45 protein-coding genes and 9 pseudogenes (1 of these 54 running past the window's edge) are annotated in these 57,671 nt (G+C 61.8%); 13 read left to right on the top strand and 41 right to left on the bottom strand.

From position 1 onward, the window contains the following. Positions 1–6 precede the first annotated feature (6 nt). The 5 genes from P0D84_RS08795 to ctaD all read right to left on the bottom strand — a co-directional run bounded on the left by P0D84_RS08795 (position 7) and on the right by ctaD (position 7,606). Complete coding sequence (locus P0D84_RS08795; RefSeq protein WP_408334940.1) at positions 7–1,191, bottom strand: acyl-CoA dehydrogenase family protein; 1,185 nt, start codon at positions 1,189–1,191, stop codon at positions 7–9. 184 nt (positions 1,192–1,375) lie between these two features. Then, positions 1,376–3,349, bottom strand: a complete 1,974-nt coding sequence (locus tag P0D84_RS08790) for a PAS domain-containing hybrid sensor histidine kinase/response regulator (protein WP_408334937.1) — start codon at positions 3,347–3,349, stop codon at positions 1,376–1,378. Positions 3,350–3,466: 117 nt separating this feature from the next. Then, complete coding sequence (locus tag P0D84_RS08785) at positions 3,467–5,032, bottom strand: cytochrome c (protein WP_408334934.1); 1,566 nt, start codon at positions 5,030–5,032, stop codon at positions 3,467–3,469. Next, positions 5,032–5,670: a cytochrome c oxidase subunit 3 gene (locus P0D84_RS08780; RefSeq protein ID WP_408334931.1), complete on the bottom strand. Its 639-nt coding sequence runs from the start codon at positions 5,668–5,670 to the stop codon at positions 5,032–5,034. Before P0D84_RS08780 ends, P0D84_RS08785 begins: the two co-directional genes overlap by 1 nt. A 1-nt stretch (position 5,671) precedes the next feature. Further along, entirely contained in the window at positions 5,672–7,606 is a 1,935-nt protein-coding gene (gene ctaD / locus P0D84_RS08775) for a cytochrome c oxidase subunit I (RefSeq protein WP_408334928.1), read from the bottom strand. 29 nt (positions 7,607–7,635) lie between these two features. Here ctaD and P0D84_RS08770 point away from each other — a divergent pair, with 29 nt between their 5' ends. After that, positions 7,636–7,851 carry a hypothetical protein gene (locus P0D84_RS08770; RefSeq protein ID WP_408334925.1) on the top strand — a complete coding sequence of 72 codons (216 nt, stop codon included), beginning with the start codon at positions 7,636–7,638 and terminating at the stop codon, positions 7,849–7,851. A 15-nt stretch (positions 7,852–7,866) separates the two neighbouring features. On the opposite strand, the gene coxB is transcribed toward P0D84_RS08770, so the two are convergent. Beyond that, on the bottom strand, positions 7,867–8,922 hold the full coding sequence (coxB, locus tag P0D84_RS08765) for a cytochrome c oxidase subunit II (RefSeq protein ID WP_408334922.1): 1,056 nt from the start codon (positions 8,920–8,922) through the stop codon (positions 7,867–7,869). 236 nt (positions 8,923–9,158) lie between these two features. Between coxB and P0D84_RS08760 the strand changes: the two genes are divergently transcribed. Continuing rightward, a complete protein-coding gene (locus tag P0D84_RS08760) occupies positions 9,159–9,395 on the top strand; it encodes a hypothetical protein (protein ID WP_408334919.1) in 237 nt (78 codons plus the stop codon). A gap of 91 nt (positions 9,396–9,486) precedes the next feature. Here the strand turns inward: P0D84_RS08760 and P0D84_RS08755 are convergent, their stop codons facing one another. Further along, a complete protein-coding gene (locus P0D84_RS08755; protein WP_408334915.1) occupies positions 9,487–10,536 on the bottom strand; it encodes an NAD(P)/FAD-dependent oxidoreductase in 1,050 nt (349 codons plus the stop codon). A gap of 305 nt (positions 10,537–10,841) precedes the next feature. After that, positions 10,842–11,702 carry a LysR family transcriptional regulator gene (locus P0D84_RS08750; protein WP_408334912.1) on the bottom strand — a complete coding sequence of 287 codons (861 nt, stop codon included), beginning with the start codon at positions 11,700–11,702 and terminating at the stop codon, positions 10,842–10,844. 162 nt (positions 11,703–11,864) lie between these two features. Here P0D84_RS08750 and P0D84_RS08745 point away from each other — a divergent pair, with 162 nt between their 5' ends. Further along, positions 11,865–13,265, top strand: coding sequence for a DHA2 family efflux MFS transporter permease subunit (locus P0D84_RS08745; protein WP_408334909.1), 1,401 nt, complete (start codon positions 11,865–11,867; stop codon positions 13,263–13,265). A gap of 103 nt (positions 13,266–13,368) precedes the next feature. Here the strand turns inward: P0D84_RS08745 and P0D84_RS08740 are convergent, their stop codons facing one another. Continuing rightward, positions 13,369–14,142 (bottom strand): SDR family NAD(P)-dependent oxidoreductase, encoded by a 774-nt coding sequence (locus P0D84_RS08740; RefSeq protein WP_408334906.1) that lies wholly within the window; start codon positions 14,140–14,142, stop codon positions 13,369–13,371. Between the two features lie 251 nt (positions 14,143–14,393). On the opposite strand from P0D84_RS08740, the gene P0D84_RS08735 reads away from it, so the two are divergent. Beyond that, positions 14,394–15,323, top strand: a complete 930-nt coding sequence (locus tag P0D84_RS08735; protein WP_408334903.1) for a LysR family transcriptional regulator — start codon at positions 14,394–14,396, stop codon at positions 15,321–15,323. A gap of 543 nt (positions 15,324–15,866) precedes the next feature. Here the strand turns inward: P0D84_RS08735 and P0D84_RS08730 are convergent. From P0D84_RS08730 to P0D84_RS08680, 11 genes and pseudogenes are all read right to left on the bottom strand, one after another. Next, on the bottom strand, positions 15,867–16,583 hold the full coding sequence (locus P0D84_RS08730) for a Crp/Fnr family transcriptional regulator (protein ID WP_408334900.1): 717 nt from the start codon (positions 16,581–16,583) through the stop codon (positions 15,867–15,869). 219 nt (positions 16,584–16,802) lie between these two features. Beyond that, entirely contained in the window at positions 16,803–17,066 is a 264-nt protein-coding gene (locus tag P0D84_RS08725) for a hypothetical protein (RefSeq protein ID WP_408334897.1), read from the bottom strand. Positions 17,067–17,183: 117 nt separating this feature from the next. Further along, positions 17,184–17,435, bottom strand: coding sequence for a DUF1488 family protein (locus tag P0D84_RS08720; protein WP_408334894.1), 252 nt, complete (start codon positions 17,433–17,435; stop codon positions 17,184–17,186). A gap of 925 nt (positions 17,436–18,360) precedes the next feature. Further along, positions 18,361–18,630: pseudogene (locus P0D84_RS08715) on the bottom strand (transposase); the annotation flags it as partial. 34 nt (positions 18,631–18,664) lie between these two features. Continuing rightward, complete coding sequence (locus tag P0D84_RS08710; protein WP_408334891.1) at positions 18,665–20,035, bottom strand: IS30 family transposase; 1,371 nt, start codon at positions 20,033–20,035, stop codon at positions 18,665–18,667. Positions 20,036–20,082: 47 nt separating this feature from the next. Continuing rightward, a pseudogene (locus tag P0D84_RS08705) lies at positions 20,083–20,783 on the bottom strand (IS3 family transposase); the annotation flags it as partial. A gap of 24 nt (positions 20,784–20,807) precedes the next feature. Beyond that, positions 20,808–20,921: pseudogene (locus P0D84_RS08700) on the bottom strand (hypothetical protein); the annotation flags it as partial. Positions 20,922–21,640: 719 nt separating this feature from the next. Then, positions 21,641–22,661 (bottom strand): annotated as a pseudogene (locus P0D84_RS08695) (isoxanthopterin deaminase); the annotation flags it as partial. A gap of 78 nt (positions 22,662–22,739) precedes the next feature. Further along, positions 22,740–23,573 (bottom strand): ABC transporter ATP-binding protein, encoded by an 834-nt coding sequence (locus P0D84_RS08690; protein WP_408334888.1) that lies wholly within the window; start codon positions 23,571–23,573, stop codon positions 22,740–22,742. Positions 23,574–23,575: 2 nt separating this feature from the next. After that, positions 23,576–24,622: a Rieske 2Fe-2S domain-containing protein gene (locus P0D84_RS08685; RefSeq protein WP_408334885.1), complete on the bottom strand. Its 1,047-nt coding sequence runs from the start codon at positions 24,620–24,622 to the stop codon at positions 23,576–23,578. Between the two features lie 58 nt (positions 24,623–24,680). Beyond that, positions 24,681–25,001, bottom strand: a pseudogene (locus P0D84_RS08680) (ABC transporter substrate-binding protein); the annotation flags it as partial. A 70-nt stretch (positions 25,002–25,071) separates the two neighbouring features. Here P0D84_RS08680 and P0D84_RS08675 point away from each other — a divergent pair. After that, positions 25,072–26,642 (top strand): IS3 family transposase gene (locus P0D84_RS08675; RefSeq protein ID WP_408339716.1). Its coding sequence is split into 2 segments (ribosomal slippage): positions 25,072–25,552 and positions 25,552–26,642, totalling 1,572 coding nucleotides; the frame shifts between segments, so codons are not numbered across the junction. Between the two features lie 11 nt (positions 26,643–26,653). Here P0D84_RS08675 and P0D84_RS08670 read toward each other — a convergent pair. Further along, a pseudogene (locus tag P0D84_RS08670) lies at positions 26,654–27,418 on the bottom strand (ABC transporter substrate-binding protein); the annotation flags it as partial. Between the two features lie 592 nt (positions 27,419–28,010). Between P0D84_RS08670 and P0D84_RS08665 the strand changes: the two are divergent. Both P0D84_RS08665 and P0D84_RS08660 read left to right on the top strand, forming a co-directional pair. Next, positions 28,011–28,199 (top strand): hypothetical protein, encoded by a 189-nt coding sequence (locus P0D84_RS08665; RefSeq protein WP_408334882.1) that lies wholly within the window; start codon positions 28,011–28,013, stop codon positions 28,197–28,199. A 206-nt stretch (positions 28,200–28,405) separates the two neighbouring features. Then, positions 28,406–29,491 carry a glycosyltransferase family 2 protein gene (locus P0D84_RS08660; protein WP_408334879.1) on the top strand — a complete coding sequence of 362 codons (1,086 nt, stop codon included), beginning with the start codon at positions 28,406–28,408 and terminating at the stop codon, positions 29,489–29,491. Positions 29,492–29,542: 51 nt separating this feature from the next. Here the strand turns inward: P0D84_RS08660 and P0D84_RS08655 are convergent. After that, positions 29,543–29,749 (bottom strand): annotated as a pseudogene (locus tag P0D84_RS08655) (amino acid ABC transporter substrate-binding protein); the annotation flags it as partial. Positions 29,750–29,970: 221 nt separating this feature from the next. On the opposite strand from P0D84_RS08655, the gene P0D84_RS08650 reads away from it, so the two are divergent. After that, positions 29,971–30,192 (top strand): hypothetical protein, encoded by a 222-nt coding sequence (locus P0D84_RS08650; RefSeq protein WP_408334877.1) that lies wholly within the window; start codon positions 29,971–29,973, stop codon positions 30,190–30,192. A gap of 136 nt (positions 30,193–30,328) precedes the next feature. Here P0D84_RS08650 and P0D84_RS08645 read toward each other — a convergent pair whose 3' ends face one another. Further along, on the bottom strand, positions 30,329–31,642 hold the full coding sequence (locus tag P0D84_RS08645) for an MFS family transporter (protein ID WP_408334874.1): 1,314 nt from the start codon (positions 31,640–31,642) through the stop codon (positions 30,329–30,331). 200 nt (positions 31,643–31,842) lie between these two features. Then, complete coding sequence (locus P0D84_RS08640) at positions 31,843–32,076, bottom strand: hypothetical protein (RefSeq protein WP_408334872.1); 234 nt, start codon at positions 32,074–32,076, stop codon at positions 31,843–31,845. A gap of 488 nt (positions 32,077–32,564) precedes the next feature. On the opposite strand from P0D84_RS08640, the gene P0D84_RS08635 reads away from it, so the two are divergent. Next, positions 32,565–32,873: a hypothetical protein gene (locus tag P0D84_RS08635; RefSeq protein ID WP_408334869.1), complete on the top strand. Its 309-nt coding sequence runs from the start codon at positions 32,565–32,567 to the stop codon at positions 32,871–32,873. Here P0D84_RS08635 and P0D84_RS08630 read toward each other — a convergent pair. The 10 genes and pseudogenes from P0D84_RS08630 to P0D84_RS08585 all read right to left on the bottom strand — a co-directional run bounded on the left by P0D84_RS08630 (position 32,870) and on the right by P0D84_RS08585 (position 47,364). Then, positions 32,870–34,393 (bottom strand): SpoVR family protein, encoded by a 1,524-nt coding sequence (locus tag P0D84_RS08630; protein ID WP_408339732.1) that lies wholly within the window; start codon positions 34,391–34,393, stop codon positions 32,870–32,872. The two genes, P0D84_RS08635 and P0D84_RS08630, sit on opposite strands and share 4 nt — an antisense overlap. 188 nt (positions 34,394–34,581) lie before the next feature. Continuing rightward, entirely contained in the window at positions 34,582–35,853 is a 1,272-nt protein-coding gene (locus P0D84_RS08625) for a YeaH/YhbH family protein (RefSeq protein ID WP_408334866.1), read from the bottom strand. A gap of 226 nt (positions 35,854–36,079) precedes the next feature. Next, entirely contained in the window at positions 36,080–38,002 is a 1,923-nt protein-coding gene (locus tag P0D84_RS08620) for a PrkA family serine protein kinase (protein WP_408334863.1), read from the bottom strand. A 913-nt stretch (positions 38,003–38,915) separates the two neighbouring features. Beyond that, complete coding sequence (locus P0D84_RS08615) at positions 38,916–39,677, bottom strand: 2-keto-4-pentenoate hydratase (protein WP_408334860.1); 762 nt, start codon at positions 39,675–39,677, stop codon at positions 38,916–38,918. A 606-nt stretch (positions 39,678–40,283) separates the two neighbouring features. Next, on the bottom strand, positions 40,284–42,089 hold the full coding sequence (locus P0D84_RS08610) for a methyl-accepting chemotaxis protein (protein WP_408334857.1): 1,806 nt from the start codon (positions 42,087–42,089) through the stop codon (positions 40,284–40,286). A gap of 447 nt (positions 42,090–42,536) precedes the next feature. Further along, positions 42,537–43,577: a LacI family DNA-binding transcriptional regulator gene (locus P0D84_RS08605; RefSeq protein ID WP_408334854.1), complete on the bottom strand. Its 1,041-nt coding sequence runs from the start codon at positions 43,575–43,577 to the stop codon at positions 42,537–42,539. Between the two features lie 109 nt (positions 43,578–43,686). After that, positions 43,687–43,812 (bottom strand): annotated as a pseudogene (locus tag P0D84_RS08600) (ABC transporter permease); the annotation flags it as partial. Between the two features lie 604 nt (positions 43,813–44,416). Beyond that, entirely contained in the window at positions 44,417–45,379 is a 963-nt protein-coding gene (locus tag P0D84_RS08595; protein WP_408334851.1) for a sugar ABC transporter substrate-binding protein, read from the bottom strand. 343 nt (positions 45,380–45,722) lie between these two features. After that, positions 45,723–46,700 carry a magnesium/cobalt transporter CorA gene (corA, locus tag P0D84_RS08590; protein ID WP_408334848.1) on the bottom strand — a complete coding sequence of 326 codons (978 nt, stop codon included), beginning with the start codon at positions 46,698–46,700 and terminating at the stop codon, positions 45,723–45,725. 217 nt (positions 46,701–46,917) lie between these two features. Further along, the gene (locus tag P0D84_RS08585) at positions 46,918–47,364 is read right to left on the bottom strand and encodes a hypothetical protein (protein WP_408334845.1); all 447 of its coding nucleotides are present in this window, start codon (positions 47,362–47,364) and stop codon (positions 46,918–46,920) included. A gap of 370 nt (positions 47,365–47,734) precedes the next feature. On the opposite strand from P0D84_RS08585, the gene cydX reads away from it, so the two are divergent. Together cydX and P0D84_RS08575 are read left to right on the top strand one after the other, a co-directional pair. Then, positions 47,735–47,884, top strand: a complete 150-nt coding sequence (gene cydX, locus P0D84_RS08580; protein WP_408334842.1) for a cytochrome bd-I oxidase subunit CydX — start codon at positions 47,735–47,737, stop codon at positions 47,882–47,884. After that, positions 47,881–48,501 carry a P-loop nucleotide/nucleoside kinase family protein gene (locus P0D84_RS08575; protein WP_408334839.1) on the top strand — a complete coding sequence of 207 codons (621 nt, stop codon included), beginning with the start codon at positions 47,881–47,883 and terminating at the stop codon, positions 48,499–48,501. Before cydX ends, P0D84_RS08575 begins: the two co-directional genes overlap by 4 nt. Before the next feature lie 202 nt (positions 48,502–48,703). Here the strand turns inward: P0D84_RS08575 and P0D84_RS08570 are convergent, their stop codons facing one another. From P0D84_RS08570 to P0D84_RS08560, 3 genes and pseudogenes are all read right to left on the bottom strand, one after another. Continuing rightward, positions 48,704–49,801, bottom strand: a complete 1,098-nt coding sequence (locus tag P0D84_RS08570) for a saccharopine dehydrogenase family protein (protein ID WP_408334836.1) — start codon at positions 49,799–49,801, stop codon at positions 48,704–48,706. A gap of 224 nt (positions 49,802–50,025) precedes the next feature. Continuing rightward, positions 50,026–50,484 carry an Lrp/AsnC family transcriptional regulator gene (locus P0D84_RS08565; RefSeq protein ID WP_408334833.1) on the bottom strand — a complete coding sequence of 153 codons (459 nt, stop codon included), beginning with the start codon at positions 50,482–50,484 and terminating at the stop codon, positions 50,026–50,028. Between the two features lie 222 nt (positions 50,485–50,706). Further along, positions 50,707–50,952 (bottom strand): annotated as a pseudogene (locus tag P0D84_RS08560) (helix-turn-helix domain-containing protein); the annotation flags it as partial. A 205-nt stretch (positions 50,953–51,157) separates the two neighbouring features. Between P0D84_RS08560 and P0D84_RS08555 the strand changes: the two are divergent. Further along, complete coding sequence (locus P0D84_RS08555) at positions 51,158–51,667, top strand: Spy/CpxP family protein refolding chaperone (protein ID WP_408334830.1); 510 nt, start codon at positions 51,158–51,160, stop codon at positions 51,665–51,667. A gap of 201 nt (positions 51,668–51,868) precedes the next feature. Here P0D84_RS08555 and P0D84_RS08550 read toward each other — a convergent pair whose 3' ends face one another. Next, entirely contained in the window at positions 51,869–52,969 is a 1,101-nt protein-coding gene (locus P0D84_RS08550) for a hypothetical protein (RefSeq protein WP_408334827.1), read from the bottom strand. A 2,156-nt stretch (positions 52,970–55,125) separates the two neighbouring features. Between P0D84_RS08550 and P0D84_RS08545 the strand changes: the two genes are divergently transcribed. Then, positions 55,126–55,563, top strand: coding sequence for a PGDYG domain-containing protein (locus P0D84_RS08545; protein ID WP_408334824.1), 438 nt, complete (start codon positions 55,126–55,128; stop codon positions 55,561–55,563). Positions 55,564–55,693: 130 nt separating this feature from the next. On the opposite strand, the gene P0D84_RS08540 is transcribed toward P0D84_RS08545, so the two are convergent. The 3 genes from P0D84_RS08540 to P0D84_RS08530 all read right to left on the bottom strand — a co-directional run. Beyond that, complete coding sequence (locus P0D84_RS08540; protein WP_408334821.1) at positions 55,694–56,059, bottom strand: DUF3022 domain-containing protein; 366 nt, start codon at positions 56,057–56,059, stop codon at positions 55,694–55,696. An 88-nt stretch (positions 56,060–56,147) separates the two neighbouring features. Further along, positions 56,148–56,960, bottom strand: coding sequence for a YhfC family intramembrane metalloprotease (locus tag P0D84_RS08535; RefSeq protein WP_408334818.1), 813 nt, complete (start codon positions 56,958–56,960; stop codon positions 56,148–56,150). 82 nt (positions 56,961–57,042) lie between these two features. Then, positions 57,043–57,671, bottom strand: the 3' portion of a protein-coding gene (locus P0D84_RS08530) for a LacI family DNA-binding transcriptional regulator (protein ID WP_408334815.1). It continues 616 nt past the right edge of the window; only the last 629 of its 1,245 coding nucleotides appear in the window; its start codon lies off the right edge, out of view — the gene reads right to left on this strand; the stop codon is at positions 57,043–57,045.

The raw sequence follows: 57,671 nt of genomic DNA, 5'->3' as shown, positions 1-57,671 counted from the left end.
ATCGTGTCAGAGCATCCAAGGCGCACCTCCGGCAGCGGCGTTGCGGTCGTCCTTTGCCTTGACGGTCAATTCGCCGAGCGCGGCAAGATCGCGTTCGGCATGGCTTTGCCGCAAGAACACCGGCAGGTCCGCCAGCGCCCGGGCAAAGCGCGCATCGCGGCAGAGCGGGCCGGCGCCGAGTGTGCGCGTCGCGTGATTCATCACCGCCGTGGCGGCTTCTTCAACGATGAGACGTGCGCGCATGGCTTCACGCTGTGCGTCGGCGTGTGGATGCGCGTCGATATGAGCGGCGGTTTCGCGCAGCACCGCGGCGGCGCCCGCTAAAGCGACCTCGACAGCGCCGAGGTGGGCGAAGCGATGGGCGTCGGCTCGTTGCATGGATGCTTCTCGCAACGTCCGGCCGATTTGCGCGGCGGCGCCGTACCAGCACGCGGCAATGCCGGCGCCGCCATGCCAGAAGCCCGGCCGGCGCACATAGGCATGACCCGCGCCCACGAGTGTGGCCGGCGTCTGATCGAAGGTGACGTCGGCGCTGGCGGTTGCCTGCATGCCGACTGCTTGCCACTTCGACGCGTCGACCGAAATCGACGCGTGATCCATCGCCACGGCGGCAAGCACGGGTTCGTCGTCGAGCCATGCGGTGACGAGCGCGTGACTGACTACGGCCGCGCCTGAACACCAGGCTTTTGTGCCGCTCAGATAGAGGTGTTCGGGATCGTCCGTGCGAGTCGCGTCGGTACGAGTCGCGCGTTTGCTGGCCTGCACGCGCGCATCAGGCGGCTCCGCGGCCCACACACCCCAGCGGCTACCCACGGCAGGCGTGGGGCCGCGCAGCTCGGCGAGAATCGCCAGCGCATCGGTATGTCCTTCGAACAGTTTGACGAGACCGAGATCGCACGCCGCAACCGCGGCCAGGGCACGCCAACGCGCTAGCGTCTGCCCGTGCCCGGGCAATGGCACGAAGGGCGAACGGTCGTAGCCGCGTTCAATCAGCGCGCGCAAGACATCGCCCAGCGCGGCGGGGTCACTCGCATCGACATGCGTGCCGCGCAGAAAATCTTCAAGCGACCCGGCAGAAACTCTGGCCTGCTGCGCGCCGAGTGCCGCGTATGAATCGCGAGTGCGGGTACTACCCGTTCCTTCCGGCGGCCGCGCACTCACGCCGGCCGCACGATCACGCGTATCGAGCATCGTGCCTCCCTGAAGCTGTTCGATCTATGCGCGCGGACTTTCGATAGCCGCAGCGCGTGCAGACAAACAGCAAGCGGCGTGCCGCAGGTCTCGAATACCTGGGACACGCCGCAACATTTCAGGGGTTATGGCCTATTGAAGACCGCTTGCAGCGCTCCTGTATGAAGGAAGCGCGACTCGGACATCAGCGGTGAGCGCGCTCCCGGCGCCGCGCTTCCGCCTGCTCCAGCAACGCTTCGAACAACGCGAGTTCCACCGGCTTGACGAGGTGGGCGTGGAAACCGGCCGCTTGCGTGCGTTCGCGATCGCTGGCGTGACCGAAGCCGGTCATCGCGGCGAACAGCGTGTGAGCCAGCGCGGGCATCGCTCGCAATGCTGCGAGCGTCGCGTAACCGTCCATTTTGGGCATCGCGAGGTCGATCACTGCAAGGTCCGGCACGAGGCGGGGCGCGACATCGAGCGCCTGTGGGCCGTCGTAGGCAATGCGGACTTCGTGGCCTTTGAGTTCGAGCAGCATGGCGAGGCTGTCGGCGGAGTCGCGGTTGTCGTCCACCAGCAGAATACGCAGCGGCGCCACCGTGCTTCCCGCCGCACCGTCCTGATCAGTCTGCTCGTCGGGGAGCGCCGCGGCAAACGGCAAACTGAGCGTGAACGCACTCCCGCACCCCTCTCCCTCGCTGGTCGCGATAATGCTGCCGCCATGCAATTCGATCAGCGATTTGCACAACGTGAGGCCGATACCGAGACCGCCTTCGCCGAGGCTTTGCCCATGCTTTTCCTGCGCGAACAACTCGAAGATCGAATCGAGCGCACGCACGGGAATGCCGCAGCCGGGGTCGCGCACCTCCAGCACAGCCATGTGATGATCGATGCGGCCGAAGATCTCGATGCGGCCGCCGGACGGCGAAAACTTCGACGCGTTATGCAGCAGGTTTTGCAGCACCTGCACGAGCCGCGTCGTGTCGCCCTCGACGATCAGCGGCTCGGCCGGCATATGCGGCGCCACGCTCTGCTCCCGCGAATCGGTAAACGGCCGCGCCGCTTCGATCGCGCGCGCCACCACTTCGGCCAGATCGACGCGCGCCAGGCGCAGTTCGACCTTGTCCGACATGATGCGGCCGACGTCGAGCAGATCGTCGACGAGACGTGTGAGGTGCGTGACCTGGCGGTCGATCAGATCGCGTGAGCGCGCCAACGTGGGGCTCATGCCCGCTTCGAGTTGCATCACGCCGATCGCGTTGCGCACCGGCGCAAGCGGATTGCGCAACTCGTGAGCGAGGGTCGCGAGAAACTTGCGCATACGCTCGCCGGAGCGCTCCAGTTCTTCGCGCTCACGGCGCTCGGTCAGATCGCGCGTGACCTTGGCGAAGCCACGCAAGCGGTTCGTTTCGTCGTACACGGCAGTGATGTTGACGTTGGCCCAGAAGGTCGTGCCGTCCTTGCGCACGCGCCAGCCTTCGTCTTCGACCCGGCCGATCTGCTTGGCGATCGCCAGTTCGCGCGCGGGCTTGCCGGCGGCCGCTTCTTCGCGCGTATAGAAAGTCGAAAAATGCCGGCCCACGATTTCGTCGCGCGTATAGCCTTTGATGCGCGCAGCGCCCGCATTCCAGCTCACCACATAACCGTCCGGATCGAGCATGAAAATCGCGTAGTCTTTCACGCTGTCGACCAGCAAACGGAAACGCTCCTCGCTTTGCCGCAGCGCTTCCACATAATCGCGCTGCGCGGTCAGATCGCGAGTGATCTTGGCGAAGCCCGTCAGCACACCCGCCTCGTCGCGCACTGCCGTGATGACCACATTCGACCAGAAGGTCGTGCCGTCATTGCGAACCCGCCAGCCTTCATCCTCGAAGCGGCCGGTGAGCGCGGCTTGCTGCAACTCGTAAGCGGGCCAATCGCGCGCCACGGCTTCGGCCGTGTAGAAACGCGAGAAGTGCTCGCCGATGATTTCGTGCGCCGCGTAACCCGTCAGGTTCCGCGCACCGCCATTCCAGCTGACGATACGCCCGCTTGGATCCAGCAGAAAAATCGCGTAGTCCTGGATCGACTGGACCAGCGCCCAGTAATCGATTTTGACAGGCGCCTCGGCACTAAGCGCCGGCGGCACGCTGGCGGCCTCGCCATTTTCGCGGGCTGAATGGACGTCAAGCTCGTTCATAGTAAGAAGTATCGATGGGTCTGTTCAAAGCATACACCGGCTCGCTTCACGATTCGCCAATGCCCTGTTACCGCTTCGGCGATGGAAACAGCCGCCCATGCCGCCAGGCACGCGGCGCTATTTGTGCAATGCACTGCGCACACTGGACACGTCACGCGTGGTCACCGGTTCGGCTGCGTTGCCCCAGGTATTTCGAATAAAGGTTAACACGTGCGCCATTTCGCTATCCGTCAGCTTATCGGCGAACGGCGGCATCTTGCGCGGCTCGGGACCTTCTTGCGTATGCGGACTGCCGCCGCCCTCCACCAGCAGACGCACCAGCGACGTGGTGGACGGCGACAACACCGCCGGGTTACCCACGAGGCGCGGATATTTTTGCGGCACACCGGCGCCGTCGGCCTGATGGCAACGCGCGCAGTAAGCCGCGTAGATACCCGCACCGGGCCGTTCGACATCGCCGGTTTTCAAGGCCTGCGCGCTCTGCTGGGCCGCGCGCGATCGCGCGTTGAAGTGGCCGCTCTGTGCACGCGGCGGCAGGCTTTTCAGATACGCGGCGAGCGCCGCGAGGTCGGCGTCGTTCAGGTATTGCGTGCTGTCTTCCACCACCTGCACCATGCTGCCGAACGTTACCAGGCCGCCGCCATGGCCGTGCTTCAGGAACGCGGCGAGGTCGGCGGCAGAAGTTCGGCCGAGGCCTGAACCCGGGTCGGCGGTGAGGTTCGGCGCGAACCAGTGGTCGTTGGTGCCGCCCGTCAGATAGAGCGAGCTTGCTTCAGTGTAGCCACGTTCCTCATAAGCGGGCCCACGCGGCGTGTGACACGCGCCGCAATGGCCGAGCGACTGCACAAGGTACGCGCCGCGATTCCATTGCGCGTCACGCCCGGCTTCGGGTTTGAATGGGCCGCTCGGCGCGAACAGCCAGTCCCAGAACATGAGCGCCCAGCGCTGGTTGAATGGGAACGGCAGTCTGGTCGGCGGCGCCGGCGTCGCCACCGGTTGCACGCCGTGCATGAAGTACGCGTAGAGCGCGTGCATGTCCGCATCGTCGATCTTCGCAAAGGACGGGTACGGCATCGCCGGATAGAGGCGCTTGCCGCCAGGCGCCACGCCGTCGCGCAAGGCCCGCGCGAAGTCGTCATAGCTATAGCGGCCGATGCCCGCCTGCGGGTCTGGCGTGATGTTCGACGAGTAGAGGGTGCCGAACGGCGAGGCCATGCCGAGGCCGCCGGCGAACGGCGCGGCCAGCGTCGGCGCGGCGCCCGGCTGGGTTGCGCGCGGTGCGGCTGTGTGGCAGCCGGCGCAGTCCGCGGCCCTGGCGAGGTAGGCGCCGCGGGCGATCTGGGCGGCATCGGGGCCGGCGGGGGCGTTGATGGCGGTGTTTGGTTTGTTGTTGGTGGCGTTGTTGGTGGCGTTGTTGGTGGCGTTGTTGGTGGCGTTGTTGGTGGCGTTGTTGGTGGCGTTGTTGGTGGTGCTGTTCGTGGTGCTGTTCGTGGTGCTGTTCGTGGTGCTGTTCGTGGCGTTGTTCGTGGCGTTGTTCGTGGCGCCATTCGTAACACCGCTCGCCAACGCCCCACCGGTTGCAATCAACACAGCCACCGGCAGGCCAATCAGCACGTGCCACCTCGCCGGATGGGGTCCGTCATGTGCCTTTCCGCCAAGCCGCGGTTCCATGTCCTCGGCCATCACCGCACCTTGAACAGGTAAGGCGTCAGATACAACGTGCTGAAAATGAACAGCCACACGATGTCGACGAAATGCCAGTACAACCCACCGATCGTCAGCGCGGCGCAGCGTTTTTCGTCGAAGTAGCCAAGCGCGGTCCACAGCAGCAGAAACAGCAACACGATGATGCCGACGGCCACGTGCGCCATATGAAAGCCGGTGATCGTGAAGTACAGCGAACCATAGAGATGCGTCGTCAAGCCATACGGATGAGCGTGCCACTCGACCAACTGAATGCCCATGAAGGCGATGCCCAGCACGACCCCGACCGCCATCGACGCCACGGCCCAGCGCAACCGCCTACGCCGCACACAACGCTCGCATAGCCAGACGAACACGCTGCTCGACAGCAGAATGACGGTGTTCGCGATGCCAAGCCCAAGCTTTGGCAGACCCTCGGGTGGCCAATGTTGCGGACTGAGCGTGGCCAGATACAGATACGAAGAGATCAAGTAACCGAACAGTGCGCCTTCTGTGACGATCAGCGTGAGGCAACCCCACCAGCCACCCGAACGCTCGCCCGCGCTGCCCACCGGCAAGGGACGCACGGGCTCGGCGGGTTGGCGTGACGACGGATTCAGGTCGACGGCATCGCTCATCTCAACCTCCCGCGTCGTGTACGGTGACAGGCTCACGCTGGATCAACGCGCGTTCAGGCCACAACCAGACGACGATCGACACCGCGCAACCGGCCAGCATCGCGCCCGCGAAAATCCAGGCGCTCATCGCGAGTCCCGCGAATACGAGCGTCGCGAACACGGCGAGCCAGAACGGCGCATAGGAATCGCCCGGCATCTTCAGGATCACATCGGGGTTGGCTTCGAGCGCGGTCGTGCCGAGCGCCTCGCGGCCTTGCGCGAGCAGATAGCCTTCGTCGAGTTGCGAACGCGTGTGAACGGCAAAGCCTGGTTCGTCGATGCGTCCTTCCCACAACGGATGACGGCTCGCCACCAACGGCACCACCGCGAAGTTATACGGCGGCGGCGGCGAGCTGACCGCCCATTCGAGCGTGGGGGCGTCCCACGGATTGTTACCCGCGGGCTTGCCGTGTTTCAGGCTAACCAGCAGATCGATCAGAAAGATCAGCACGCCTGCCGCGAACAGAAACGAACCCAGCGATGTGACCAGATTCACCGTATTCCAGCCCATGTCGGCGGGATACGTATAGATGCGGCGCGGCATGCCGAGCAGCCCCGCGATATGCATCGGAAAGAACGCGACGTTAAAGCCTGCGAACAGGACCCAGAAGCCGATCTTGCCGAGACGCTCGCTCATCATCTTGCCGGTGAACTTCGGAAACCAGAAGTAGATGCCGCCGATCACCGGAAACACATTGATGCCGAGCAGTACGTAATGCAGATGCGCGACCACGAAGTAGGTGTCGGTGAGCTGCCAGTCGAGCGGCACCGCGGCGGTCATCACGCCGGACACGCCGCCCACCACGAACAGAAACACGAAGCCCGCGAAGAACAGGAACGGCACGCGAAACACCGGCCGGCCCGTCCAGATGGTCGCGATCCACGCGAACGTAGCCACCGCGCTCGGAATCGCGATAACGATGCTGGCCGCGCCGAAAAACGACAGGGCGAGCGCCGGAATACCGGTCGCGAACATATGGTGAATCCACACGACAAAACCGATCACCATCGTCCCGACGGTCGAGAGCGCGACCGGTCCATAACCGACCAGCGGCCGCCGGCAGAACACGGGCAATGCGTCGGACACGATGCCCATGGCCGGCAGCACGACGGCATAGACCCACGGATGCGCGAAAATCCAGAACAGATGCTGCCAAAGCAGCGGACGCCCACCGTTCAGCACGTCGAAGAAATGCGTGCCGATGCGCCGGTCGAGCCACAGCAGGAAGAACGCGAGACTCACCGACGGCACCGCCAGCAGATTGCCGCCCGACGCCGTGAGCGTGCCCCACACCAGCACCGGCATGCGGTCGAGCGACATGCCGGGCGCCCGCATGCGCAGCAACGTCACGACGAAATTCATCGAACCGACCGTCGTCGAGATGCCGAGCAGCACCATGCCTAGCGCGTAGACATCGATATTGGGTCCGGTGCTGTATTCGAGTCCGGAGAGCGGCGCGTAATTGAACCAGCCCGCGTCCGGTGCCTGCCCGGTCGGAAAACTCGCATACAGGAAGATGCCGGCAAACAGAAACACCCAGTAGGAAAGCGCGTTCAGGCGCGGAAACGCCATGTCGCGCGAACCGAGTATGAGCGGCCACAGATAATTGGAGAAGCCCGATAGCACGGGTAACGCGTACAGAAAGATCATCGTCACGCCGTGCATCGTGAAGAGCTGGTTGTATTGCTCGGGCGTGAGCACCGTGGCGTTGGGACGCGCGAGCTGGATGCGCATGATGAGCGCTTCGACGCCGCCCATCAGCAGGAAGACGAAGGCAGTGACCAGATAGCGCAGACCGATGGTTTTGTGGTCGACCGTGGACAGCCAGCCGCGCCAGCCCGGCGGCGCCTCCCAGATCTCGCGCAGGCGTTTCTCTTCGGCAGTGCCCGGCGTCACGCGGCCACGCTGTGGCGTGCGTGTGAGCGGTGGCGCCGCGGGCGAAGCTGCTTGCGACGCGTCTGGTGGTGCGTCTGGTGGTGCGTCTGGTGGTGCGTCTGGTGGTGCGTCTGGTGGTGCGTTTGGTGGTGCGTTTGGTGGCGCGCCTGATGGTGCATCTCGTGGCGCGTCTGGCCCGGCACTTTGCGGCGCCTTTGGCGTTGAATCGGACGCTGCGTGATCGGACATTGAAAGGCGCTCCGTGATTTCGCGGCTGGGTGTCAATGCAGCGTCGCCAGATAAGCCGACAGCGCGGCGGCATCGCCGGCGCTCAGCGCGATATCCGGCATCAGCGCCTCAGGCTTGATTTGCTGCGCGTGCCGAATCCAGTCGAGCAGATGGTCCGGCGTATTGGTCAGCGCGCCTGCGGCGATCGTGCGGCGCGAGCCCAGATGCGTGAGATCAGGCGCTTGCAGGCCGCCGGCGTCGGTGCCGCGAATCGCGTGACAGCCGGCACAACGCTCAGCAAAAAGATGCTGCCCTGTGGCGACGACAGGGTTGCTGACGGGTGCCGCCACCTGCCCTTGCGCGTCGCGCCAGGCATTGAAATCGGCGGCCTGCTGGGCGACCACTTCGAAGGCCATATGGGCGTGCTGCGCGCCGCAGAACTGCGAACATTGCCCGCGATAGACGCCTGGCTGGTCCGCCTGTATCCACTGCTCGTTGGTTTGTCCGGGGATCGTTTGGGTTTTCCCCGCGAGCCGCGGCACCCAGAACGCGTGGACGACGTCCGCGCTTCGAAGCTGGACTTTGACCGGCTCGCCGACGGGAATGTGAATCTCGTTGGCTGTGCTGAAGTTGCGCGCCGGGTTGGGGTCGTCGGCGTAGTCGACTTTCCACCACCAGTCGTAGGCCGTGACAGTGATAGTCAGTTGCGGCTGCGTGGCGGGTGAAGCGACCGACGCAAGCACGATGAGGAAATAGACCAGCATCGCCAGCAACACGGCCGACGACACACCCGTGCCGATGTAAATCCAGCGCATCCCGCCGGCTTCGGCATTGAGTGAATCGCTTTGTGCCGCCGGGCGTTTGCGTGCAATTGCCGCAATCAGCAGACCGGCGATGATGATCGTCACCGAGACGCAAATGGCCGTGAACACCCAGCCGAGGCGCATGGTTGGCGTGGCCGCCGGCCCTGCCGCATGCAGGAAATAGTTGAGCGGCGCTGTAGGGGATGCGTAAGCCTCTGAGACGTCGAATCCGCTCAGGAGCGCGACGGCGATGCACGCCCACGATGCGTGAATGCCGGTTGCTCGCGTGCGCGCCGCTCGTTGCATGCTGCGATTGCTCCCTTCCTTTTTGTTTGCGCCGCCGCGGGGCTTCGACCTCGCGCCGGGGCTTGCCAATTTTGGGGCGCAGCAAAAAACGGACCTGTCAGGACATATTTGACGGAAGGGCGCTCTCCGTCCGGATACCTTTGTGATCTTTGTGTATTAGGCGGGGCGCTATCTTGATCGGGCCTCTCAATTGCTCTGTCGTCAAAGCACCTCTATCTGAAACCAAGGAGCCTGACTTGAAACGAGCATCAACCACCTTAGCCTTCACTGCGGCACTCGCTCTGACCCACACCGCCGCGCAAGCCGAAGGCTGCACTAAAGGCGCCGCGGTAGGCGGTGTCACCGGCCACGTCGCCGGCGATCATGCCGTGGCCGGCGCGGCTGCGGGCTGCGCAATCGGCCATCACGAGGCAAAAAAGAAAGACAAAGCAGCGAGCGCGGCCGCAGCCGCCAGCCAACCCGCAGGCAAATAAGCGCATGTAAAAAGAGCCCGGCGGTGACCTGGCGATCATCGTCGGGCGCAATCAATTCGCAACGCGCACCGCGGATGCGCGCCTCAGCCCCTCACCCCGCCGCCCCAACCTTCTCCGCCAGCTTCGCGTCATAACTGGAGTGGACGTGCACCCGCTTCTTCTCGGGAAAGGCGTACGCGTACGCTTTACGCAGCGCCAACGACGCTTCATGAAAACCGGACAGAATCAGCTTCTGCTTGTTGGGATAGTTGGCGATGTCGCCGACCGCGAAAATGCCGGGCCGTGAGCTCTCGTAGTTGGACGTATCCACGTCCACGCGACCGCCGTGAATCGACAGATTCCACCGCGCGATCGGTCCGAGATCGGCGACCAGTCCGTACAGCACGACAAGCTGCTCCGTGTCGAGCTGTGTTTCGCCTTCGATATGCCGCAGCGCGATCGACTTCAATGCATCTGCCTCGACGTTGAGCCCCGCAATCGCGCCGACCACAAAGTCCATCTCCCCCGCCGCGACTGCGCGCCGCATCAACTCGACGCTCGAATCCGCGGCACTGAAACCGTTGCGACGATGCACCAGCGTCACGCGCCGCGCGACCTGGCGCAAGGCCAGCGCCCAGTCGAGCGCGGAATCGCCGCCGCCGGCCACCACCACCGTCTTGTCGGCGAAATCGGCGAGCCGTTGCACGCTGTAGTGTACGTGCCGCGATTCCAGCGGCACGGCTTCGGCAAGCGTCAGTTTTTGCGGCACGAATGCGCCATTGCCGGCGGCAAGCAGAAGCGCCGCCACATCGAATACGAGGCCACGGTCGGTACGCACGGTCCAGCGTCCATCGTCGCGCTGCTCGACCGACTCGACCCGTTGCTCAAGATGGATCGGCACATCGAACGGCTTGCACTGCGCCATCAAACGCTCGACTAACTCGCGCGCGGTACACGACGGAAGCGCGGGAATGTCGTAGATCGGCTTGTCCGGATAGAGCTCCGTGCACTGCCCGCCGACCTTGCCGAGTGCATCGACAATCTGGCACGACAGACCGATCACCCCGGCCTCGAAAGCGGCAAAGAGGCCCACGGGGCCTGCGCCGACGATCAGGACATCGGTGCGAAGCGGTTGCGGAAGTGGGGCTGCGTCGGGCGTCATTCGGGGTCTCGTCGTTGATCGGTCGATGAGCCACCATACAGAATCGCCCGGAGCCCGGCAACGATGCCATTACACATGGTAAGGACGCTCGGGTTGCAGCCGTCGTCCCGAATCAAGGCACGCGCCCCGATGTTGAATGAGCATGTGCATGTGCCTGTGCCTGTGCGCCTGTGCCTGTGCCTGTGCCTGTGCCTGTGCCTGTGCCTGTGCCTGTGCCTGTGCCTGTGCCTGTGCCTGGCGATCCTAAGCGCTGATCGGCTGCATTCAGCGCATTCTCCACTCACCCACGCATCTGCCGCACGGTTTCACTCACCAATCCACGAACCGCGCAAATCACTATCATGCAGCAATTGCAGCAACGTGCCTGCCGGACGGCTCAGCCGTTTGGCGGCCAGCGCGATGAACTCCACCGCGGGCAGCGTCGGCAGACTGGCGGCATTGAGAGGGGGCGCCAGTCCCCGCGCGGCCAGATATTGCGGGCGAACCGTAATGCCGAGCCCGCCGCGCGCGGCCGCGATACAGCCCGCGTGACTGCTGCTCGTGCACACCACCTGCCAGCTGAAGCCGGCTTCGGCGAGCGCATCGAGCACCACGGCGCGCGTCACGCTCGGCTCGGCGACCAGAATCAACGGCAGCGGCTGGCTGAGATCGACGAGCGTGCCGTTACGTGCCAGCCACTCCAGGCGCCCCGTGAAAAGCGGCACGCCGCGGCGGTCGCCCAGACGCCGCTTGCCGACGAGAAGATCGATCGAACCGGCATCCAGCAACTCATACAGCTTGCCGGTCATGCCGATGGTGATTTCCAGCTCGACATCGGGATGCGCGTCGCGAAACGCCGCCAGCACGGTGGGCAGCGGCCCGAGCGCGACGTCGTCCGATGAACCGAGCCGCACCCGCCCTTTCAGGCGCGGGGCGCGAAACTGCGACTCGGCCCGCGCGAGCGCTTGCAGGATCACGCTGGCGTGCGCGAGCATGGCCTCGCCGTCCGGGGTCATTGCGAGCGAATGAGTATCGCGCACCAACAGGCGCCGCCCGACGCTCTGTTCGAGCCGGCGGATATGTTCGCTGACGCTCGACTGCGTCAGATCGAGCCGCCGCCCCGCCTCGGTGAAGCTATGGCAGGCGGCGACTGTGGCGAAGGTCTTGAGCCAGATGGGATTGAGCATGCGTCATTGTCACCCTGGTTATCGGCAAAGTCGATAACAGTCAATAACCCTAGTGGGGTTCCCGATTGACGAGGATGTCAATATGATGACGGAATCCCGCAATAATTAGCTTGGGCACAGGCCGCCGATCTTCCGTCCCGCCGCCCCGTCGCACTATTCAATATGAACAAGGAATCCGCCCAGACCGCGCTGCTCTGGATCGTCGCCGCCGGCTTTTTCATGCAATCGCTCGACACGACGATCGTCAACACCGCGTTGCCGTCGATTGCGAAGAGCCTGCACGTCGCGCCGCTCGCGATGCAGCCGATCGTGGTCGCCTACACGCTGACCATGGCGATGCTCACCCCCGCTTCGGGCTGGCTCGCCGACCGCTTCGGGACCCGGCGCGTCTACTTCGCCGCGATCCTCGTGTTCGTGCTCGGCTCGATCTGCTGCGCGAGCGCGCATACGCTCGGCCAACTGGTAATGGCGCGGGTCCTGCAAGGCTTCGGCGGTTCGATGCTGCTGCCGATCGGGCGGCTTGCCGTGCTGCGCAGCGTCTCGGCCGAGCAATACGTGTCGGCGCTCGCGTTCACTTCGATTGCCGGCCAGTTGGGGCCGATCGCCGGGCCGACGCTCGGCGGCTGGTTCGTGCAGGCCATTACGTGGCACTGGATCTTTCTCATCAATGTGCCGATCGGCGCAGTGGGCCTTTACGCAGTACGGCGCTTCTTGCCGGAACATGGCGAAACGAAGGCGCCGCCATTCGACTTCGTCGGTTGCGGGCTGCTGTCGCTGTGCATGATCGCGTTCTCGCTGGCGGTCGACTCGCCCGTGGAAACGCACCGTGCTGCATGGTCGGCGGGTCTGTTCGCGCTCGCGGTGGTCAGCGCGCTCGCTTATATTCCGCACGCAAAACGCCGTAGCGTCCCGCTCTTCAAACTCTCGCTCTTCAGCGAACCGAATTTCAGCGTCGGTCTGATCGGCAATCTGGTGTGCCGCATCGGCTCGAGCGCCGTGCCGTTTCTGGTGCCATTGCTGCTGCAACTGCAACTGGGCTACTCGCCGCTGCACTCCGGCTTGATGATGCTGCCCGCGGCGATCGCCGGCACTTTCGCCAAACGCTGGATCGCGCCGCTCATTCGCCGCTATGGCTATGACACGTTCCTGCTCGTCAACACGGTGATCGTCGGCTCCTCGATCGTTGCGTTCGCATTGATTACGCGTGGCACGCCGATTATCGTCGGGATCGTGATTCTGGCCGTGTTCGGCGCGGCCAACTCCATGCAGTTCGCGGCGATGAACAGCGTCACGCTTAAAGGCCTCTCGCACGAAGATGCGGGGAGCGGCAACAGCCTCTTTTCGATGGTGCAGATGCTGGCGATCGGGCTGGGCGTTTCGATCGGCGGCGGGCTGGTGAATCTGTTCTCGGCGCAATGGGGATCGGCGGCACTCGGATTCCGCCTGAGCTTCGTGTGCGTGGGCGTCATTACGCTGGTGTCGGCGTGGATCTTTCGCCATCTCGACGAAGCACCTGTCGCTCGCGGAGTGCGTGGACAGGCGGCCCAGGGCGCGGGGCGCTGATCGCCAGCGTGGTGGATTCGCATACGCGCCTCTGGCTTTGCGTGCGCTGAATCAGACAGGTGTGACCTGGGCGGACTCAGCGCACTTTCTGCCGCCGAGGCCCTCAGTCCGGCAAACGGACGCCGGAAAATCCCTCGCACGCCTCGATCAAACGCTCTTGCACAGCGACGTCGTGCACCGCCGGATGCGTCTCGCGCGGTTTCAAATGATAGAAGTAGGCGCCGCTCACGGTGGCCGCCGGTTCATCGCTGACGGCGAGCCACACCTGGGTTTTCGGCGCCGCTTGCAGATCGTCCGGCGCGCCCGCCCCGCCCATTCTGGTCGCCACCCAACCGGGTTCCAGCGCGTTCGACAATACCTCCGGCCAGCGGCGCGCCATTGCAAACGCCAGCAGCGCGTCATGCAGTTTCGAGTCGGAATAGGCCGCCGTGCCCTGCCATGGCCGCCGCTCCCATGCCAGATCGTCGAGGCTCGCGTCGCCGCTGCGATGCAAGCCCGAACTCAGATAGACGAGCCGCTTCGGCTTGCTGATCAGCGCGGTCAATACGTAAGGGGCCAGCGTGTTGACGGCGAACACATGTGGTAGGCCGTCCACGGTGGCGATCCGGCGCGGCTCCTGGTAACCGACCGCCGCGTTATGGATCACCGCGTCGAAGCGACCGAGTGTGTTGACCTGCTCCGCCAATGCGACCGTGGCTGCAATGCTCGACAAATCGCCTATTAAAGCAGTTTCGGCTGCCGGCACGGCTTTCAATGCGTCCTCCGCGCGCGCCGCACTGCGCGCGTGCAAAACCACTTGATGACCGGCGGCGACGAGCAGACGCGCGGCCATCTGACCGAGGCCATCGGCGGAACCGGTAATAAAAACTCGCGACATAATGGCGTTCTCCGTTGATGAGTGGAATATGCCTGACGCATGGTGAGAACCGCGTTTCATCGTGCCTCAGGCGAACCCACACAGATTAGCGCCAGACGGGCGCTTGACGCGATAGCGTGGCTATCATTCCACTCATGATTCGATGTCATTGATTCGTTCAGACAGGTAGGCGTTTCCCGACACCGGCACGTGAATTCAAACGGTGTTTCGCGTTAGCATGTCACGCATTAATGCCTAACAAGGAATATCAGATGCCATTTGACGAGCGCATGCTGAACGGCATGGGCGTGCTGACGGCGATCGTAGACTGCGGCAGTTTTGCCGCAGCCGGTGAAGCGCTCGACATGTCGCAATCCGGGGTCAGCCGTTCGGTTGCAAGACTCGAAGCACGCCTCGGCATCCGGCTATTCGACCGCACCACCCGCTCAGTCACACTGACTGACGAAGGCCGGCGCTTTTATGAACAGATCGTGCCGCTGCTCGGTGGGCTTGAGGAAGCGGCCGCTTCGGCGGCTCAGGGCGCAACTGCGGTTCGTGGACGTCTGCGCGTGAACATGGACCCGTTCTTTTCGCGTCTCGTGCTCGGGCCGAGGCTCGGCGGCTTCATCGATAAACATGCCGATCTGCAACTCGAATTGATCACGCGCGACCAGTTAGGCGATATGGTTGCCGACGGATTTGATCTGGCGATCCGCTTCGGCGACCCGCCGGTTTCGACGCTGATTGCACGCAAGCTGCTCGACACGCGGATCATGACCGTCGCCGCGCCGTCGTATCTGAAGAAACATGGGCATCCGGCGAGTCCGGCCGAACTCGAAGGCGGCAAGCACGTGTGCATCAAGTTCCGTGATCCGCTGACGGGTTACCCGTTCAGCTGGGAGTTTCATCGCGGACGCAAGAAGATGGTGATTACGCCGCGAGGCCGCTTGACCGTGAACGACGTCGGCACCTTGCATAGCGTGTGCGCCGCGGGCCAGGGCGTCGCGCAGATTCTCGCACTCGGCGCCGAGTCGTTGCTTGCCAATGGCAAACTGGTCGAACTGTTTCCCGACTGGGGCGACGAGGTTTATCCGCTGTATGCGCTCTATCCTTCCCGACATCATCCGCCCGCGAAAGTGCGGGCATTCTTCGACTTTATCGTTTCGCTGACTGGAGGCTCGACACGCGAAACGGTTGTTTGAGTCGCGGTTCGACGCTGGCAATGCCCTGGGAACAATCGGGCGACAGCCATGCGTTGATCGGCGTAGGGCGCGACTTCGCATCCTGTACGGTAGCGTGCAGACAGGGGCTCGCGTCGCGCGCATGCTGTGTGATGACGATCACAGCACGTACGGGAAACCCATGTCGAACTGCCCATTCGAGAGCGAGCTCGCTCATCTCGAACAGATTATTCCGTTTCTCATGACTGCCCCGCCGTTGGGCTTGCCCTATTGGCGACGCCGGATTCTATCCTTGTCGCCCGTGGAAGCACGCTTGCCGCCTGGCACTTTGCAGCGTATCGGCAGGTTGATGGACGTATTCGAAAAGATCGAACGTAAGGCGTCGCCGGACGCCGTAAGTCCTGCAACGGCTCGTTGACGGCGCGGCACTGGCACTGGCAATGGCAATGGCAATGGCAATGGCAATGGCAATGGCAATGGCAATGGCAATGGCAATGGCACGGTAGCGTGCCTGAAGCGAGCCGAATAGCGGCTCCCCCTCACACACATTCGCCCGCGGGCTCGCTAGATGGCCTGCAACGCCGGCAGCAACCGGTCGAATTCGCGTTTGACCACCGCGTAGCATTCGCACACGTGGATTTCCAGACCGGGCCGGTCAAGCACGGTGATATGGCCGTGGCTATAGCGGATCAAGCCGGCGTTTTGCAGTTTCAGCGCCGCCGCGGTGACGCCGGAGCGACGCACGCCGAGCATATTGGCGATGAGCTCCTGAGTCATGCGTAGTTCATTCGACGGCAGCCGGTCGATGCTGAGCAGCAGCCAGCGGCACAATTGCTGGTCGATCGAATGATGGCGGTTGCATACCGCGGTCTGCGCCATTTGCGTGATGAGCGCCTGCGTGTAGCGCAGCAGAAGGCGTTGCATCGGTCCTGCGCGATTGAACTCGTCTTTCAGCATGCGTGCATTCAGGCGCCAGGCGCGGCCCGCGCTTTGCACGATCGCGCGGCTCGGCGTGGTCTCTCCGCCCATGAATAGCGACACGCCGACGATGCCCTCATGTCCCACGATGGCGATTTCCGCCGATGCGCCGTCTTCCATCACATAGAGCAGCGAAATTATCGAGGTCGTGGGGAAATAGACGTGCTCGAGTTGGCCGCCCGATTCGTAGATGACCTCGCCGAGCGGCAATTCGACTTCGACCAGATACGGCTCGATGCGTGCCCATTCCGCCGAGGGCAACACCGCTAACAGATGATTCGTTTTTGGGTCACCCTTGTCCATCGGTGGCTCCTTGCTGGGTTCCGGACGCGCTCGCGGCGCGGCGATGCATTGATCATGAGAAAAGGCGCAAGCACCCGTTTCGTCGCAACGATGATTATGAGCCCCGCTCCGGAGGCGCGAAATCGGGTAAAGCGCCCGCTTTGCCGGTACCAGCAATTGCAATGGGCGCGGCCAAAATAGAAAAACCGGCTTTACGCCGGTTATTTTCGTTCCAAATGTCTAAAGTGCGGCGGGTTTCTTTCTCAGCGTCAAGGCGCGGCGTGTTTGCATTAGCGTGCTCTTTGCGCCCAGCCACTTCGTGACGTGCTTGACCCATTGCTTCGGTGTGGCTTCGTCGCCCGGCTGAACGGGCTGCGGTGTGATTGCCGTCGGCGCGGTGGGCACCGCGTGTGCGGTCGATCCGTCGATTTCGGCGAGGCGTGCTGCTTCACGGCGTCGCTTGCTATCGGCGATTTCTTCCAGGTTGACCTGGTCATCATCCATGCTGAAACTCCCGCGACAAAGCAAGGCAAGGCGCCGGTGGGCGCCGCGCTGCTCCGGCTGTGGCACAAGGCGGCGCACGGCAGGTCCGGTTGGACGTGCCGCGCCGCGCTGTCTATATCAAGAAATCGTGTAGCGGTTTTGCGGGCCGCCGACATACAGGCCGCGAGCAAGTGTGAGGATTTGCTCGCGATGACGGTCGAAGGCTGCCAGCACGGCCGGTTCGTCTGAGCCCGCGCTCGGGCTCAGATTCGAAATGACCGAATTGTTGACAGTGAAGGCGATTTCGCGTGCGTTGTCATAGCCCCAGAAATTGACGCAATGACGGTAGGCGTCGTAGCTGCGGCTAGGGTTCGGGAAGTTGAGGGACATGCTGGGCTCCCGGGGTTCTTTTTTCTTCTTCACGGTGCGCTGAATGTGAGGCGCGGTCAAGGGGTTGTTTGTAAGTGGTGGTTTTTTGCCCCGGGCGGGGGTGGTTTTGCGTGCGGCATTCTTGATTCGTTTGCACGTGCAGCGCTTGTTCTCTGTTTGCCTGCGGTGTTGGCCTCTCCTTGATCTGTTATTGGTTTATTAGCGTTGCCCCTGTGCGGGGCGGCACCTACTTCTCTTTGCCGGCTGCAAAGAGAAGTAGGCAAGAGAAAGCAGCTCAAACCGCTAATTCTTAAGCGGGTCCCCCGCACAGTCGCAGTAGTGGTGCATCTGGAATCCGTGTTCTCGCACATTCCGCGTGAATGACACAGCAGTCATACCTCCGGCAACGCTTCGCGTACCGAAATGTACCTCATAAAACCGACCACTACGTTTCTACACTCAAAGTCCCCACACCGCTGTGGCTCGCCGTCGCATTCCCACTGTAACTGTATCTGCAACGGTTACTATCATTTCCAAAACCAGAACCAGAACCAGAACCAGAACCAGAACCACAGCCAAAGCCAAAGCCAAAGTCGAAGTCGAAGTCGAAGCCGAAGCCGAAGCCGAAGCCGAAGCCAAAGCCAAAGCCAAAGCCGAAGCCAAAGCCGAAGTCACGGCAACAACTGCACCTGCGAGTGCGAGTGCGACTGTGACTGTGACTGTGACTGTGACTGTGACTGTGACTGTGACTGTGACTGTGACTGTGACTGTGACTGTGGGGGTGACCCGCTTCAGTGGACGGTTACGTAGTTGAATTGTGCCCGGGTGAGGGTCCTCCCTTTGATGTGACGTTGCGGGTTGTCCACGGCCGGACGGCGGGTCGCCCGTTACGACCATGACGCTGGCCGGCGGTGGGCAACCCGCATGCGGACGAGGTCTGTTTTTTCGCGGCATGCATCCGTTCGTAAATCATCGGCGAGCGATAGCCGATGCCGCTGTGCAGGCGGTGCGGGTTATACCAGCCTTCAATGAAGGAGAACAACGCTTGTCGGGCTTGTTCATGTGTATCGAATCGCGTGCGCGCGAGCAGCTCACATTCAAGCGTGGCGAAGAACGCCTCGCACATGGCGTTATCGAAGCAGTCGCCCACTGTGCCCATGGACGGACGCACGCCTGCTTCGCTGCAACGCCGGCCGAAGGCAAGCGAAGTGTATTGCTTAGGTTCAAGGAGTCGTTGCAACACTTGTTTTTTAAGCTGTGGATAGTAACTCTTCAAGCGCTTCAGCGGGGGTCTTCCACTGAAGGGCTTTGCGCGGTCGGGCGTTGAGTGTGTTGGCGACCGCATCGAGTTCGCGTTCAGAATATCGACTGATGTCGGTGCCTTTGGGGAAGTACTGTCGCAACAGGCCGTTGGTGTTTTCGTCAGTTCCACGCTGCCACGGGCTTCGCGGATCGCAGAAGTAGATTGCCAAACCCGTGTCGATTTGTAGCTGCGCATGCTGGGCCATTTCCGCGCCCTGATCCCAAGTTAGTGACTTGCGTAAATGCTCGGGCAGCATCGCGATCTTCGCGGCAATGGCATTGCGAACAGCCTCGGCGCCGTGGCCAGCTAACGCCGGCCCGTTCTTCACCCGAGCGCCAGAATTGTGGCCCGGCATGGGCGGTAGGTGCAGCAGCATTGTGAATCGGGTCGTACGTTCAACCAAAGTGCCAATTGCAGAGCTGTTCAGGCCGATGATCAGATCTCCTTCCCAATGCCCAGGTACAGCACGGTCGGCAACCTCGGCCGGGCGCTCACTGATCAGCACCTCGGAGGTGATGAAGCTTTTTCCTCGCTGCTGCGTTCTGGCCCGTGGCACGCGCAGTGCCCGGCCGGTACGCAGACACGCAGAGAGTTCGCGTCGCAATGCACCACGGCCCTGAATGTAGAGTGCTTGATAGATGGCTTCGTGTGAGATCTGCATAGACTCATCATCGGGGAAATCAAGTCGCAACCGGCGGCTGATCTGCTCCGGACTCCAGCAAGTGCCCCAACGCCGGTCGGCCCGACGACCATGCCGTCTTCCCTTCCACGGTACGTTGGGTCCCGGTATCGGCCGGCCCTTCTCATCGGTAACCGCATTCGCCAGTCGGTCCTGCACATAAGCCCGTAATCGCTCGTTCTCGGCGAGCTTGCTGGTCTTGGGCCGCCTTGCCGCTCGCTCGGCTTTCCACTGCGCGACCGTCGCCCGATAGGTCAGCGTACCGCCACGGGTCGCGGCATTGCGGCACAGTTCGCGTGAGATGGTCGAGGGCGAACGACCAAGCCGCCGTGCGATCTCGCAAACCCCGCAGTCCTGCGCCCGAAGCAAGGCAAGCTCCTCACGCTCCGAGAACGATAAATAGCGACCCGAGCGCGGCGCCAAATCTATCGGCGGCATGCCTCCAGCCTGGCGAAACCATCGCGGGCCCAAGGGCTGCGACACGCCGCACGCCAACGCGGCGGCATCACTCTCCATTCCCTCGGCAATGCGGTTCCAGAATGCTTGTTTCGTCTCTAACTGATTGACACCTGGCCTGCCCGGTGAAGACATCGATGCCCGCCCCGTCTGTTGCGCAGCCCAACCTCGTGGTCGTCCCATTTAACACCTCCAATCTCGAGATGTTGCAACGACCGATTGAATTCGCCTTGGCAACCTTGGTCCGAGTGGTGAATCACCCCGTTGGGATGGCGTTGTCCCAGCGCCATGTCCAGGGCCTGCAGCATCAGCGCGGTGCGCAGATGGTTGGCTATCGCCCAGCCCACCACGCGCCGGCTGAACACGTCCAGTACCACCGCAAGGTACAGAAACCCGACGCGGGTCGGTACATAGGTGGCGTCGGCCACCCACAACTGGTTCGGCGCGTCGGCGTTGAAGTGCCGCTGCACCAGGTCCGGCGCTGGCCGCGCATCGGGCTGCCGTTGCGTAGTACTGAACCAGCGACGCCGGCTCACGCCGCGCAGCCCTGCGATGCGCATCAGGCGCGCAACCCGCTTGCGCCCGACGTGGATACCTTGTCCGCTGAGCTCCGCATAAATGCGCGGCATCCCGTAGGTCTCGCGTGAGCGCGTATAGATTGCACGGATGCGTGACAGCAGATCCGCATCGCTACGCGCATGCGCGGACGGTTTGCGCTCGATCCAGGCGTAGAAGCCGCTGGCGGAGACCTCCAGCAGCCGCGCCATGGTGACAATCGGCCAGATGGCCTGATTCGCTTTCATGAACTCGAACCCTTGTCGGGCACGGTCCCGGTCTCCCGGGCGAACCAGGCCGCGGCTTTTGACAATATGTCTCGCTCTAGCTTGAGTTGCCGGTTCTCGCGACGCAGCCGCGTCAGTTCCTCGCGCTCCGCCGTGGTCAGTCCGTCGTGACGCTTACCTGAATCGCGATCGGCCTGTGCGACCCAGTTGTAGATGGTCTGCGCGGTCGGCTCGAACTCCGTCGCGAGTTCCTCAGGCTTACGTCCGGCACGCACCAGTTCAACCATTTGTGCCCGGAATTCCGCCGGGTACGGGGTGCGATGTCTCTGCATGATGGACACCTCCTGTTCCAAAGAATAGGTGTCCACGAAACCGGGTCAACTCCACTGTGACTGTGGCTGCGGCTGCGGCTGTGGCTGTGGCTGTGGCTGTGGCCGCGGCTGCGACTGTGACGATGGCTGCGGTTGCGGTTGCGGTTGCGGTTGCGACGCAACGGTGTTCTATATGGCGATTGTTCCTGCATTTCAATCGCGTGCGGGGTTCGTCATTTGGACACGTGAGTATCTCGCCGAGGTGAAGCCGACGGCGCCAACCGCCCGCAAACGAGGCCCTTGGTTTCCCAGGCAGACCCATCCGCGCCGCACGCAGTGCGGAGTGGGTGCTGATGAGTGCGTTGTCACTCACGCTGAATGTGCGAGGGCACGTATTCCAGATGCACCACTACCGCGACTGTGCGGGGGCCCCGCTTAAGAATTTGTGGTTTGAGCTGCTTTCTCTTGCCTACTTCTCTTTGCAGCCGGCAAAGAGAAGTAGGTGCCGCCCCGCACAGGGGCGACGCTAATAGACCAATAACAATTCAAGGAAAGGCCAACGCCGCAGGCAAACAGAGAACGAGCGCCGCGCAGGGCAAACGAATCCAGGAAAGGCCAACACCGCAGGCAAACCGAGAACGAGCGCCGGACAGACAAACAGATCAAGGAAATCCCAACGCCACAAGCAAACAGACGAACAATCGCCCGCTTCCCAGCACAAAAAAGCACCGCCAGCGAAGGCCTTCCACCGGAGGCAACCGGCCCGATCGCCGGATCATGCAACCCGAAATACCTCGGATCATCGAGCCGATAAACCGCGAGATCCGCGGCATACCCCACCTCGATCTTCCCGACTTCATCCAGGCCCATGATCCGGGCCCCGCCCGCCGTCCCCCAATGAATCACATCGGCCACACTCGCCGCATCCGCGCCACCTTCGAAGCTGCCGCCTCGATACTTCGGCTGCGCCAGCATGCCGCGCCGCGCGCGCTGCGCAAGCCACGTCATATGCACTTCGGAAATCATATCGGCCGCTTCGTTCGAAGCCGCACCGTCGACGCCGATCGACACCGGCACGCCCGCATCCGCCATCTCCATCTCCCGCACCGGGCAAATGCCGCTGCCGAGCCGCCCGTTACTCTGCGGACAATGCGCGACACCCGTGCCCGTCCGCGCGAGCAGCGCGATTTCGTCGGCATCGACCTTGACGAGATGCGCGTACCACACATCGCTGCCGAGCCAGTCGTGCTCGCCGCAGAACCCAACCGGCGACTGCCCGTACATCGAATGCGCACTGTCCTGATAGCCGACCGTCTCCGACAAGTGGCTATGCAAGCGCAAACCCAGGCGGCGCGCAAACGCCGCCGTCTCACGCATTTGCGCAGGGGAAATGGAATACAGAACCGTCGTCGGCGCCATCACGACCCGCTGCATCGGGCGCGGTGAAGCATCGTGGTACCGGGCCGCGAGCCGTTCGATATCGGCCATATAGGCGTCCAGCGTTTCGGGCCGTAGCGCCGTCGGCAAATCGGCTTCGATCTGCCTCGTCTGCGTCGCGCCGCCGCGCAGCAGCACGAAACGCAAACCGAGCTTCTCCGCTTCCTCAAAGAGAATCGCCGAACTGTCGAACGGCATGCCAGGGTAGTACACATAGTTGTGATCGGCCACCGTCGCGCAGCCGGAACGCGCGAGTTCGATCAGGCCGATACGCGCCGCGCCGCCTGGCGGTCCTGGTCTCCCTCGTGTCTCTCATGTCCCTGGTATCGGACGAATGCCCCCCAAATACTTCGCCTGTCATGATTGCACTCCGGTCTCTTCGTTCGCAAACGACGCGCGATGCGCGTCGGTAATCAGCTCGGATAGCGCCATGCAGTGCCGCATGAACGGCGTGCTGACGCGGAACGCATCGTCGCGTTCAAGCGGGCCCTCGATCGGCACTTCCGCGATGATGCGGCCCGGCCGCGCCTGCATCACCACCACACGGCTCGACAGGTACACCGCTTCGTAGATGCTGTGCGTAACGAACACCACCGTCATGCCGCGTCGTTGCCACAGCGCGCGTAAATCGCTATCGAGGCGGTTGCGGGTGAATTCGTCGAGCGCGCCGAACGGTTCGTCGAGCAACAGCAGGTCCGGCTCGGTAACGGGCGCGCGTGCCAGCGACGCGCGCATCTGCATACCGCCCGACAACTCGCGCGGCAGCACCTTGGCGAACTTCGCGAGACCCACGCCGTCGAGTGCCTCGGCGACACGCGCATCGGCTTCGCGACGCGGCACGTGCGCGAGATCGAGCGGCAGGCGCACGTTATCGGCGACGTTTGTCCATGGCATCAAGGTCGCTTCCTGAAACACCATCGACATGCGCCGCCCTGTCGAGCCGACCGTGTCGAACGCCTGGCCCCACCAGCGCATATGGCCGTGTGTCGGCGTTTCGATACCGGCGAACATTTTCAGCAGCGTGCTCTTGCCGCATCCGGACGGCCCGAGCAAGGAGATGAATTCGCCCGGGCCGATGGAAAGCCGCACGTCTTCGAGCGCGACAGTGCCGTTCGGATAGTGCTTGTCGACGCGCTGCACCGCCAGCAACGGCGCAGGCGCATTCGAGGAATAAACTTCAGTCGGCCGCATGCTCATTCCTCCACGTCGATGGGGAACACTTCACGAAATACTTCGGACTCGCCGTTATCGTTCAACAGCTTCAGCAACATACGGCGCATCAGCAAACCAGGCTGGTCCGATTCCATATGACATTCCTGCTGACGGCGTACGTCGATGCATGCGTCGTAGTCGGTGGCTTCGAGAATGTCGCGGTCTTCGTCCGTGATCGGACGGTCCCAGTCGATCAGTTCCTGCGTCGAACACGCGTCTTCTGTGTCGTTGCGATAGAGCCACTGCGACAACATCAGCGTACGGTCGTCGATCGGCGTCGCACAGTTGTAGATGATGTGATGGACGCCGCTCGCCGGATACACGCAACCGAAGCGGCGCGCGAACGGCATGTACCAGCGGTTGATCAGATGACGCTCGGTGACTTCCTCGGTCGTACCGGTGATCCGATAGCTTGCTTCAGGATTGCGTACCGGCACATGCGTCTCTGCTTCGAAGCCCCACTCGTTCGGACGGAATTCATATTTCGATGGTTTCGGGTTGTCGAACAAACCGAAATTGCCCTTGTGCACGAAGCTGAAATGCGAGTTGTCGAACGAGTTTTCCATCATGCGGAGTGGGCTCGTTTCCCAGCGCTCGTAGAACTGCAGGATGCGGCGGTAGCCGGGTGCGCCTTCTTCTGAAAACTCAGGAATCGGTTGCAGCGGATCTTCGAGCGCAACCCACGCGTAGCCGTAGCGTTCCTCGCAGCGATACGAAGGCACGATCGCGCGCGACGGGATCGCGCCGCCGTTGTTCTGCGGAATCTTCACGCATTGACCAGTGCAGTCGTAGGTCCAGCCGTGATAACCGCAGGCGATATTGCCGTCGCCGTCGACAAAACCCTTCGACAGTCTTGCCGTGCGATGGCAGCAACGATCGCGCAACGCATGCGACTTTCCGCCTGCGCCCTTCCATAACACGATCGGCTCACCGAGCAAGGTGAACGGCTGCGGACCGGCATCGAGTTGCGCCATCGGCATGATTGCGTACCAGAAGCGGCGCAAGACTTTTTGACGGGTGACCAGCATGGCGAAACTCCTTCTTTAAGCGTTCAGGCGTGTAAGCGGCTTATGCGTTGAGGAACCCTTAGGGCATGACCTTCGCGTTCTGGATGTATTGCAGCGTGTAGGCCGCGCGATAGTCGGTCGAGGGCTTGAGCAGCTTCGCATCGACCATGTAATCGAAGGTCTTCTTCCAGCGCGCGTCGGTCATCGTGCCAATGCCCTGCTTGGCTGCATCGCCGCCTGTCACGAGCTTGAGCTTCTTGAGTTGGGCGACGCCATACGCGAGTTGCGCGTCGCTCATCTGCGGGTTGTCTTTTTTGATCAGCGCGTTAGCCGGCGCCGGATCGTTCAGATAGCTTTTCCGGCCTTCCATCGATGCTTTCACGAAACGCGCCACCATCTCCCCCCTGCGTCACAATAGATGTCGCCTCTGAATTTTCTTGATTTAAAGAGATCAGAGGTGCAAGTTGAAGTTGAAACAAACGTATTCTGTCGAGTTTAAAGAGCAGGCGCTATTGAAGGTCTTTCACCGCGGAAGTCGCACCATCGGATCCGTGGCCGATGAATTGAACATGAACGTAATGACCTTGAAGAACTGGATGAAAGGTGCCGCTGCATCGACCCGGGGCGATGGATCCGGACACGCAAAACGTCCGGAAGACTGGTCGTTGGAAGAGCGCCTGCTGGCCTTGCAGCAGAGCCATGGGCTGGTCGAGGAGGCCCTGAACGCGTGGTGTCGTGAACGGGGCCTGTTTGTCCATCATCTCGATCAATGGCGCGCGGACTTCTGCGCCGCCGCCGGGACAGGAAGCCGGCGCGAGAGCGCCCAGGCAGTCCGTGAACTGAAGCACGCCAATATGCAACTGCAGCGCGAATTGAACCGCAAGGAGAAAGCGCTGGCTGAAGCCGCGGCGCTGCTGGTGCTGCAAAAAAAGTATCGTGCGCTGTTCGGGGACGAGGCCGAATGACGGCCCTCGAAGAGCGCAAAACATTGATTGGTTTGATCAGCGAGGCGACCATGGGCGGTGCTCGCCAGGCACGCGCGTGTGAGGTGCTGGGGCTGAGCGCCCGGACGGTACAGCGCTGGCAGGGCGCTCAGCCTGACGCGGTGGATGGGCGCTCGTTACGCTGCTTTGAGCCGCCTCACAAGCTGAGCGCTGCCGAACGTGCCGAATTGCTGGCTGTCGCGAACTCAGCCGAATTCGGTCATCTGCCGCCGAGCCAGATCGTTCCACGCCTGGCTGACCAGCAACGCTACATCGCCTCGGAATCGACCTTCTACAGGGTACTGCGCGAGGAGAATCAACTCGCGCACCGGCGTAGTGAACGCCCGACGACCGTGCGCAGCAAGCCACGCGCGGTCTGTGCCGACGCGCCGAACCAGCTCTACAGCTGGGATATCACTTACCTGCCGGCGGCGATTCGTGGGCAGTATTTCTATCTGTATCTGTTTATGGACGTGTTTAGCCGCATGATCGTCGGCTGGCAGGTCTATGCCGAAGAGAGCAGCGCCCAGGCCAGCGAGGTACTCAAGGATCTCTGTGCGCGTGAAGCAATACAGCCCAACCAGGTCATTCTGCATTCCGATAACGGTGGTCCGATGAAGGGGGCCACGATGCTGGCCACCTTGCAGGCGCTGGGCGTTATGCCGTCATTGAGTCGTCCGGGCGTGAGCAACGACAATCCCTATTCGGAATCGCTGTTCAAAACGCTGAAGTACCGACCCGCTTATCCGCTGGAGGCGTTCGATACCCTGTTCGCCGCGCGGACCTGGGTTGCCGGGTTGGTGCGCTGGTACAACCACGAACATCGTCACAGCGCGATCCGGTTCGTGACGCCAGCCCAGCGTCATGCCAATCTCGATCAGGACATCCTGGATCGACGTGCAGCGCTCTACGAGACTGCGCGGCAGCGTAATCCGCTGCGTTGGAAAGGCCCCGCCCGCAACTGGAAGCGCATACATGCCGTGCATCTGAATCCGGATCGGGCCGACGACGATGGCGTCATTCCACAACCCCGCTACCAGGAGCGAAAAGCCGCCTGAAATTTAATTGTCGAGGCGACAACTACTTTGACAACGGCCGTCTCCGGCTTGTTCTTCATCGTGTCGCGCATCGTCACGATCGTCGAGTTGTACGGTGGGTAACCGTCATCGGCGAACAGGAAGAAGCGCGCGTTCGCGTGGGCCTGCTCGGCCTGAAACGTTTCCGACGACGGATACGCCTGCATCGCTACGTTCGGATCGGCAAAGAACGGTTGCAGATTGAAGGTGTACGGACGTGCCTGCGCTTCGGTGTAGCCGTACTTCGCCTTGAGCCACGGCCACCAGGTCGTGCGGCCGGAGCCCGCGACCAGGATCGTCTGGTTCTTCAGGCCGGCGAGACTCGTCACGTCGGCGTGGGTCATCATGCCTTGCGGGTCGAACTGGAAAGCCGCGGCGACCGTCGTCACGGGAATGCCGGCCTCGACGCTGGAGAGCACCTGGAAGTCATAGCCCATCAGGAAATCCGCCTGGCCTCCAGCGAGCAGTTGCATGCCGTTGACTTGCGGACCACCCATTCTGATCGTGACATCCAGCCCGTACTTCTTGTAGATGCCCGTCGCAACGGCCTGATAGAAGCCACCGTGTTCGGCTTGCGCATACCAGCTGGTCAGCAAGGTCACGTGATCGTCGGCGTGCGCCGACGGCGCGGCGAACGTGACAATGGCGAATGCAACGGCGCTGGCCTTGCGCGCAAGCGATGAACCCAATGAGGAGCGAAGTGAGCGGCCGAAAAATGCAATTCGGGCAATACGGAAAAGATGACGCAGAACGCGCATGACTGAACTCCGTGGGAACGTGGGGGTGGTGGACAGGCAAAACGACAGGAGGCGTCGACGCGACCCATGCTACGCACGCAACGTATGCGACGTCCGTGACCTACGGACGCACAAGGTCGGCCTAGCGAGACAGCAAAACTCGCGAAACCAAAGGCGCAATCGAGGGCGCACAACAACAGTCGTGTGAATGATTGGGGCAACTGCATCGCACGCTCCTTGTCGGCGGAACCGGACGGTTCCGTTCAAACGCCGAATTGCTTCGACGTGGGCGCACGATGCGCCCCAAGAGCAATGCCCCACGATAGCCGGCCTATGCATGCCGGCTCGCTAGCCGCTTCTACTCTGGTTTCGTATTAAGCGAATGTTGTGCCAGTTGCGGTAAAGCGCCCCATGACACGGCTATTCAAGCCTTTGATGTGCCGTCACTCAGCGCAGGCGCCCCGAAATCTTGCACTCGCGCGAAGCGGCGCGGCACCGCGCGAGTGCAACCCGTACGCTTTTGACGCCTGCCGGCCGCAGGCCGAAGCGTGAAAATAGTCCGTCGGGTCCGCGCCTTGCTGCGTCATGGATGTTCTCAAACCAGGAGCACGCCATGAGCGAAGCGAAAGAAACCAAGGAAAGCAAAACCACCAAGCCGGCCGATATCGAACATCCCCAGCCCGCCGCCCACAGTGACAATGAGAAAAGCAAACTGCCGGAGCGTAAGGACGAAGGGCGCAATCAGTCGCCGGCGGACCATCCCGGCAAGAAACCCGGAGAGGGCGAGCCGTCAGTCAGTTGAAAATATTGAGTGCCCGCCACAAGCGGCTTTGCTGCGTTTTTGCGGCAAAGCCGCATAAATTCTCCCCTTCCAATACCTTTCATAAAGCAAACATTTCTTCCTCTTTTTTACGAATTATTTTTTTCCTGTAATGCACTATTTTGCTGCATGCAGCAATGTGTGCGCAAAGCGAACCAGCTGCTCCCGCAACCGAACAAGGAGACGCCGTGTTCACTTCCCCCACGCCCTCCTCCGAATCCCATTCTTCTCCCAAGGTTTCCATCTGCCTGCCGACCTGTAATCGGCCTGAACTGATCGTGGAGTGCATCGATTCGTGCCTCGCGCAGACCTACGGGAATCTGGAGATCGTGATCGGAGACGATTCAAAAGATGAGCGTACGCAGCAGTTGATCGCCGAGCGCTATCCGAACGAGCCGCGCATCCGCTATGCAATGAACCGGCCGTCGCTCGGCCAGGCGCGCAATGTCGCAAGCCTGTTCGAGCGGGCGAGCGGTGACAAGATCCTGCTGATTCACGATGACGACTTTCTCACGACCGACGGCATCGAAAAACTGGTGTCGCTATGGAAGCTTCATCCGCGGCTCGAGGTGGCATTCGCCGATCAGTACGAGGCCGATCACACCGGTGCCGTCGACTTCGACGCCAGTACGCGCCTGAACACCGCGTTTCGACGCACGAGAGACGCGCAAGGCTTACAGCCGTTGCCGGGCAGAACCGGCTTGATCCAGATGTTCCCCAACAACGGCTGGATGGCGAATGCCGAACTCGTGAAACGGATCGGCTACAAGAAACAGTACGGCATGTGCTGCGATTTCGTGTTCGGCACTGAACTCTGTCTCGCCGCGCACGAGGTGTACTATCTCCGCGAATACGTCTCGGTCTATCGCAAGACGGCGAGCTCGATCTCGCACAGCACGCGCGGCACGACCGTCGCGGCGACCGTCAGCGCTTACGCCTTTGTGCAAGCACTGAAACTGCCACCGCAACTGGAACCGTCACGCAAGTTGGCATTGCGCCGGCTCGTGCCGATCGTCGTTTCGGTCTATGCGAAGAATCGCGAGCCGCTGCTCGGCTTGAAGATCGCGCTCACCCATCTGTTCGCCTACGACTATGGTTTCAGCATGCGGCTCTATTACCACCTGCTCATGCTCTCGCGGGCGGCCGTGAGCATGCGGCAGCGCAGAGCGGTGGCTGCGGTGGTCGCGGCAGCGCCTGCTGTTATTGCCGAGCCGGCCGCCGCTGTGACGGAGCGCGTCACGGACCTTGTTACCGATCGATCCGAATTGATCTGATGCCGCCGTCGACGCGGGACCGACAGTGACACCGAAGCGTTGCCACAGCCAGACGAGGCGCGTCTCGCCCTTCGGGATCCCAACGCCCATGTAATCGTTCGAAATCGTGAAGGCCGGAATCTCGTAGTTCTGCTTGTCCAGCACCTTGGCGAACAGGCCGACCAGGTTCGGACCGTCCTGCGTGATCGCCTGCATGTTGCCCGCGCGCGAAGCCGCAAACGCGAACGGCGTGTCGTCGTACGCAACGATCGTGGTTCGCGAGAATTTTTGCATTGCAACCGCGAGGTGCAACCGACGGCCACGCGTGGGCACCGCATTAGCAGTGGCTCGGCGCGTATCAAACCAGGAAATGCTCCTGTAATAAGCGTGTTTTCTGCTAAGCATCGGCTTATTAGCAAACGCGTATTTGTCGTTTGGTCTTGCGCGTCCGGCTGATTAGGATGGACCTTGAGCCGTCACCAGCCCGGAGGTTAATCGCCATGTCCGACAGTGCCTGTTTCAAGCCGCGTGTGATCGAGCCGGTCGTCGTCAATCAGCCTGAAGGATTGGGGCTTGCCGTGGAATTATGGCTTGCGCATCCCGTCGAAGGCATTGCGGGGCGCGCCGTGCAGATTCATCTGCGCAGCGATGCGAAGATGGCGCAAGCCGAGGCGCTGCGCGATCTGCTGCATGTGCTGGGAACGGAGATCGTGGTGGCTTGAGTGTGTGGTTTGCAGCTGGCTTGGCGTGCCTGGCATGGCCTGGCTTGCCGAGGCGATAAAAAACGGCGGCCGGGTTGCCCCTGGCCGCCGCTCTCACCCACCGCTCATGCGCGCCGTTCGAACGTGTCGCCCGTGCTCAAGGCTCGTGACGCAGATACCCTTCTTTCGAAGGATCGCGCATGCGCAACGACACAATGCCGGCGATCGCGCACAGCGCGGTCACATACCAGTAGAACATCGACTCGTTGCCCACCGACTTCAGCCACAGCGCGACGTATTCCGCCGAGCCGCCGAAGATCGCATTGGCCACCGCATACGACAATCCCACGCCGAGCGCGCGCACTTCCGGCGGGAACATTTCGGCCTTGATCAGACCGCTGATCGAGGTATAGAAGCTGACGATCGCCAGCGCCACGACGACGAGGCCAAACGCCGCATACGGGCTCGTCACGTCTTTCAAGGCGTGCAGCAGCGGCACCGTGCCGATGGTCGCGAAGAAGCCGAAGAACAGCATCGAACGACGGCGGCCGATGCGGTCCGACAAGGCGCCGAACGCCGGTTGCATCAACATGTAGACGAACAGCGCCGCGGTCATCACGCTACTGGCCGTCTTGGCATGCATGCCGGCCGTGTTGACCAGATACTTCTGCATGTACGTGGTGAACGTGTAGAAAATCAGCGACCCACCGGCCGTGAAGCCGAGCACTGTCGCAAATGCGCCCTTGTGCAACCACAAGCCGCGCAGCGTGCCGGCCTCCTTGCGTTGGCGTGTTTCCGCCGTGGTGGTTTCTTCGAGCGATTTGCGCAGATACAGCGCGACGAGCGCCGCCAATGCGCCGATCACGAACGGCACGCGCCAACCCCACGCTTTCAGTTCTTCGGTAGAGAGGGTTTGTTGCAGGATCACCAGCACCAGCAGCGCGCACAACTGGCCGCCGATCAGCGTGACGTACTGGAACGACGCGAAGAAACCGCGGCGGCCCTTGAGCGCGACTTCACTCATATAGGTGGCGCTGGTGCCGTACTCACCGCCCACCGACAAGCCCTGGAACAGGCGCGCGACCAGCAGCAGCGCCGGCGCCAAGGCGCCGATCTGCGCATACGTGGGAAGCACTGCGATCACGAGCGAGCCGCCGCACATCATGAACACCGACACCATCATCGCGGTCTTGCGCCCGTGCTTGTCGGCGAGGCGTCCGAAGAACCAGCCGCCGATCGGACGCATGAGGAAGCCGGCGGCGAAGACGCCTGCGGTATTGAGCAACTGCGTGGTGGTGTTGCCGCTCGGGAAGAAGGCCGGCGCGAAGTACAGCGCGCAGAATGAGTACACGTAGAAGTCGAACCACTCGACGAGGTTGCCCGATGAAGCACCAACGATCGCGAAGATGCGGCGCCGGGTGTCGTGGGCGCCGGGAACCGCTGCCACGGTTTGATCGGATAGGTCGGTCATGCTCTTGTCTTTCCTTGTCTTTAAACGGAGGTGGCGGTCGTGACGCCGCCTTCACAGCAGGCGCATCGAGGTGCCGCGGTGGCACTCATAGTGCGCGTGCGCGAATTTTACAGAATTGCAAGGGAAAGATGGGGATTTGTTAGATTCGCTGGCGAATCGGGGGTTTTTGCCTGCTCGGCGCGTCTTGATCGTTTGTTTGCCTACGGCGTTGGCCTCTCCTTCATCTGGGTCTTTGGCCTCTCCTTGATCTGGATCTTTGGCCTCTCCTTGATCTGGGTCTTTGGCCTCTCCTTGATCTGGGTCATTGGCCTCTCCTTGATCTGGGTCATTGGCCTCTCCTTGATCTGGATCTTTGGCCTCTCCTTGATCTGGATCTTTGGCCTCTCCTTGAATTGATATTGGTCTATTAGCGTCGCCCCTGTGCGGGGCGGCACTTACTTTCTTTGCCGCCGCAAAGAAAGATAAGCAAAGAAAGCGGCTCACACCGCCAGCTCATAAGCGGGTCCCCCGCACAGTTGCGGTAGTGGTGCATCTGGAATCTGTGCCCTCGCACATTCGACGTGAGTGACAAAGCACTCATACTTCCCGCCTAGCACTGCGTGCTCGCCGGAAGGGTTCATCATGCAAACCAGTGGCTTCGTTTGGCGCGGCGGGGGGCCATCGGCTTCGCCCCGGCGATATGCCACGGCGAAAGAGATGCAGGAGGCTAGGAAGGAGAGATGGTATATATCGCGCCGCACCACTACGCCAAATGAAGCGTGAGCGCGAAAACACAGCAGATGGTTTTAAGAAGTGCCCTTCGGCGCGCGCAGCGCCGCCGGAAGTATGACGGCCTTGTCACTCACGCGGAGTGCGCGAGAACACCGATTCCAGATGCACCACTACCGCAACTGCGCGAGGGCCCCGCTTATGCGCTGGCGGTGTGAGCCGCTTTCTTTGCTTATTTTTCTTTGCGGCGGCAAAGAAAGTAAGTGCCGCCCCGCACAGGGGCAACGCTAATAGACCAATATCAATTCAAGGAAAGGCCAAAAAGTCAGTGCAAGGAAAGCCCACCGCCGCAGGCAAACAACCAAACCCACCGCCGCAGGCAAACAATTCACGAAAAGCGCACCGCAATAAAAGCACAGAAAAAAACACCGCCCAAGGCCAACACCTTGTGGAAACCGCAAAAAACCCCACCCCCTACGGAGCACCCAAACCCGGCCCCGCAGGGAAAAAAACCAAACCTTAAACCCTCACCGCCGGCGGCACATACTTACACTCATACCGCTTCCTAACCGTGCCATTCTCATCAACGCTTTCCAGATAAACATCGAACTGCCACAACCGGGCCATGTGCTTGAGCACCTCATCGCTATCACCGGACAGATGCCGGTTATCGCTCATGAAATGCCGCAGCGTCAGGCTCCGGTCGCCGCGCGTGTTCACCGCCCACACCTGAATATTCGGCTCCCGATGATGCATGTCGTACTGCCGCGACAACGCCTGCCGCACGTACTGATACCCGCTGTCGTCATGAATCGCCGAGACCTCCAGCGCATCGCGCATATCATCATCCAGCACCGAGAACAGACGCATTTCCCGGATCAGATGCGGCGACAGATATTGCGCGACGAAACTCTCGTCCTTGAAATTGCGCATCGCATAGTGCATCGCCGGTAACCACGGGCTGCCGGCCAGTTCCGGGAACCACTTGCGGTCCTCTTCAGTAGGCGCCTCGCAGATCCGGCGTATATCGCTCATCATCGAAAAACCGAGCGCATACGGATTGATGCCGCTGTAGTACGGTTTCGTGACCGGCGGCTGGTAGACCACATTGCTGTGCGAATGGAGAAACTCCATCATGAAGCCGTCTTCCAGCTTGCCTTGGGCGTACATCGTGTTGAGCAAGGTGTAGTGCCAGAACGTTGCCCAGCCTTCGTTCATCACCTGGGTCTGCCGCTGCGGATAAAAATACTGCCCGACCTTGCGGACGATGCGGATCACTTCCCGCTCCCACGGTTCGAGCAGCGGTGCGTTCTTTTCGGCGAAATACAGCAGATTCTCCTGCGGCTCAGGCGGATAGCGCTCCTCGATTTCCTCGGGCAACGGCGTATGCCGGGTCGGCAAGGTGCGCCACAGTTCGTTTACCTGCGATTGCAGATAAGCCTCACGCTCGCGGCGCGCGGCGAACTCCTTTTCCAGCGATAGTTTCTGCGGACGTTTGTAACGGTCCACGCCGTAATTCATCAACGCGTGGCAGGAGTCGAGCAGTTCCTCCACCCGGTCGAGTCCGAAGCGCTCCTCACACTCCGCGATGTAATTTTTCGCGTAGACAAGGTAGTCGATGATCGCGTGCGCATCCGTCCACAGCCTGAACAGATAGTTACCCTTAAAGAACGAATTGTGGCCATAGGCCGCGTGCGCGATGACGAGCGCCTGCATCGTCATCGTGTTCTCTTCCATCAGATACGCAATGCAAGGGTTCGAATTGATGACGATCTCATACGCCAGCCCCATCTGCCCGCGACGGTAGCTTTTTTCGGTGGAGAGAAAGTGTTTGCCGAACGACCAGTGACGGTAGTTCACCGGCATGCCGACGGACGCGTAAGCGTCCATCATCTGTTCGGCGCTAATGAGTTCGAGCTGGATCGGATACACGTCGAGTTCATATTGCTCTGCAACACGGGCAATATGCGAGTCGTACTCTTCGATCAATTCGAAGGTCCAGTCGGACGGACACGGCAAAGGCCGTCTATCGGCTACGTTCATACGGACTTCCCTTTGCCCCTCAGTGGGCGTTCCGGTGTGTCCCCGTGCTGCAGCGATGTCGACTGCTCCGGCTGTGGCGGCTCCCGGATCGTCCGCCTTCGCCTCGGCATGCCCCGACTGTTGCTGCTGCGGCACGCCTTTCCCGCGCTCCGGCTGATAGCCGCGCGCTTCGTTGTGCAGGTGTTTTGTCATGAAGACGCCACCTGCTTTTCAAACAACTCGCGAAACACCGGATAGATGTCGGCCGCGGTTTCGACCTTCTTCATCGCCATATGCGGCTGGCTCAGCGCGAGTTGCGCATATTCGAGCCACAAGTTCTGCTCTTCCGGCGTGACCTGGATATATGCAAAATAGCGCACCTTCTGCAGGATGTCATCCGAAAGTATCTTGCGGCACTTGGGTGAATCGTCGGTCCAATTGTCGCCGTCGGACGCCTGAGCGCCGTAAATATTCCATTCAGTGGGCGAATAGCGCTCGTCCATCACCTTCTGCATCAACTCGAGCGCGCTCGACACGACCGTGCCACCGCTTTCAGTCGAATGGAAGAACGTGTCTTCGTCGACTTCTTCGGCGCGCGTATGGTGGCGGATGAACACTACCTCGATCTTTTCGTAGTTACGCTTGAGGAACAGATACAGCAGGATAAAAAAGCGTTTGGCCAGATCCTTGCGCTGCTCGTCCATGGAACCCGACACATCCATCAGACAGAACATCACGGCCTGGCTCGATGGCGTGGGCTGCTTCACCCGGTTCACGTAGCGCAGATCGAACGGGTCGATAAACGGAATCCGCCAGATGCGCCCACGCAAATGGTGGATTTCCTCTTCGAGCAGTTTGATCTCTTCGCGACGGTCGTCGGGATCGGCCTTCATCACCTCGAGTTGCCGTTCCATCTCGTGCAACTGGTTGACGAGCGGCGCACCGAGCGCGATGCGGCGGCCGAGCGCGCTGCGCAACGAGCGAACCACGTCGATATTGTTCGGTGTGCCTTCCGCCGCCCAGCCGGCGCGGATACTCTTCCACGTGGGCACGGCCATCAGATGGGTTTTGACGAGACGCGGCAGTTCGAGGTCGTCGAAGAAATACTGCATGAATTCTTCGCGGCTCAGCTCGAACACGAAGTCGTCCTGACCCTCGCCCTCGTTGCTGGCCTGATTGCCCCCGCCGCCTCCGCCGCCGCCTTGCGGGCGTTGGATCTTGTCGCCGCGGATGTAGTCGGAATTACCCGGATGCACCATTTCGCGCTTGCCGCCTGGACCATGCCGGAACGACGGTTCCGCGATGTCCTTGCGCGGGATGGTGATGCTCTGGGTGTTCTGTATATCTTTGATGCTGCGATCGCGAACCGCTTCCGAGACGGCGCGACGAATGTAGTTTTTGACGCGGCGCAAAAAGCGCTCGCGATTCGCAATGCTCTTGTTCTTCCCAGCCAACCTGCGGTCGATGATTTGATGAAGCACGCCCGGTCTCCCGTGTCGACCAGAGTAAGCGCTTTAGCACTTACTCTGGTCCCATGCACCGCATGTCGGTCTGAATTAGCGCTTTAGCGCTTACTCGGACCCCATGCAACTGCGCTAATTTCCGGTGCGCGAGACGCATGTTGCGAACACAAACGCTATGTCCATGCAGCTTGCGCCTCGCAAGGTGCCCGCGCGGACGGACCGCGCGGGCGGCACGCAGTGCGTATCATGACGACTTACGCACGCGCAGATACCAGTCACACAACAAGCGCACCTGCTTCGGCGTATAGCCCTTCGTGACCATGCGGTTGACGAAGTCTTCGTGCTTGCGTTGCTCTTCCGCCGAGCCCTTGGCGTTGAACGAGATTACCGGCAACAGTTCCTCCGTGTTCGAGAACATCTTCTTTTCGATCACGACGCGCAGCTTCTCGTAGCTGACCCAGGCGGGATTCTTCCCTCCATTGGCCGCACGCGCACGCAGCACGAAGTTCACGATCTCGTTGCGGAAGTCCTTCGGGTTGCTGATGCCCGCGGGTTTCTCGATCTTTTCCAGTTCGGCGTTCAGCGCCGCGCGGTCGAAACTCTCGCCGGTGTCGTGGTCGCGGAATTCCTGATCCTGAATCCAGAAGTCCGCGTACGTCACGTAGCGATCGAAGATATTCTGACCGTACTCGGAATACGACTCCAGATACGCAGTCTGAATCTCCTTGCCGATGAACTCGGCATAGCGCGAGGCCAGCACGTCCTTAATGAACGACAGGTACTTCTGTTCCGTCTCCGGTGGGAACTGCTCGCGCTCGATCTGCTGTTCGAGCACGTACATCAGGTGCACCGGATTCGCCGCGACCTCCGTCGAATCGAAGTTGAATACCCGCGACATGATCTTGAACGCGAAGCGGGTCGACACACCGGTCATCCCTTCATCCACGCCCGCGAAGTCGCGGTACTCCTGATACGACTTGGCCTTCGGATCGGTGTCCTTGAGATTCTCGCCGTCGTACACCTGCATCTTCGAAAAGAGGCTCGAATTCTCCGGCTCCTGCAGGCGCGTGAGCACCGACATCTGCGCCATCATCTTCAGCGTACCCGGCGCGCATACCGCATCGGCCAGCGACGAGTTACGCAGCAGCTTCTCGTAGATCTTGACCTCTTCGCCATAGCGCAGGCAATACGGCACCTTCACGACGAAGATCCGGTCGAGCAGTGCTTCGTTGTTGCGATTGTTACGGAACGCCTTCCATTCCGACTCGTTCGAGTGGGCCAGAATCACGCCGTCGAACGGGATCGCGCCGAACCCTTCCGTGCCCTTGAAGTTGCCTTCCTGAGTTGCGGTCAAGAGCGGGTGCAAGACCTTGATCGGCGCCTTGAACATTTCCACGAACTCGAGCAAGCCCTGATTCGCGAGGCACAGGCCACCGGAGTAGCTATATGCGTCCGCATCATCTTGTGCGTACTGTTCGAGCTTGCGGATGTCGACCTTACCGACCAGCGACGAAATGTCCTGATTGTTTTCGTCGCCCGGCTCGGTCTTGGCAATACCGATCTGGCGAAGGATCGACGGGTAACGGCGCACCACGCGGAACTTGCGGATGTCGCCATTGAATTCGTGCAGGCGTTTCACGGCCCACGGACTCAGAATGCTTTTCAGGTAGCGGCGTGGAATGCCATATTGTTCTTCGAGAATCGGACCGTCTTCTTCGTAGTCGAACAGACCTAGAGGTGACTCGTTCACGGGCGAACCCTTGATCGAGTAGAACGGCACGCGTTCCATCAGTTGCTTCAAACGTTCCGCGATCGACGATTTACCGCCGCCGACCGGCCCCAACAGATACAGAATCTGTTTCTTTTCTTCGAGCCCCTGGGCCGAGTGCCGGAAGTAGGCGACCACCTGCTCGATCACCTCTTCCATTCCGTAGAACTCACGGAATGCGGGGTATACCTTGATGACCTTGTTCGCGAAGATGCGCGACATGCGCGGATCGTTGCGAGTGTCGATCTGTTCCGGTTCACCGATTGCCGTTAACATGCGTTCGCCAGCCGTGGCGTACGCGGCGGGATTGTCTTTGCAGAGCGCGAGATACTCCTCGAGCGAGAGTTCATCTTCTCGCGTTTTCTCGAAGCGGGTCGCGAAACTGCTGTAGATATCCATGCTACCTCCTCGCCGAAGTCTAGACCGATGTCGTGCGCGGCGCGCTATTCGGAAACGACATCGCTCGAATTCATCCTAAACCCTTTTAAATTTTTTTTCACGAACTACGTTGCGAAAATCGCGCCGTACCCGCCTCCCAACATTCCTCACTTGGAAACACAGATCCGCTCACCTACAATCTTGCGCTCACATCACAGCGAATGTGTAGCGATTGCCGGCCTGCGTTGCTGCCTCTCCACTGCCGTGATTGCCGTCATTGTCGTCGCAATTCGGCGGCACCGTCTGCCTGGTGTACTGCCCAGCACAACTCGCTATGCTCCGTTACACGAATCGTCTCGTTCATCGAACGATCTCACTGCTATACCGGTCAGCCTGTCTGCATGCGCACACTTTGTCGCATTGAACGCGGACGTTATGCGTTTTCCGTGCCCGGGTACTTTTTTTATCAACGCGCGGCATCGCCATTTGGTCTACAACAGCAAGCGCTGTGTTACATGTTCGTTCGCCTAGTTCACCCTAAGGCGCTGTTACGCGGCGCATCGTCAGGCGGTTCGTCAACGCACCGGCGATTTTGTTCCGCGCCATTTCGCGTCGAACGCAATGGATCACCGCGCATTGCGCCTCACACCTGGCCGCTTGCATTAACCGCGTCGGCAGCATGGTTAGCCGCACCTATCGCGCTTATACATTGGATCACGGCAGCGCAATGGGACGCTGCATAGGTGTATACGGCAAAACGCCCCATGCGGATGCCGTGAATGTAAAACGGCCGCCCGCGGGCAGCCGTTTGTTTGATGCTTCGTAATGGACGGTTACAAGGACGGTTACACCGGCGCATTACAAAGCGCCGGTTACAAGGACCGCAGAAAAACACCATTACAAGCACGCCGTCACAAAGCACAGCGTTACACGCTCAGGTCAGTTCAATCTCCACGTCCCCCAGACCGTCGATGTGGCCGCGCACGATGCCCGGCTTGTTCACATTGTGCGCACCGACATATGAACCGGTGGTAATCGTCCATTCCGGCTCGATGGTAATGCCCATGGCAGCGCAATGGTTGACAAACCACACCAGCAGTTCGCGCGGATCGCCGGCCGGATTACCGGTGGCTTCCGGCACGAGCGAGGTGCCGTCGAAACTCAGCTCCAGTTCGGGCGATACGAAATCGAAGCTGCGTGCGAGACCCACATAGGCAACCGGATGCCCGGTGACCAATGCGCCGTTGTTCTGCGCATCAGCCAGTTGCGCGAGCGGTGCAATATTGGGCCATTCGGCAAAACGGCTATCGACGATCTCGATGGTCGGCAGCACGACGCCGACCCTGGAGAGCACCTCGTCGCGCGCATAGGCGCGGCCGCGCGGCTCGATCGCCTCGCCGAAACGAAAGGCGATCTCCAGTTCGACCAATACCCGGAAGAAGCCCGAATGGGCGACCCGCGCGGGCGACGGCACCACCAGCGAAGCCGGAATCGGCGCGCCAGCCGCAGCCCCGCCCGGCGCCCTGGCGCCGATCTTCCACCCACCCGTCGAGTCGCCAAGGCCCGCGATGACTGCCTGCTGGATCGCATAGGCGGTTGCCGCGTCGGGCGGCAGGCTGTCGGGTGGGGGCGCATCGATCAGGCGATGCTGCCGGCGAGCTTCGACGAGGCGGTTCGCGAGGTCGTATGGCGTCATGTCGGTCCTTTATGGCTGGCGCGTTGAGCGGCAGGTTGCCGCACTGAGTTGCAGCGGTTGAAGATGGCGGGCTCACGTTCCGCGCGTTGACTGCCTGAAGCGGGGCGAGCGGCCGATGCAGGTCGTAGTCGCGCCCGTCAATGTACCGGATCACGACGCTCGCCAGGGCGTGGACTGCGCTTGTGAACGTTACTTAGTCCGCAGACCATGAAAAAAGACCGCGATTGCATGCGCAATCGCGGTCTTTGTCGTCATGCGGGCGATCCGCGCAAGCGTGATTACGGCCAATGCTTCATCGGGAACGAATGTTGCGACGGCGTGGCGGGTGCATGACCGCTGCTAGGATTCGGCGTCGCGTTCAAAGAGGGGCAATGATGGCATGCGTCCGCGCATTCGAAGCGCGGGTAGCGCAGCACGTCCGGTGCGTTAGAAGCGCGGGTTAGCGCAGCACGTCCGACGCGTTAGAAGCGCGGGCAGACGCAGCACCTCCGTGCAGTACAAGCGCGGACGGACCTGCACTTCCGCGCGTTCAGAACGCGGGGGCGACGCAGCACGCCCGCACGCATTGCCGCATTCTGCCGTGCCGCGCTTCCCATAGGTTGCCGATCAGAAAGTCTCCCAATCCTGATCGCTGCCGGCGCTCGCCACCGCCTTGGCAGGCGTCCTCGCTGGCGCAGCGGTAGCCGGCGCTGGGTGTGCGGCCGGTGCCCTGGTTGCCGCGGCGGCCTGCGCACGCGGTGGTGAAGCAGCTTGCGACACGGCTTGCGAAGCAGTCTGCAAAGCGGGTTGAGACACTTTACGTGCCGCCAGCGGACGGCCCGGCGCGGCCACGCGCTTCGGCGCCGCGCTCACCGGCGCCTTGTAGCCGCTTTCGTCGAGCTGGAACACCGCGACTGCGGCACGCAGCTTGCCGGCCTGATCTTCGAGCGACGAGGCTGCGGCGGCCGCTTCTTCGACCAGCGCGGCATTCTGTTGCGTCACCTCGTCCATCTGCGTGACCGCGCGCGCCACCTGGTCGATGCCGCTGCTTTGCTCTTCCGAGGCCGCCGCGATCTCGCCCATGATGTCAGTCACGCGCTGCACCGCGCCGATGATCTCGGTCATGGTGCGGCCGGCTTCATCGACCAGCGCCGAACCGGACTGCACGCGCTCCACCGAGGTGTCGATCAACTCCTTGATTTCCTTGGCCGCCGCCGACGACCGCTGCGCGAGGCTGCGCACTTCGCCTGCCACCACCGCGAAACCGCGCCCTTCTTCGCCGGCTCGCGCCGCCTCCACGGCCGCATTCAGGGCCAGGATGTTGGTCTGGAACGCAATCCCTTCGATGATCGAGATGATGTCGGCGATCTTCGCCGAGCTCTGATTGATGTCGCCCATCGTGCCGACCACCTGGCCGACCACCGCGCTACCCCGGTTGGCAATCTCGGACGCATTGGCGGCCAACGAGCTCGCCTGGCGGGCGTTGTCGGCGTTCTGCTTGACCGTGCCGGTCAGCTGTTCCATGCTCGACGCGGTTTCCTGCAAGGCCGAAGCCTGCTCTTCCGTGCGCGAGGACAGGTCGATATTGCCGGCCGCGATCTGGCGCGTGGCGGTCGCGATCGATTCACTGCCGCTGCGCACCGTGCGCACCGTTTCGGTGAGACTGCGCTGCATTTTGGCGATGCCGTCGAGCAACTGCCCCATTTCGTCGCGCGAGGTGACCGCCACCGGGCGATGCAGATCGCCTGCGGCGATCGCGGCAAAATGACCGAGGGCTTCGTCGAGCGGACGTCCAATCGCGCGGCTAAGCGTCAGGTAGGACAGCACCGCGGCGAGCACGCCGACCAGCAGGGCACCGGCGCTCACCATGCGGAACACTTCAGAGCTGCTTTGCGCGGCGTCGAAACCTTCCTTGGCCGAGGTGAACTGGAACTGGCGCAGCGCTTCATCGGAGATGGAGAGTTCGTTGTACGCCGCCTGCACGCGCTTGGCGCCCTCGACGAGGTTGCTCGGGTCGTTTGCCGTGATGGTCGCGGCAAACGCGTCCAATTGCTGATGCAGCGCGCCGCGTTTGGCCACCACGTCCTGGGCGAGACGATCTTCCTCGGCGCCGCGCGGCAGGTCCATGTACTTTTTCCACCACGTCTCGGACGTGACGCGCATCGAATGCGCGCGCTCGATCGTCGGCGCTACCTCCGGCGTGCCGGCCATGAACGCCGCCCGGTCGAGCGCCAGCCGTTCGCGCGCGGCAAAGAGTTCGGCGTTGCCGATATTGACCGCGCCTGGCATGGCGTTAGTGAAAGTGTCCTCGTGCGCGGCGTTCGAGCGGCTCATGCTGAACAAACCGAAAACGCCAATGGCGACCAGCAGCGCGGCGAGAAAAGCCATCGTGAGGCCAATCCGCGCCTTGATCGTGATGCCTTTGTTCAACATGCTTGTTCCTGTGCTTAGCAAATAAGAGGCTGCGTGCGCAGCGCGGCTAGCGAGTGGCGTCTGCGTGGATGGCGCTGATTGATACGGCGCTCTGATAGCCACGTTTACGGCATTTCATCCGCATACTTGAAGGCTTTGTATGGTATGAAGAAAGGCACTGAAAGCAATTGGAAAGAATTCCAGAATACTGACAGGCAGCACCCAGGAGGCCGCGCGGAACTCGGGCATTCAGGAAATTGATGTCAGGCGGCTCGGGCGGCTGACCGGACGTGCGAGGGGCTGGGTGAAGCGGCTGAGTTGCACGAAGGCAATGACTGGCTTGACGACAGGCGCAAAGCGCTTGCGCCCAATTTTGGCGCACGCTCAAGCTGAGAGCCAAGGCCAGACTATGCGAAAGACCGGACGCGAAGCCTTTGAGGCCTCGCGCCAGTAACCCGGTGCCCGATATCAGGCGGCCAGATCGCGCCTGGTGACGCCGGCCCATGTCGCGGTGGATTCGCGCACGATCAGGCGCGGTGACACGACACGCCGCCGGCCTGGCGCGCGCTGGCTGCCTGACGAAGACCCGGCGATACGTTCGATCAACGTCTGCGCGGCCATATCCCCGAGCGCGCGGACCGACTGACCCACCGTCGAGAGCGACGGATAGGTGAAGCGACCCAGTTCGATATCGTCGAAACCGATGATCGAGCAATCGCGCGGCACGCTGATATTGCGCTCGGCCGCAGCGCGCAGCGCGCCGATGCCCATCATGTCGTTGCCGGCGAATATCGCCGACGGCTTCAGCGTGTCGAACAACTGCCCGGCCGCGCGATGGCCGCCCGTCCCCGAAAAATCACTCTCGACAATCGCGTTGGCTGGAATCTCGATGCCGCGCTCGGTCATCGCGCGGATAAAGCCGTGCACCCGCATGGCGCTGACCGCCGTGTTCACCGGCCCGGTGATGCAGCCGATCCGCACGTGCCCCAGTTCGAGCAGATGACGCGTCGCGAGATAACCGCCCTTCTCATGGTCGATCTGCACCAGATCGGCGTTCAAGCCTTCAATATTGCGGTCCAGGACGACCAGCGGCTCGTGCGCATCCGCAAGGGTCTGCGCCAGCACTGCGTCGTCGCCTGCGGAGGCGACGATCAGTCCGTCGATACGCTTTTCCTGCAGCACGCGCAAATAGTTACGCTGCTTGACCGGATCGTCGTCGGAATTGCAGAAGAACAGGCAGTAGCCGTTGCGCGAGCAACCATCCTCGATACCGCGCGCCATTTCCGCGAAATACGGGTTCGTGCTGTTCGGCAACACCAGTCCGATCGTCGCAGTCGCCCGCGCCTTGAGCGAGCGGGCCACCGCCGACGGTACATAGTGAAGCTGACGAATCGCGTGTTCGACCTTCGCGCGCACGTCGGCCGATACCGGCCGTGAGTTGTTCACCACGTGCGATACCGTCGTGAACGACACGCCCGCCGCGGCCGCTACATCCTTGATCGTCGCCATAACCTGTTGCTCTCCTGCCTGTTGTTCCCGCCAGCCACGCCATCTGGCGACCCACCGGACATCTTCATCGAAGACAGACCAAATCCATGAATGACAACCGCCCTCGCCATTACGCGCCCTTACGATGGCTGTGATAGGTATCCAGCACCACCGCCACCACGATCACCGTGCCGGTCATTATCCGCCTGGTCGGCTCGTTCGCGCCGATCTGCGCAAGGCCGGCCGCGTGCACCGATCACCGCCACCGCGATCAGGAACGCCGGCGAGATGCCGAGCGCGATCGGATTCGACAGGAAATCGAGCGCGATCATCGCCGGCAACGCACCGGCAACGCCCAGGTAGTTCGAAAAGCCGAGCCGCGTGCCGGCCGGCTTGCCGCTTGCCAGCGGTGCGGACAGGTTGGCGAGCGGCGTTACGCTGGCCACATTCACCGCGTCTGGCTTCCCACTTGATCCACTCGATCCTCCACGCGCCGATTGATCGGTCATGACAGACGCCCTGCTTCATTGGCGTCGGGGGCATGCAGCAGCGCTTCGCGGCTGTGGCAGCCGGCGCAAACCGCGACCAGCAGCCAACGACAGCCCCTTGTCGTACCGCGGCCCAATGCGCGGAATGCGCAGGAGCTTTCGACTACGCCCCCCCCGCCGCGCAGCCGCCGTCATGACGCTCACCTCTGGAATTAACGGCGGCGCGGAAGGTTTCTTTAGCGTTTATTGAATTAACGCAAATCCGCGTGTTTTTCGCCATCTATTCGACTACCGCGGCGCGACGCGAATCCGCGTGCCTGGGCGTGTTGCGATGCTTCTTATAGTGCGTAATCGGTACTTGCTGCCAGACGCTTACCTGGTCACCAGATCGCACGGCGTTTCCACCACGCCGGACAACTGCGACTGCTTCTTGTGCTCGCTGATCGCCTTCAGCGCGGTGTCGATGCCGAACACGGCCTGCTTGGCGGCGTACTGATCGGCGGTGGCGAGCACGCGGCCATCCTTGAGCATCGGCCTGATCGCGTTGATGTTGTCGTAGCCGACCACCAGCACCTTGCCCTGCTTGCCCGCCGCGCGCACGGCCGAGACCGCGCCGATCGCCATATTGTCGTTGCCGGCCAGCAGCGCCTTCAGGTTCGGATACTCGTTGAGCATGGCCGACGCCACTGCATTGCCTTTGTCGATTTCCCAGTCGCCCGATTGCACCGAGACGACCTTGGCGCCGACGGCCTGCATGGCGTCTTTGAAGCCCGCGGTGCGTTGTTGCGCGTTGGTGGTGGTCGACACGCCTTCGATAATGCCGACTTCATCGCCCGACTTCAGCTTTTTGGCCAGGTAGTCGCCGACCTTCTGTGCGCCCTTGCGGTTATCCGGGCCGACGAACGGCACATTCAGGTCTTTGGACTTGAGCACGTCCGGGTCGAGCCGGTTGTCGATATTCACGACGATGATGCCCGCGTCGACGGCCTTCTTGACAACCGGTACCAGCGCCTTTGAGTCGGCCGGGGCCAGCACGATCGCATCGACCTTCGAGACGATCATCTGTTCGACGATGCGGATCTGGTTCGCGGTATCGGTCTCGTCCTTGATGCCGTTGGTGATCAGGTCGAACTGGGAGGGGTTGTGCTTCTGGTAATCCTTGGCGCCGTTTTCCATGGTCAGGAAGAACTCGTTCGCGAGCGACTTCATCACCAGCGCGACCTTCGGCCTATGGGCGGGCGCGGTTTGCGCATAAGCGGAGGAAAACGGCAAAGCGGCAGTGGCGGTGACGAGAACTGCGGCCGCCAGCATGCGGCGGCGAAGGCGATCGCTCATGGATATCTCCAGGTTTATCCGGCTCGCGCTCGAGCCGTATTTTTAGTGGTGAGCAAACGTTTGCGACGGCTATTCTCAGCATGCTGAGTTCAGACTGTCAACGATTCGCGGTGTTGCGATGCACCGGTGCGCAGAAAGTGCGTCGATGGCGTGCGTTCGATGGGTTCGACCGGGCGCAGCGGATACGCGCACTAGCACGCTGCGTGTCGGCAAAGATTCCTCACTCGGTCCGTGCTTGGCAGATTTGCCGCCGGCGCCCAGCTCAGCGGCCGGCGGGCCGCCTATGCTGGACTTTGGTTGCGCACGGTGCAAGCCGGAACAACGCCGGGCGCCGGGCGGCCTGTCAAAGCCAGCCAGCCTTGCGAAAGCGCCAGTACAAAATCAGATCCACGGTCAGCATCACGGCAAGACAGATCGGATAACCATACTTGTAATGCAGCTCGGGAATGCTCTGGAAGTTCATCCCGTAGATGCCGGCGATCATGGTCGGCACCGCGAACAAGGCGGCGAACGAGCCGAGCCGCTTGGTCACCTCGCTTTCCGCAAGCGAGATCATCCCCAGATTGACCTGTACCGCGGTGACGATCATTTCGCGCCGGCCGTCGATAGTTCTGACAATCCGTTCGAGGTGGTCGTAGACGTCGCGGAAATAGGCTTGCATGCCTTCGCAGATGCTCGGAATGCGGCCGCCGGTCAGTTTGCCGATCGCTTCCTGCAGCGGCGCAATGTGGTGTTGCAGGATCACGAGGCGACGTTTCAACGAGTACAGATCCTCGATGATCGCGCGCGATGCCGACGAATTGTTGCGGTCGAAGATGCGGTCCTCGAGCGCTTCGATCTCAGTGTTCATCGCCTCGATGATCGGAAAATAACGATCGACGATGTCATCCGCCAGCGCGTACAGCACGAACGCCGAACCTTCCTTGAGCAATTGCGGCTCGCGCTCGCAACGGGCGCGCACGTTCTGGAACCCGGTGCGCGTGCCGCGGCGTACCGACAGCACATAGTTGTGCCCCACGAACACGTCGACCTCGCCGATCAGCAATTCGCCCTCTTCGTCCGTTTCGACCGTGTGCATCACGGCGAAGAGGGATTCGCCGTACTCCTCGATTTTTGGACGCTGATGGCCGTATTGCGCATCTTCGATTGCGAGTTCGTGCAGGCCGAACTCGTGCTTCATCACGGCTAATTCCTCCGGCGCCGGGTCTTTCAGCGCGACCCAGACGAAGCACTCGGGCCGCGCCACGTAGTCGCTGATGCTATCGATATCGATGTCAGCCAGTTTTCGGCCGTCCTGATAGGCGGCGCAATTGATCAGCATGTTGGATTACCTTGAAAACGGAACAGACCGGCTGGCGTCGCATTTGTGCGTATGCCCGGCGGCGGATCTTCTGCATGAACGAACACCCTGACAGCCGTCATGTTAAGGGCTATGGATGAATGTCATGTATCCAATTGTTAAAGCTTACCTGCGGTGACAAGGGGGCGCGGTTCGGCGCAGGTCGACGCACTTGGGCCTGACCAGGTCCTGCCCTGCCCTATTGGGCAACCCTGCGCAACGCGATGCGGTGATCGTCGCCGAAGGTGACCAACGCACGGTTCGTATAACGCGTGTCGGCCGTGACCGTGAAGTGCATCTCCACGACTGGATCGAATTGCGTGGAGACACCGATGCGATGCACGCCCGGACTCAGATAGAAGACCACGTGTTCGCCGTTCATCAGATCGGTGACCTGCTTGCCGTCGATATACACCAGCGCATCACGGAAGCGGACGATCACGTCGCGGGAACGTTCGCGCCGCACGTCCACGGCGACCAGTCCGGTTGCGGGCTGCGTATAACCGGGCTGGACGATGCGCGCTTGCGGCACTTCCTTGAACGGCACGGGCTCGGCAGGGGTCGACGCGCAACCGGCGAGCGACGCGACGGCAAGGGCAAGGGCAAGCAGCGCGGCTTTGCAATGGTAGTGCGAGCGCATCGGCATGCTGGGTCTCCCGTGTTGTTGGTTGTGGCACTGCTTCTCTGGTATCAACCAGACGTTTGATCAACGCCCCGAATCCATAGATTTGCCATGCCAGGTTCTCCCGCTCACACACTGCCACGCATCATAGCAATGCCCGGCCGTGATGCCACCCTGGCCGAACGGCCAACCGTCCGCGCGCCCTCTTGCGCACTGCCGCGTTCTTCTTCATGATCGCTGCAAAGCGCTGCGTTGTGGCGCGCCGGGGCGCTGCGGATTTACCCTCAGATCGGCCACGCGCCACCTTTGTATGCCAGCATGTTTGCTTCTCTGTACCGGTCATGTGCAACGCTTCATTGCCTGCCTCGCCGGACATCTGATCAAGGAGACTGCAATGTGGTATTTCACCTGGATTCTCGGCATCGGCGTGGCCTTGGGCTTTGGCGTCATCAATGTGATGTGGCTGGAGGCCAGCGGCAAATTCGCGCGTGATCCGCAGCGCGTCGGCGGCCCGCCCACCACGCCCGAGGACACGTCTTCGTGACGCATCTGGTTTTCTTCTGCGGTCACGCAGGCACTGGCAAGACTACTCTGGCGAAGAAGCTGATCGGCCCGCTGACGCAGGCGAGCACGTCACCTTTCTGCCTGCTCGACAAAGATACGCTGTTCGGCGGCTACAGCGCGGCCGCCATGGCCATGCTCACCGGCGATCCGAACGACCGCGACAGCCCGCTTTTCCTGCAGCACCTGCGCGATCCCGAATATCGAGGCCTGCTCGATACCGCCCGCGACAATCTCGAGCTCGGTGTCAGCGCGCTGGTGGTCGGGCCGCTGTCGCGTGAAGTGCGCGAGCGGCGCCTGTTCGATCGCGCGTGGCTGGGCATCGGCGCGGACGTGGCGCTGCGGGTGGTCTGGGTCTACACATCGGAAGAGATGGCGCGTCAGCGCATCGTCGCGCGTGGCAATCCGAACGATGCCTACAAACTTGCGCATTGGGACGAGTATCGGCAGCGCCGCTTCGTGCCGAGCGGCGAGATTTGTGAAGACCTGTTGATATTCGACAACACCGCGCCAACCCGTGCCGATTACGAAGCATTGCTCGCACGGATCTTGGGTGAACCGTATGCGTCATCTGCGATGCTGCCGCCGTTGCCTGTGTAGCATCCTCGGGTGCCGGCAGGAAAAACGCCCCGCCAGGTGAAAGCGCGTCCCCAAAGCCGGACATTGGTCCAACGGTTTGGGGCGCAGTTCATAAGCGGGGCGTTTTGCGGCCCTCTGCGGGGCCGTTCTTCCTGACTCGCAGCAGACATCACCGCATGCGCGCAGGGTCCTCGGTTCTGAGCCTCAACGCGACAGTCACGGCTTACACCGTTGCCATCGCATCCAGCGACTGCCCTTCGTACAACTGGCCAAAGCGGTTCGCAAGGAAGTCGCGCAGCGACACCTGCTCCTGGCGCACGAAACCGCTTTGCGGCAGCTTCTGCTCGCGGAACAGATCGAGCACCGCGCACATCGCACCGGCCGTGGTGATCTGGATCGCACTCATCGGTACGCCGCACACCGTCTTCGCGAAGATCTTGCGGGTGAACACTTCCTGCACCAGTTGACCGTCACGCATGCCGGACACGGTGATGAACACCAGCACGACGTCTTGCGCCGTCGAGGGCACCGAACGGCGCATGATGCTCTTGAGCGTATCGCGGTCGCTGGAAAGACGCAGATCTTCCAGCAGAAACTGCATCAGGTTGCGGTGGCCCGGATAGCGCACCGACTTGTAGTCGAGCGATTCGACCCGGCCCGACAGCGTTTCGCATAGCGTGCCGAGGCCGCCGGACGTATTGAAGGCTTCGTATTCGGTACCGTCGAGCGAGAAGTGTTCGAGGCCTTCGAGCGGCTGCACCCACTGCGTGCGGCTGTCGCGGATCGCTTCGCACGGCTGGCAGTACTCGTTGATCAGACCGTCGACGCTCCACGTCAGGTTGTACTTCAGCGCGTTGGTCGGGAACTCCGGGAGCGCGCCGACGCGCATCTTGACGTCGCGAATCTCGGTGAAACGGTTCGCCAGTTCATGCGCGGCGATGCCGATGAAGCCCGGCGCCAGACCGCACTGCGGCATGAAAGCGTGCTCGGCGTCGTCGGCGATCGCGCGGATCGCGTGGGTGGCGCGCACGTCTTCGGTCAGATCGAAGTAATGGACGCCCGCGCCCTTGGCGGCCGAAGCCACGTTCACGGCCAGGTAATACGGCAGCGCGTTGACGAGCGCGTCGAAGCCCTGAATGGCGGCACGCAGCGCGGCGGCATCAGCGGAATCGACGCGGCGGGTCGGGATGCCCTGGGCGGCGAGCTTATCGAGCGCATGCTGATCGCGGTCGAACGCGACGACGTCGTAGTCGCCGGTTTCACGCAACATGTGGGCGATGGTGTGACCGATCAAACCAGCGCCAACGATGGCTACTTTCATACGCTTCTCCTTGTTCTATGTACGCTGTCTCCAGCTTCGAAGGTGCGCTGCGCCAAGGCGCTGCGCCCGTCGGGCTGAACCCTTGAGAGACAGTTTAGGGAGAAGCGAAAACAGTTCATACGCGCAAAATGCTGCGCTATGACCATGACCTTCGACGTTATGACGATGCGGTTAGTCGATATGTCGAAAACATATCAAAACGGCGTAAAAATCAGGCTGCCGGATCACGGCATGCCGCGATCGATCTTGCGCGCCAGAATGATCGACGTGGTGGTTCGCTCCACCCCTTCCAGGCCGCCGATCTGGTCGAGCAGATCGTTGAGGCGGTCGGGCGAATCGGCGCGCAGCCACGCAACATAATCGAATTCGCCGCTCACCGCGCATAGCAGTTGCACCTCGGGCATCTTGCCGAGCCGTTTCTGCACGGCTGGCCCGTGCTTCGGTGCGATGATGATGCCGACGTACGCCTGGATGCTCGAATCGAGTACGTCCTGGCCGAGCCGCACGCTATAGCCGCCGATCACGTTGCTGCGCTCGAGCCGGGCGATCCGGGCGATCACGGTGGTGCGCGCCACGTCCAGTTGGCGCGCGAGATTGGCGACGCTCTCACGGGCGTTGGCCTGGAGCAGCGCAACGAGGTTGCGGTCGAGGTCGTCGAGTTGGTCGAGGCGCGGAGGTCTCATCGAGGCGGAAGAAGTTAGTCAGAAGTGTGTGGATTATCGCGCGTCTTCGACCTCCGGCGGCGAAGTGGCTCAACCATGAAGCCGTGCGCGCAAAGGCCGCGTACCGGCTGCGATGTTCACGTTCTGACGCCGTCTCTGGCAACCGGACTGTCACGGCTGGCCGCCGTGCGATTATCCAAGTCTATGGCATGCGCTGCCATAACAAAGCAGCACTGCCACTTACGCTCCAAACCGCTCAATCACGAAATCGATGAAGCTGGCATCCGTCAGAATGCGCCGACACTGTTCGTAGTATTGCCGGCCGATTTCAGGCAGGCTCTGACGGCGCGTGGTACGCGTCAGAAGCCGCGTCGCCAGCCGTGTTTCGAGTGAGCGGATGTGCTTGCCCATCATCGCCGACGAAATGTCGAAGCGCTCGGCGGCCGCTGTCAGACTGCCCGCTTCGACCACCGCGACGAAAATTTCCATGCTGACGAATTTGTCGACCCGCTATTTCCTGTTCGTTTCGGTTGTAAGCGTTTGTCGCACAAGAGCCGCATTGTCGGGATATCGTGATACAAATAGCGGCGACGGCGAAGTGGGCAGCCGGCCGCCTTGCATCGCCATGCCGATGCGTGTTGGGCCGCTCGCCATGCTCGCCTTGTCCTAATTCGAACAGACATCAGGAGTTTCGATGAAAAAAGCACTCGTAATGCTGGCCACCGCAGTCGCCATGAGCGGCGCGTTCGCACAAACTTCCGCGCCGGCCTCGGCATCGGTGGGTGCCTCGGCTTCGGCCCCCGCCGCAAAACCCGCCCACGAGCGCAATGTCGAAGACCGTATCGCCTATCTGCACGCACAGTTGAAGATCACTTCGGCACAGGAATCGCAATGGAACGCCTTCGCCGATGTGATGCGCAACAATGGCGAGACGATGGGGCAGTTGTTCCAGCAGCGCAAGGCCGACACGAATCTGTCGGCACTCGACGACATGAAGCAATACGCGACGATCGCGCAGGCGCATGCGGATGGCATGAAGAAACTGGTCGATGCGTTCGACCCGCTGTATAGCAGCTTCTCGCCGGAGCAAAAGAAGCTGGCCGACGTGACGTTCCGTCAGGGCGGCCCTGAAGGCGGCCGTCGTCATCACGGCAAGGGCGCCAGCAAGAAGGCGCCCGCGAATGATGCGACCGTGAAGCCGTAAGAGGCTCACGCCCGGTGGATTGCGCGCGGCGCGGGTGTCTGCGCCGCGTGCCTGGTTCTTTGCCTTCGAGGCGCTTCCCGGCGTCGATCTGCGGTGCGTGCCTGCCGCGTTGGCCATTCCTTGAGTTGATATTGATTTGCTAGCTGTCCCTGTGCGGGACGCCCCCGGCCCTCAGGCCGGGGAGGATGTCAACAGCACCCGTCAGGCTTTATCCGCGCTCTTGCGAACGTCAATCGCAAAAGTACCCGGATCGGCACTGTATTGAGGCATATCGAACTTCGCCTGTTTGGCATCAGGGTCAAGCATATTCGTATAGAACAGCAGGTTTTTGCTGCCCTTGCCGGAAGGCAGCGATGGATCCCGGGTGGGTAGCCTGTATGTGCCGTCCTTGTCTGCACCGAAGAGCTCGGCGTGAATCGTATCGTGGACGCGGTCATAGGAAATAGCCACTGCCCGATCAAACACGCGCATGGCCTGTCCGTTCGTCGGCCAGCCAAAAACCTGTGGACACCGCGACACCATCGTGACCGAACTGAGGTCTGAACCGCTCGCAATACCCTTGAGATAGTCCTTGGCGGCAACGGCAAGCCGCTGGGCACGTTCCGTGATTGCCTGCCCATAGTAGTCGTAGACACGTGGGTCGTGAAGTGTGTTCACAGGCAATTCACCGGCTGGCTTACCTCCTGGCACATTTCCTTGCGCCGCCTCGAAGCTCTCGATGGCGGGACGTAATTCCGGCGTATAGGTGGAAGAAAACCAGTTCACGATCGGCGTCGCGTCAAGCGCCGCTATATCGTAGCGAGCTTTGACTGCCGCCGCCTCGGTATTCAGACCCTGCGCGAGTAGATCATTCTTCTTACCCCTCAATATCTCTGCGTGACCAATCTCGGCAAGATTCGGAAAGACGAGGGGCACAAGTGCGGCCGGCGGAAAAACCAGAGAGGCTGCGGTTGCGGCCAAGCCTGCGCCCAGTTGAAAAGCGCTGTTTGCAACATTCCATTTCGACTGTTCGTCCTTCGGGTTCTGGATCAACTGTTTGACGTCATTCGAGAGTTGCCCGACCGACGGTGCAATACCAATCGCCGTGCCTAGCAGCGAAAGGGACTTCGATGCCAACGTCAGTACGTGGTTTCCACTGGCGTTGATAAGTGCAAGGGTATCGCCAACGGTCAGCGCGCTACCAGCGGTGACTGTCGTGATGTTCCCCATATTGGGTTGCTTCTTGACATTGTTAATATCGGATGCGAGGGAGACCCCGTCCGCGATTGCCCAATGGCCGTTTCCTTTAACGCTGGGCGGCACATGAGTCGCTCCCGAGCCCGTGCCACCTGCGTGAGCTGACGTGGTCTGCGTAGCAACCACCGGTTGGCTCCGCGGTGACTGGCTACCGGAGCTACCGTCCTGCTTCGTGCCCCCGGCTGGCGGAGGGGGCGTCTGGGTTCCCGTATCCTCCGTCCGTGGCTGTGTCTGTACGGATTTGTCCGAACTGTCGGGCTTGGCCTGTGTGGCAGATTCTCCAGTACTACTTTGCGATTGCGTCCCGACGTTGTGCGCATCCGGGTGTGTTTGCGTGCTCTTCGAATTGTCCGACCCGGTTTGAGTCTCAGCGGACATGCGTTTGACTTGCGTCTGTGATTGCACGGACACGGGTACCGATGTGTGCTGTGTGGCAGAGGTATGGGTAGATGGCCTCGTGGACTGCGTGGCGGCATCCTGACTTGTTGGGCGGTGCTGCGTTGCTTGTGTCGCACCCGCATCGGTTTGCGTACCGCTTACAACCTGAAATGGGCCGGCTTGGGTCGCCGTTGTCGTCTTCGTACTTTGCCCCCTATCCGTTGACGCGTGGGTCTGGTCAGTCTGCTCCGACGCATCTGCCTTTTTCTGGACAGGCTGAGGGGGGGCGTGCCGGCCGATGTAGGCTGAACTGCGGTCTGTGTCGGCACCGAGCGTGTCGCGGGCCCATGCTGACTGCCACGCTCCTGCGGGGCAGCTTTGACCTGAACTCCAGCATTCTTTTGGCCAGGCGCTTGCGTCGTTGTCCCTTGACTAATCTGCGAACCTTGCGCGGTTTGTGTCGCCTGGTGGCTGTTCGGCGAACCAGCCGGCCTGCGCGGGTCATTCGACGCCGGATCGGTCGAGTGCTCTCCTGCGCTTCGTGGGCGATCATGGTCTGGTCCTTGCGAGCTTGGCGTCTGCGTACCGGAATGAGTGGGAGATGTGGTCTGCACCGAGGCTGCGTGGGTTTGGGGCGTGGACTGCGCCCCCTGCGATCGCATCGGCGTATTTGCCTGTGTTTGCTTGCCTGACTGGTTGGGCTGTACCTGCGTACCCGTGTCGGACTTGCTGATTGGCGCGGGCTGTGTACCAGCGTTGGTGGTTTGCGGCCGAACGGTCTGCGTCCCGCGATCTTTCGGCGCGTTACGCATGTTCTTCAACTCGATCTGCCCTCCAGAGGCGGGCTGGCCGGAATGCTGGGGCACTTCGTAGACGCCTTGCCGTCGTGGTGAGGTCCGATAACTCGACCTCATTGCCTTTTTATCGGGAACCCTCGACAGGTCAATACCTGTGGCAATGCCATTGGCAATGTCCTTGCTGAGTTGCAAGGCGAACTGTTTAGTCTCCTGTTTATCCTTCCCGTGCGCGAGGCCTCCTGCATCCTTGATCGCTTTCGCGCCGTTTCCGACCAGAATGCCGCCAAGGTGGCCTGCACGATTGGAACGTTGTATCAGGCCTGGCCGTGACATCGAACCGGTTGGCGCGGAGCCGCCGCCCGGCATGGATGGAGGCACCGCGCTGATCAGGCCTCCAACCTTGAACTGGAGTGAATTGCCACTTGGCGGTCCCGCAGATGGACTAGGCGATGCCTGTGGGCCTGTATTCGTAGGGCTTGACCCAAGACCGGCCAGCGCACCTCCCGCATCGTTATCCTTGTCCGGCTTTTTTTCCTGCTCACCCTCCTTTACTTGACCCGGCACCGAGTGGCCGGCATCTCGCCCCGCACCGGCCGCAGGCTCCTTTTTGCGGTCGATAAGCCCGCCTTCCCTCCCCGGTTCGGCGCCGGACCGTGCTGATGAAGTTGTCGGGTAGATGCGAGGCTGGCGGCTGGGCGCAGCCGGCGTTGTTCCACCCGCACCTTGATTCTCGTCAACCTGATACATCGCATGACCCTTCGCGTCGACTTTCATGGTCCACCTCCCTGGTGTCACAATGTCTGAATCCGCAGAACGATTGTGGCGACGCAAGCGATCCTTCCGGTATCACATATGTAGTGTCCGCATCGGTAGTGTCCGCGTCGAGAGAACCTTCCGTATTTCCTGCCATCGATCCGGCCTGGCGAAACCGATCACGATGAACCACAAAGCAATGTCGCCAACGCAAAAAATATATCGCGATGCATCTGGCATGATGCGAACATCCAGCCGCAGCGCGGCGCCACCCTCCTCACTCCAGATCGCTCCATGACAGAACTCAAAAACCTCGACCTGCGCACCGATGCAGCCACCCACCGCGTCGTCAAAAACGAAACAGTGACTGTCGAGTTCGCCGCTACCGAAGGCGAATTGATGAGCCTGGAAGGTCCAAACCGTTACGCCCGTGGCGATGCGCTGATCACTGGATCGACCGGCGACCGCTGGGTTGTTTCGCGCGAACGCTTCGACATCAAATACCTGCCGGAAGACAGCACCCGCGCCCACGGCGAACCGGGTGCGTACCGCAACCGTCCGGCGGTGGTGCTGGCCAAACAGATGAATGAAGCGTTTTCGCTGGCTCGCTCAGCGAGCGGCGGCGACGTGCTGCACGGCGCGGCTGGCGACTGGATCATGCAGTACGCGCCCGGCGACTACGGCGTGGTGCAGGCCGCACGTTTTGCGAAGGTCTATAAGCTGGTGGATTGAGTCGCGGCCGGCGGTCACGGCTATTGAGTTGCGGCCGTCGAGTCGCAGCCGTCGAGACGCAGCCCTGCGATCACGTTTGTCCGACTGCGCCCAGACCCGCCTTCAAACCGGGAACATTGAGTCGACCGTTTCAAGCAAACTCGTCGCCGAGATCCACTGTCACTTCGCGCGGCACCGTCTCGCCGTTCGCGTACTGTTCTTCGAGCGAGCCGATGCTTGCTTCGACATACGCCCGCAGCACCGCGAAACTCCGGCCACGCAGCCGCGCCGGCATCGCGCGATAACGCGCCAACGCCGCCGGCGCGATCACCACGGTCATCACGATCCGGCGCGCGGCCGCACCGAAACGCATTGCAACCCAGTGAATCGCCAACGTCGGCGTGCCGTCTTCGCCGGCACGCTGGATGAACTGCGTCTGCTCGGGAAACAGATCGCTGATGACGCGTGCCAATTCCTCGAACTCGGGATTGGCGCAGTCGTATTGGTATGCTTCCATGAGGTATGCCGAAAGGATGAGCCTGAACGGTGTACCGAAAGGGTACCCCGAAAGTTAGAAGTCACGAATGGCTTGCGCGACAAACGCCTTACGCGGCAACGGCCGGCCGGCGGAACACTCTGAACAACACGCTCGCGACGATCACCGCGCCCGCCGCATACGCACCGTCCACCGCTGCGAGCGGCACGAGCTGCGCCTGGAATAATGCAGCTGGCACGTCCACCAGCGCGTGCAGCACGATCGCGAGCGGCAGGATGCCGCGCCAGCCCGCTCGCACGCCGCGCCACATCAGCACCGACAAGCCGATCTGGAACACCAGTGCGGCCACCCGTTCGAGCGCGAAAATCCCAGCCGTCTGCGGCGTCAGGCTGGCGAGGATCAGGTGGATGCGCATCACCGAATCGGTCGGCAGATTGCCCAGGTAACCGTCGAGCTCACCACGGTTTTCGAAAACGGCGAACAGGATCCATTGAATCTGCACCAGCACGCCGACGAGCCACGCTTCAGCGCCGCCGTGCCCGAGGCCATAAGTGAGCGCCGTGCCGTCGCCCATGCCCGCCACGTCCGATGCGGACTTCGCCGCCGCCCGCTTAAGCAACAGCCGCATGCCGATGAAACGCCCCACTTCCTCACAGACACCCGCCACCAGCGCGCCGTACACCACGAAGGCCAGCGGATTGGACAGGAAAGTAGCGGTCGCTTCGTTCCGATGCAGCACGTAGTCGTTCAGCGCGCGCTCGATCACCATCGCGAACAACGCGAAGATAGCGATGCCGGTGATCGCGTCACGCGGGTTCAGCGCGAGCGTGCGGCGCAGGCGGCGGTAGATCAGGAAGGGTAAGGCGGCGACGAACAGGGTCGCGACGGCGAGGCTCGAGAGGGTAAGCGGTGCAACAACCATGAGTTTCCTTGCGATGACCGGCGCGCACCCGCTGCGCGCCGCAGCCCGAATGATCGCAGATCAGCGCGAAGTCAGCGCGAAGTCAGCGCAAAGTTGAGGCGCGGACGATCAATTCGCCTGGCAGGAGGCAATCACGCGCGGTGGTTTGAATCCCTTCGATGCGCTCATGGAGAAATTCGACCGCGCGGTAGCCGATCTCGTAGGTCGGCTGGCGGATGGTGGTGACGCCGGTCAATTCGGCCCATTCGGGATCGTCGATCGACAGCAGCGCGACGCGCGTCTGCCAATCCGCGCCGTAGCGCGCTTTCAGATGCAGCGCGAGGCAGAGCGCGACCGGCGCGTTGGCCGCGAACAAGGCGATGCGGCTGGGTTTGCTGGGGGAGATGGTTGTGGCGTTGGTTGTCGTGTTGCCTGCGGCGTTGGCTGTCGCGTTGGCTGTCGCGTTGCCTGCGGCGTTGGCTGAGGCATCGCCGGTGCTGATGCGTGCGGCGTTATCTGCCCCGCTGGCCAGCGCGCCGCGAGGACCGCCGGCTGCATCGATGGCGCAGTCCAGTTCGGCGAGAGCGCGCTCGATGGCTGCCGGCTCCGCAAGGTTCAGCACCAGCGTATGCCCACGCGCGCAGCCCTTGCCGCCTTCGCTTTTTCCACTAGTCCTGGCGGCGCCACCCTCGCCACCCTCACTCCTCATCACCTCGCGAAACGCCGCCTCGC

It is taken from the genome of Paraburkholderia sp. RL17-337-BIB-A (assembly GCF_046025895.1).
Taxonomy (GTDB): Bacteria; Pseudomonadota; Gammaproteobacteria; order Burkholderiales; family Burkholderiaceae; genus Paraburkholderia; species Paraburkholderia fungorum_C.
Note: the sequence above shows the minus strand (reverse complement) of the source record. Positions and strands in the feature narration are given on the sequence as shown.

Coding starts and splice junctions, on each gene's coding strand:
- P0D84_RS08795 (WP_408334940.1), bottom strand. CDS start 1,191: ATGCTCGATACGCGTGATCGTGCGGCCGGCGTGAGTGCGCGGCCGCCG.
- P0D84_RS08790 (WP_408334937.1), bottom strand. CDS start 3,349: ATGAACGAGCTTGACGTCCATTCAGCCCGCGAAAATGGCGAGGCCGCC.
- P0D84_RS08785 (WP_408334934.1), bottom strand. CDS start 5,032: ATGGCCGAGGACATGGAACCGCGGCTTGGCGGAAAGGCACATGACGGA.
- P0D84_RS08780 (WP_408334931.1), bottom strand. CDS start 5,670: ATGAGCGATGCCGTCGACCTGAATCCGTCGTCACGCCAACCCGCCGAG.
- coxB (WP_408334922.1), bottom strand. CDS start 8,922: ATGCAACGAGCGGCGCGCACGCGAGCAACCGGCATTCACGCATCGTGG.
- P0D84_RS08755 (WP_408334915.1), bottom strand. CDS start 10,536: ATGACGCCCGACGCAGCCCCACTTCCGCAACCGCTTCGCACCGATGTC.
- P0D84_RS08750 (WP_408334912.1), bottom strand. CDS start 11,702: ATGCTCAATCCCATCTGGCTCAAGACCTTCGCCACAGTCGCCGCCTGC.
- P0D84_RS08745 (WP_408334909.1), top strand. CDS start 11,865: ATGAACAAGGAATCCGCCCAGACCGCGCTGCTCTGGATCGTCGCCGCC.
- P0D84_RS08740 (WP_408334906.1), bottom strand. CDS start 14,142: ATGTCGCGAGTTTTTATTACCGGTTCCGCCGATGGCCTCGGTCAGATG.
- P0D84_RS08735 (WP_408334903.1), top strand. CDS start 14,394: ATGCCATTTGACGAGCGCATGCTGAACGGCATGGGCGTGCTGACGGCG.
- P0D84_RS08730 (WP_408334900.1), bottom strand. CDS start 16,583: ATGGACAAGGGTGACCCAAAAACGAATCATCTGTTAGCGGTGTTGCCC.
- P0D84_RS08725 (WP_408334897.1), bottom strand. CDS start 17,066: ATGGATGATGACCAGGTCAACCTGGAAGAAATCGCCGATAGCAAGCGA.
- P0D84_RS08720 (WP_408334894.1), bottom strand. CDS start 17,435: ATGTCCCTCAACTTCCCGAACCCTAGCCGCAGCTACGACGCCTACCGT.
- P0D84_RS08710 (WP_408334891.1), bottom strand. CDS start 20,035: ATGGGACGACCACGAGGTTGGGCTGCGCAACAGACGGGGCGGGCATCG.
- P0D84_RS08690 (WP_408334888.1), bottom strand. CDS start 23,573: ATGCGGCCGACTGAAGTTTATTCCTCGAATGCGCCTGCGCCGTTGCTG.
- P0D84_RS08685 (WP_408334885.1), bottom strand. CDS start 24,622: ATGCTGGTCACCCGTCAAAAAGTCTTGCGCCGCTTCTGGTACGCAATC.
- P0D84_RS08665 (WP_408334882.1), top strand. CDS start 28,011: ATGAGCGAAGCGAAAGAAACCAAGGAAAGCAAAACCACCAAGCCGGCC.
- P0D84_RS08650 (WP_408334877.1), top strand. CDS start 29,971: ATGTCCGACAGTGCCTGTTTCAAGCCGCGTGTGATCGAGCCGGTCGTC.
- P0D84_RS08645 (WP_408334874.1), bottom strand. CDS start 31,642: ATGACCGACCTATCCGATCAAACCGTGGCAGCGGTTCCCGGCGCCCAC.
- P0D84_RS08630 (WP_408339732.1), bottom strand. CDS start 34,393: ATGAACGTAGCCGATAGACGGCCTTTGCCGTGTCCGTCCGACTGGACC.
- P0D84_RS08620 (WP_408334863.1), bottom strand. CDS start 38,002: ATGGATATCTACAGCAGTTTCGCGACCCGCTTCGAGAAAACGCGAGAA.
- P0D84_RS08615 (WP_408334860.1), bottom strand. CDS start 39,677: ATGACGCCATACGACCTCGCGAACCGCCTCGTCGAAGCTCGCCGGCAG.
- P0D84_RS08610 (WP_408334857.1), bottom strand. CDS start 42,089: ATGTTGAACAAAGGCATCACGATCAAGGCGCGGATTGGCCTCACGATG.
- P0D84_RS08605 (WP_408334854.1), bottom strand. CDS start 43,577: ATGGCGACGATCAAGGATGTAGCGGCCGCGGCGGGCGTGTCGTTCACG.
- P0D84_RS08595 (WP_408334851.1), bottom strand. CDS start 45,379: ATGAGCGATCGCCTTCGCCGCCGCATGCTGGCGGCCGCAGTTCTCGTC.
- corA (WP_408334848.1), bottom strand. CDS start 46,700: ATGCTGATCAATTGCGCCGCCTATCAGGACGGCCGAAAACTGGCTGAC.
- P0D84_RS08585 (WP_408334845.1), bottom strand. CDS start 47,364: ATGCCGATGCGCTCGCACTACCATTGCAAAGCCGCGCTGCTTGCCCTT.
- cydX (WP_408334842.1), top strand. CDS start 47,735: ATGTGGTATTTCACCTGGATTCTCGGCATCGGCGTGGCCTTGGGCTTT.
- P0D84_RS08570 (WP_408334836.1), bottom strand. CDS start 49,801: ATGAAAGTAGCCATCGTTGGCGCTGGTTTGATCGGTCACACCATCGCC.
- P0D84_RS08565 (WP_408334833.1), bottom strand. CDS start 50,484: ATGAGACCTCCGCGCCTCGACCAACTCGACGACCTCGACCGCAACCTC.
- P0D84_RS08555 (WP_408334830.1), top strand. CDS start 51,158: ATGAAAAAAGCACTCGTAATGCTGGCCACCGCAGTCGCCATGAGCGGC.
- P0D84_RS08545 (WP_408334824.1), top strand. CDS start 55,126: ATGACAGAACTCAAAAACCTCGACCTGCGCACCGATGCAGCCACCCAC.
- P0D84_RS08540 (WP_408334821.1), bottom strand. CDS start 56,059: ATGGAAGCATACCAATACGACTGCGCCAATCCCGAGTTCGAGGAATTG.
- P0D84_RS08535 (WP_408334818.1), bottom strand. CDS start 56,960: ATGGTTGTTGCACCGCTTACCCTCTCGAGCCTCGCCGTCGCGACCCTG.